This is a genomic window from Undibacterium sp. GW821-FHT11B02 (assembly GCF_058808955.1).
The window spans coordinates 1-55,197 of sequence record NZ_JBXASD010000012.1 but is presented as its reverse complement, the minus strand read 5'-3'; the positions used below and the strand labels follow the sequence as shown (position 1 = coordinate 55,197).

Genomic DNA, 55,197 nt, shown 5'->3' with positions numbered 1-55,197 from the left:
TATTGACTGTGAGGCATGTACTTCGCTTCGTAAATGATAGCGATACCGAAATACAAGTTTGGAAAACTATACATTGTTATATGATGTCGTACAACATAGTTTTTGATGTAAATCCAAGTTCAAAAATTACTTTTTTTGGGAGGCTTATTCTTGGTAAGAGCAGAATTTTGCTAAGCTGTCGGCTGCGAACGTGTGTTTGAACGTTTTTATAACGCTATTGGAGTGCAGCATATATGCAGGGGCAAATACTTGGTGTCATAGGCTGGTCGGGCAGTGGTAAAACCAGTCTGCTGGAATATCTGGTCAAGGAATTGTCAGCATCTGGCAAAAAGATCAATATCGTTAAGCATAGTCATCACGACATCATCATTGAACCACCCCACAAGGACAGTGCCAGGCTGCGCCTGGCAGGTGCGGCTGAAGTATTGCTGGCCTCACCATACCGCTATGTCATCACGCGCGAGTTACGTGACGAGGCTGAGCCACCACTAAGTGACTTGCTGTTGCGTATGTCGCCAGCTGATCTGACACTGGTAGAAGGCTATAAATGGGAAGCCATCCCCAAGCTGGAAGTTTATCGTCCCGAGCTAGGCAAGCCAGCCATTTATCCGCACGACACCCGCATTTTGGCAGTGGCTTCTGATATACCGGCACCGGCCAACCTGAGAGCAGGGCTGGTATGGCTGGATTTAAACCAGCCCCAGCAGGTACTGGAATGGCTACTTGCTGCGATGCAAAACAGATTGTTGAAAAAAAACGCAGTCAGCCCTAAAGAATCGCCTTAAAGCTGCCGTTACTGACAGTAGACAGATAAGGAGAATTGTCATGGATGTGACTGGAATAGCCAATGTGGCAACAACGCTGGCAGATGTGGGCACAAGCCAGGCAGTGAGTATCGCTGTATTGAAAAAGGCAAATGACATTGCTGCCGAAAGTGCAACAGCGCTGATAGAAGCGGTGCCAGACAATAAATCTGTTGCCAACCTGCCACCCAACCTGGGTCGCAACATCAACACTACCGCTTAAGGTGGATATAGCTAAGGACTTAATGGCTATTTGTGTTTGAACAAGTTAGAACCAAGACGGCGCGCCATTGGCGCGCTTTGTTTTTGGTGGATGTTCTGATATGCCGCAAGCAAGTTTGGCGCTGATCAGCGATAATCTGGACCAACTTTGATTTCAGGAAAAAAGCATGGAGCAAAATTCTTGGGGCTGGTCCGACCGCCTCAGCCTCAGTTATGAACCTATGGACGATACGCACAAAGAATTTGTGGAGTTGTGTGCCGCCCTGTCTGAAGATAATCCTGATACCTTTTTGAACCGGCTCGATGCTCTTATCGAGCATTCCATCGTCCATTTCGAGCAGGAAAATCGCTGGATGGAAGAAACTGCATTTCCACCCGTAGGTTGCCACAGGCAAGAGCATGATGCTGTGCTGGAGGTCATGCAAGAAGTCAGGCGTCGTGTTGCCCTTGGTGAATCAGATCTTTCAACACGTCTGGCCGAAGAATTGCCGCTGTGGTTTGAGCATCATGTTGATACCATGGATAATATGCTGGCACGTTTCATGGCTGCACAGGCGAGCTCGCAAGTGGAAGAGCAACCAGCGCAGGCTCAACCAGCCTGAACCAGGATTTCGATATCACCAAGGCTGACCAACTGACCTGCACGGATCTTGGCAGTCTTGCGTAATTCCTGCTGACCATCAACACTGACATCTCCGCTGGCAACGATGGCTTTGCCAGCACCGCCACTTTCGCACAGACCGACCAGTTTCAATAACTGGTTTAACTCTACATATTCGCCTTCCAGGCTAAAACTCAGTTTTTGCACAATAACTCCTACAAATGGCAGTAAAAAGGGGCGCAGCTTACACTATTTTTGCAGGCATGTTGAGGCTCGCTGTGGCTTTCTTTAACCAGATATGCAGTTGTGCGGTCAGATCCGCCTGACTGAAAGAACAGCTTTCTTCAGTGAACAGGCTGCTGGCTTCCATCCTGCCCAGCAAATTTTCCATTACTTCCGCAAATTGAGGTGGCAAGGCAGTAAGCAAATCCTTTTGTGCACGCCATATCTGGCAAAACTGGCGGATATCGATACGTTCTTCAGATAAATTGGTGAGACTGTCATGCAATTGCTGGACGATATTAAGCATAAAGAAAGTTTTTCTTGAAAAAAAGTAATAAGATAGTACGATATTCTGACTGCGGCTTGAATCCAGACAGACTAGTTTCACGTATATTGTGATGCAGATCTGATTTTATGAAAATTTTCCAGGAATTTTTGTAAGTTTCCGGGTTCTGCTTCGACTACAGGCTGTAGTTCTTAATTTTTCCCGCTGTGGGATGTTTTACTTTTTCAGGAGAAGACAATGAATAACAAGGCAATGGTAGCAGTGGCACTGGCAGGTTTACTGGGTACAAGCGTAGCAATGGCAGCAGAGCCAGCAAAAACAGAAAAATGCTTTGGTATTGCAAAAGCAGGTCAAAATGACTGCGCAGCGCCTTCCGGTTCTCACTCTTGCGCTGGTCAGAGCAAAAAAGACAAAGACCCTGCAGAATGGAAAAAAGTACCTGCCGGTACTTGCGAAAAAGCAGGTGGAAAACTGGAAGCCCCTAAATCCTAAATTCGTTTGATGGTCGTTTTTTTTGACAGGCTGCATTGATGTTGACTGATACAGCCGTGTCACATACTAAGATCAATTCCACGCCCACCCTGCAAGGGGTGGGCGTGGGTTTACGTACGCTGCATTATCGTGATTTTCTGAATGCGTCTGTGGATATTGATTGGCTGGAGGTACATTCAGAAAATTATTTTGGTGACGGTGGTTATGACTTGCATGTATTGCAAACACTGCGCCGTGACTATCCATTTAGCCTGCATGGTGTGGGTATGGGGTTGGGATCAGCCCAGGGGTTTTCTGAAGCACACATGCAAAAACTTAAACGCCTGGTTGAGCGCACTGAACCAGGTCTGGTATCCGAGCATTTGTGCTGGGGAGCGGTATCTGGCAGGCACATGAATGATCTCTTGCCCTTGCCACTGATGCAAAGTGCGCTTGATCTGGTGTGCCAGCGTGTTGACCAGTTACAAATGTTTTTACAACGCCAGATACTGATAGAAAATGTATCAACCTATGTGCGTTTTGCCCAGGACGATATGTCTGAGGCAGAATTTTTAGCCGCACTGGTTAGCCGCACAGGTTGTGGTGTACTGCTTGATATCAATAATCTGTTCGTGAATCAATCCAATCACGGCGAAAGCGCACTGGATGCCTTGCATGTTATGGCAACCTTGCCACAAGGTGCCATAGGTGAAATTCACCTGGCCGGGCACTTGCAGACAGACATCTGTCTGGTGGACGATCATGGCAGGCAGATTGCCGCGCCGGTCTGGGATTTATATGAGCAAGCCTGTCAATTATTGTCTGCCGATATTCCTGTATTGATAGAGTGGGACACCGACATTCCTGCCTTGCCAGTATTGTTGGGCGAAGCCGCCAAGGCAGGCGAAATACGGCATCGGTACCGCCGCCATTCAAAGGAATGGCCTGCATCATGAACACAAAGGCGCTTGAGCAGATACAACAGGAATTTGCTACTGCACTCTTGCATACCAATGCGGTCCAGGACGCGATCAGTCTGTTTGTTGATCACCCTGCACAAGATGATCGCCTGGCTTTGTATCGTGGCAACCTGACTGCCATCTGGGTAGCAGCGCTGCACAATGCTTACCCGGTATTGTATGAACTGGTTGGTGAAGAGTATTTTGTACAAATGGCACGCAGTTTTGGGCGCGCCTTTCCCTCCGAATCCGGTGACCTGAATGCATTTGGCGCACATTTGCCAATGTTTTTGACGCAAACGCCAGATGCCGCGGATTATCCCTATTTTTCTGATGTTGCTGCGCTGGAATGGCAAATCCATCGCGCTTACTATGCTGCCGATGCGGATATCTTGAGCCTGCCAGCACTGGTGCAACTGATCACTGAGACGGGCCAGGATTTACAAGAAGCCAGACTGGAATTACATCCAGCTGTCGGCCTGCATGAATCAGACTGGGCGACGGTCGATATCTGGCAGGCCCATCAATCTGGAGTACAAACAGGGTTTCCAAAAAATATCCGGCACAACTGCTATGGAGTGATCTCACGGGCGTTGTGGTCGGTAGAATTGACGGAAATCCAGCGCCCCGCATACCTGGCCTTGCAGGCACTGCAAGCAGGGGCAACACTATCTGAAGCATTGGAAGCAGCAGTCAATACGGACTGTGATTTTGATATCAACAACAATTTGCAATCCTGGTTTCATGCGGGATTGTTTACCCAGGTCAAATTTTTGGGCGAAGCACTGTAAGGATGTGGCAGCCAATCTGACTAATTTGCAGGAGTTAAAAAAACTGGAGAATTTCAATGTACATCCTGCAATACGTTCACACTTTAAGCCGCCGTTTTGACCAAAGCCTGAATGTCTGGGCCGGTTCCGCTTTATGTCTCGCACTCAGAATCTATGTGGGCCTGCAATTTTTTAAAGCAGGCATGGTCAAAGTTTCAGACTGGTCAGCCACGCTTTCCCTGTTCCAGGAAGAATACATGGTCCCCATCATCCCGCCCGAACTGGCAGCATGGATGGGGGCAGGTGGTGAATTGATTTTGCCTGTGCTGTTGGCCGTAGGTATTTTTTCCCGCCCCGCAGCACTTGCTCTGTTCGTCGTGAATGTCATGGCAGTGATTTCTTACCCCGCGTTGTTCATGCTCGAATGTCCGGCAGCGATCAACTCCCATTTTTACTGGGGCATATTGTTGCTGGTGCTGGTATGTTTTGGACCAGGTAAATTTTCTGCTGATGAGTGGTTGGCTAAGCGGGCGAATTGAATTGCATTACCCGCTACACTTCAATTCTTCCGCGTGAGAAATTTCAAACGATTGCTATCCGGATCGATGACGATCATTTGCCGCAGGTTGGGGCCGAGGTCATTGTTTGGTGGCTGAGCTGCAGTGATGCCTTTGGCTTTAAATTCTGCGTAGACGGCGTCTACATCGTCTACAAAAAAGTGGACAAGAGCGCCGAATTGACAGTCTCCGGTGTGTTCAGTCAGAAAGATCTGCATGTCTTCTCGTGAGACGGTTGCAAACACGGGGAAATTTGGTTCGAATTGATGCGTCCATTGCTCAACGAAGCCCAGGCTTTCGTAGAATGACTTGCTTGCACTATATGAACTGATGCGGATGGAGGGAACGACTCTTTGCATGGATTTGTGACCTTTTATACCTGCTATGTTTGAATTTGCGTTTTGCAAATATAGCCACCCAATAGCAGGGTAGCAACATGTTTGTTTATCTACAGGAAATGCATCTTTGTTGTAGACAGTTATCACTCATTCACGTTGGTAATAGCAAACTCAGGCCAAATTCGTTTCCGTGATCGAATTTGTATGAATTTCGCATAAATGAAATGATTTCTTGTTTTTTTCTTAACAGACATTAAAATTACGTTTTGTGTTGTATTTGGAACGTGTTAATCGTCATTGTGCCAAATTCAATCTCAATTTTAAGAGTGTTTACTCTAGATATGAAATTTCCGCTATTCAGGAAATTGCGTAAATGACATACTACTTATCAAGTTTTAGAACGCTCGTTCCATTTTTTATTTGGGGCATTGGCGGTTCTATTGACTTGCAAAAAATACTTAACAGGAGACAATAATGCGTCAAATCCATATAGCGCTGGGTCTGCTTTCGGCTGCCGTTCTTTCGGCTTGCGGTGGCAGTGGTAGTGCTGGTCCAACAATCGATTTAACACCCGCGCGTGGTACGCTGGTTGCTAACCCTCCAGTCCTGGTGCCTATTCCTCAAGCGAGTGGCCCGGCATTAACCAAACTTGATCCAGTCGTCTTCAAGGCTTCGCTGGATGCGGCAAAACCTGGTTTGACCCAAATCACTGGCGCACCCAAGTGCGAAATCAGCACCTATTACATGAAGTACACCACTGTTGGTGGTGCAAACGAAGCGACCGATGCAACGGGTGCCATTATGGTACCGTCCGGCAGTGACCCTGCATGTACTGGTCCACGCCCAGTGCTGCTGTATGCGCATGGCACGACAGTAGAAAAATCCTTCAACATGGCCAACCTGCGCGATAACTCTGAAGCTATCCTGCTGGCAGCCATGTATGCCGCGCAAGGTTTCATCGTGGTTGCGCCTAACTATGCCGGTTACGATACATCGGCATTGAGCTATCATCCTTACCTGAATGCTGAGCAACAAGCCAACGATATGGTTGACTCCCTGCGTGCTGCACGCAAGGCTTTCGGCACTATCGGTGCACAGGATTCTGGCAAGTTGGTCATCAGCGGTTATTCTCAAGGTGGCCACGTGGCCATGGCGACGCAGCGCGCGATGCAGACTACCTATGCGTCTGAATTCAAGGTGACTGCACTGGCAGGTATGTCTGGTCCTTACGCTATGTCCCTGCTGGGTGACGCAACGTTTGCTGGTAGCCCGAATGCAGGTGGTACTGTGTTTCTTCCGCTGATTACAACCAGCTGGCAAAAATCCTATGGTGGCTTGTATGCCAGCCCGAACGAAGTTTATGAAGACAAATACGCAACCGGCATAGAAACACTGTTGCCAGGCGCGCTGACATTCAATGACCTGTTCACGACAGGCAAACTGCCAGCATATGCAATGTTTGCCAAGGATTCTCTGCCAGGCCCATCATCGGCTGCATTTGCGGTTTTCTTTGGTGACGGTAATCTGATCAAAACCAGCTATCGCAACACCTATCTGGCTGATGCACAGAAAAATCCTTGCAACGTCAATCCTGCTGATCCTTTGAACTGTACTCCTGCCAATCCTTTCCGTAAGGCGGGCGTGAAGAACGACTTGCGTAACTATGTACCTACTGTGCCTGTCATGCTGTGCGGCGGTAATGGTGATCCAACTGTGTTCTTTGCCAGCACCCAGGCGACAGCGGGCTTTTTCCAGGCCAAAGGTTTGCCAGCAGCAGCCTTGACGGTACTGGACGTGGATTCTGCTCCAACGAGCGCAGCAGATCCATTTGCAGCGGTTAAAGTTGGCTTTGGTCAAAGCAAGACGGCAGCTATCAATGCGGCCATCGCAGCCAAGGTAGATCCAGCAACTGCTGTTGCCGCTTCTTATCATGGTACGCTGGTCCCACCGTTCTGCAATGCTGCAGCACGCGCCTTCTTCCAGCAAGTTTTGGCTAAATAAGAGGAGACGCCATCATGAAAAAAATACAAATTGCAATAGCTGCTGTATTGGGTCTGGCTTCTGTCTCCGCCATGGCATATGACAATACAGTCCGCGTAGGTATCATCAACGTGCAGGTGCATTCCGACTCACCAGATTTCACCAGCAATGGTCCGGCTTTCCTGACACCACAACCAGCTGGTCTGACAGTCGGTAATGCAACCACTGTCATGTTGGGATATAGCCGCCGGCTCACTGATCATTTTGATTTTGATTTTGTCGCGGGTATTCCACCTGAGCATGATGTTGTTGGCCGCGGCACTCTGGCACCTTACGGCACGATTGCCAAGGTCAAGCAGCGTGCACCGACCTTCTTCATCAACTACAACTTTGGCGCACCAACAGATAATCTGCGTCCCTACGTTGGCCTGGGTTTGAACTACACCCAGTTCTTTGATGCGACATCTACATCCGTAGGTAACATTGCTACTGGTGGTCCTACCAAGATTGATTTGAAGGATTCAGTCGGTCTTGCAGGGCAGGTAGGTATCAGCTATAAACTCAATGATCGCTGGTCTGTCAATGCGTCTATCGCTGCAGCAAAAGTCAAGACAGATATGAAGGCCACTACCGGCAGTATTGAACGTAATACTACGATCGATTTCCGTCCGGTTGTGTATGGTATTTGCCTGGGTTATAGCTTCTAAGAACCTGTTCACGATCTTACTGGGCGGGCGCAATCGGAGTTTATGCGGGGCTCATGCGCTGCTCAAAATGCTCATGTACTAGAGTACATTCCGCTTTTTGCGCTGCGTTTTTATTACCCTGACCACGCTGATCCCGTTGACGCGGGTTCGCTACAGACCGTGAACAGGTTCAAAGATTTTTCTTCAGTAGTTGAAGGGGGTTCCAATGTGAATTGGAACCTTTTTTTATTGGAGCTGTTGGCGTTGTGGCAACTCGTTCCTGGCATGAGAACGCATTTTATTCCCGGCACGTTTGCCTGAAATGATATATGATGACCATCATGAAAAATAAAGCCACAAAGTTAAAAGGTCTTAGTCGCAAGGAAATTACGCACGAGCGTATTCTCGACGTTGCTGCACGTGCCATAAGACGTAGTGGCTATGATGGCACGGGTGTCGCCGACATTATGAAAGAAGCCGGGTTGACGCACGGTGGTTTCTACAGCCATTTCGCCTCACGCGAAGCATTGCTTGCCGAGGCTGCGGATCGTGCCGGTGCCGAAGCGGTGGCTGTTTCGGCACATATTGCAGCTGCCGTGCCGCCAGAACAAGCCTTGCGGGCGCTGGTGTACGCTTACCTGTCGAAGGCGCATTTCGACAGCATAGAGACTGGTTGTCCAGTAAGCGCTCTTGGTTCGGAGATGCCCCGGCAGGTACCGGAGGTGCGGCGTGCGGCTACCCGTCGTATCAAGGAAATGATTGACGTTGTAGCGCGTCAATTACCTGATTGGGGGCAACCTGGTGCGCATGAAGAGGCGCTCATGGTGGTCGCCACCATGGTTGGGACACTGCTGTTAGCACGAGCTGTCGACGACACCAAACTATCAGAAAGTTTCCTCGATGCTGCGCGGGAAAAACTCGTTCCCGTCAATAGCTGATTCCGGTGGATGTTCGCCGGTTTTTGCTTGTTTTGAAATATGATAATCATCATATTTGTAGTGTGGCATTAGCTGTTGCAAACCATTAAATACATCGACTATATAGATTGGAAAGCATGATGAACAACAAAATAGCACTGGTAACAGGTGCTTCACAGGGCATAGGTGAAGCGACTGCCAAACGACTGGTGAAAGCGGGTTATAAAGTTTATGGAACAAGTCGGCGGGGCGCTTCAACTGGCGAGCGATTATTTGACATGTTGCCGCTGGATGTGACCAGTGATGAATCGGTTGAGGCAGCCATCAGTGAGGTGATACGCCAGAGCGGGCGTATTGATCTGCTGGTCAATAACGCCGGGATAGGCATCGCCCCTGCTGGAGCAGAAGAGGTTTCCATTGCGCAGGCCCAGGCAATTTTTGATACAAATTTTTTCGGACTTTTGCGCGTGACACGGGCCGTTATGCCTTACATGCGACATCAAGGCGTGGGGCGCATCGTCAACATCGGCTCGGTACTCGGTTTTTTGCCGATGCCTTACGGTGCCCTGTACTCTGCGACCAAGCACGCGGTTGAAGGTTATTCAGAATCCCTTGACCATGAACTGCGTACCAGGGGTATTCGTGTCATTGTGGTTGAACCTGCATACACGAAGACTCCATTCGACGCGAACATGCTGGAGCCAGACACAAAACTGGACGAATATCGTGAAGTGCGTGCGGTGGTGAATAAGAGAGTAAAAGAAGTAATGGCGACGGCTGAGGGGCCCGAAGTCGTAGCCGAGGTCGTGCTGAAGGCCGCGACCGCGCCTCATCCCAAGTTACATTACACGGCAGGTAACCTGGCGAGTCGCTTGCGCTTGCTACGCACATTTGCACCTGCGGGTTTGATGGATGCCGGGATACGTAAAGACCTGCGGCTTGAAGCCTGAACAATATTCATACCTGCTGTTCAAAGACTGCAGATGACACAGGCCGGAAATGAAATGCAAAGCCTTCAACAGCAATACTTTGCACCCGGACTTTTGCCTGCAGCCCCAATACCCTGTTTTAACTAGAATGGAGTCAGAATCATGATGAAAGCTTTTATTGTTGATAGTTACGGAAAAAAAGCAGATGGTCGAATTGGCTCTATGCCAGTCCCGGAGATAAGGGCGAATGAAGTATTGGTGCAGATTCACGCCGCGAGTGTCAACCTGCTGGATTCCAAGATCAGGAGCGGAGAGTTCAAGCTCATCCTACCTTATCGCTTGCCGCTCATTCTGGGTCATGATGTGGCCGGGGTGGTGGTCAAAGTAGGGTCTCAGGTACGGCAATTCAAGCCAGGTGACGAGGTTTACTCGCGGCCAGATGACTTTCGAATTGGTGCTTTCGCAGAATTTATTGCCATCAAAGAAGACTCGCTGGCGATGAAACCAAAAACACTCACTATGGAAGAAGCTGCCTCCATCCCGCTGGTTGGCTTAACAGTGTGGCAAGCGCTGATAGAGCGGGCCAATTTGAAGAAAGGGCAAAAAGTATTCATCCAGGCTGGTTCTGGTGGCGTCGGTACATTTGCGATTCAGTTGGCGAAGCATATGGGCGCGATTGTGGCCACGACCACGAGTACCGCGAATATTGATCTGGTGAAGAGTCTTGGTGCCGATATCGTCATCGATTACAAGAAAGATGACTTTGAAAAAATCTTGCACGACTACGATGTAGTTTTAAATAGCCAGGATGGAAAGACACTCGAAAAATCACTGCAAATACTCAAACCTGGAGGAAAACTCATTTCAATTTCTGGGCCGCCGGATATTGATTTTGCAAAAAAAATCGGTGCTCCATGGTTCGTGCAATTCATCATGCGCTTGTTGAGTTTTGGCATCAGGAGAAAAGCCATGCGTCGAAATATAAATTATTCTTTTTTGTTCATGAGAGCACACGGAAAACAGCTACGCGAGATTACTTCACTCGTCGATTCCGGAGCCATACGTCCAGTTGTGGATAAGGTTTTTCCATTCGAAGCAACAGGCGAAGCCATTGCTTATGTTGAAAAAGGACGTGCAAAAGGCAAGGTCGTTATCAAGATTCGATAAAAAGAAACAGGTCTGTTTGTCTTTTTCAGATCAGAAGCCAGCATACCTTGACAGGGCGCAAGTGTCAGGTCGTGACTACCCAGTTCAACTGGCAACCTGGTTACGGCCAGCAGCCTTGGCACGGTATAGTGCGGCGTCAGCGGTACTGATAAGGGCATTGCAGTCCTGATCCGGGGCCAGCGTTGCCACACCAAAGGAGCCGGTAATATGTGGCAGGACCTTTTGGCGATCACTAAAGATTTTGGTTTTACCCAGACGATTACACAGTCGCTGGGCAACACCCAGTGCGGCCTTATGGCTGGCCCCAGGCAGTATCACCATCATTTCTTCACCGCCATAACGGGCAGCAAAGTCACTGGGGCGTAGCCCTGCATTCAATACTTTGGCAGCGGTTTGCAAGGCGTCATCACCCAGCAGGTGGCCATATTCATCATTGAAGCGTTTGAAGTGATCCAGATCCACCATGATGATGCTGAGTGGTGCGCCGGCGGCATGGGCATATTCGATCATGCCCGGCAATTGCGCGTTCAGCCAGGCGCGGTTATGTAGTCCGGTAAGGCCGTCGACCATGGAAAGCTGGCGATAAAATTCGCCGACTTTCTGGCGGTTGCGTATCTGTGCATTGGCGGCACGTATGCGGAAAGACAGCAACTGCAAAAGATTGCGGGCAACCCCGTTTGATTCATCAATGAGTTTCCACAGGGTTTCAGCTTCGATCAGCAGTAACTCGCTGTCGCTAATGGCAGAGATGGTGGCGGAATGAATTTCTTCATCCAGTACCGATATTTCACCCACGCATTCACCAGGCAGGTATTGGGTAATCGTGTTTTCCAGGTGGTTGCTGTTTTCAGTCAGCCGGCTGACGCCCAGTGCACCTTTCAGCACGATGAATAATCTGGCACCTGAGCTGTTGGCATCGAGCACGATCTGACCAGCGCGCGCCTTGACGACCTGACAGTCCTTGATAATGTCAGCAATCAGTTTTCGATTTTCTTCATTGATGTCACGAAACAGGTGGATATCTTCTATACGATAATCCGTTGATCTGAAAAGCATCAAGTGTTCCAAAATTGTTTTATCCAGATACATGGGCCAAAAAGAAAAAGTCAAAGTACGATCTGATCCAACGCATCGAAACGCATTTCAGTTTCACGAAATATGCCAATATAGTCAGCTTCAGTAAGCCCTAGCGTATCCCAAGCGGCCTGTGACAGCAAGGGGAGCATGTCGTTTTCTTCGGCAGATAAGTCCAGTGCATGTACGATAGCATTGGCAACATGGACGACGGATGCCAGCGCATGCAGGTTTTCCTGTTCAGGATCATGGTGTCCGCGTATGGCATCACAGACAGCTTCAGAAAAACGCCACTGATGTGCCAGTGTCAAACCTGCAATGACATGATCGACATGCATGATGTTGCGTTCTGCCTCTAGCAAATGACAGTCTGTTGCTGCTTTATAGTTAAGCACCTGATTGTAGTTGTCTGGATAACAGGTCACCAGCACCAGTTTGCCTATGTCATGTAGCAAGCCAGCGGTGAAAGCAAAATCGTGTTTCATATGCAATGCGCGCGAAATCAGTTCCGCACAAATTGCTGTTGCGACACTGTGGCGCCAAAACGCACGAAAATCAAATGCCGGGCAACGAGCAGTTGGAAACTTGTCGCTCAATATAGTCATTCGTATCAGGTTCTTTACATTTTTGACACCTAACATGGCGGTTGCCTGCTGCAAGGTGACCACCTTGGAGTTATTACCAAAGTAAGAAGAATTCGCCAGCCGTAGCAGTTTGGCGGTGACAGAATGATCCATGGCGACTTTTTCAGTGATCATGTCCAGGCTGCTGTCTTCATCTTCCAGGTTGCGCAGCATTTCCATCGCTACTGCTGGCAGGGTAGGCAAGTCCTTGATATGTTTGACCATATCTTCAAGATGTACCTGATAATCGGTAGTGTCAGTCATTGATAATCACCATGGCGATAATGGAAGACATAGGATTTCAACAGACTGGCAGGCGTACTGTCTGGAGCATGGCGGAATAGATGCTCCAGGCGTGTCAGCTTGATTTGGCGCTCTTCATTTTCTTCTTGTTCAGATACAGGCGCGGCAACAATGGAAAGCTGATGTATGTCGTGGTGAGCGATAGCATGCAGCATAGAGTCAGTCAGAGTAACTCCCGCAGGCAGCAGGACATGACCAACCTTGTCGAGCAAATCGTCTGCCAGCACAGCACCGGCGCTGAGTTTAGAAAGCTGCACATATTGAGTACGGTTGTTCATGATAGCGGCTCTGGGTTCCTGACAAGACCTTGTTTTACGATGAAAATGCTTATTTTCAGTGTAATAAAAAATTGCGCTTTTGAAAGTTTCTTTTTGAGTAAAGTACCATGTGTTAACTTTTGACTCAATGATAGGATTACATATTTGGCATTGTATATACTACACCTGGTCTTGACAGTGCATTGGGTAACTATCGTTGGCAGTAATCAGTGGCCTGATTGATTTTCTATCATGGGCCCTGGCACCTATGGGAACGCATGGCTGAATTTAATTGACAGGATAAGTTATCAAAAATATTATTAAAAACCGGCCCAGGCTATTGATTACCCTTGGTTTAGGAACCGTGACAGCGCTTGTTTTACCAGCGACAACGCCCCTGATTACGCGGGCGCTGCTCGGCTGGAATGTGGGTGTCTGGATTTATTTGGCGCTGATGGCGTGGTTGATGTCACGTGCTGACAAACATACTGTCAGCAAGATGGCACAGCAAGAAGATGAAAGTGCTGTTGCCGTACTGGTGATCTTGTCGCTGTCAGCGGCAATCAGTCTGCTGGCCGTTATTCATGAGCTGTCTGGCATGTCGGGGATCCGCAGCGAAGCCAGGATAATGAAATACCTGTTTGCGGTCTCCACTGTGCTTGGCTCCTGGATTTTGCTGGGGATAGTCTTTTGCTTTCACTATGCATTGCTGTTTTACAATTCACCCGAAAAAAAACGTGCCTTGCACTTCCCTGATAATGAGGCGATGCCAGATTTCTGGGATTTTCTGTATTTTTCCTTCACCATTGCCGTCGCCGCTCAAACCTCTGACGTATGTGTCATGAACCGGCAGACGCGCAAGACCGTACTTGCGCAGTCTGTACTGAGCTTTTTCTTCAATGTTGCCGTAGTGGGCTTTTCCATTAATATTGCGGCTGCCCTGGTTGGTAGCTAAGCGACAACCAGATAACAATTACGGTCTCCAGTGGTGATGGTGATCGTATCTTTCCTCACGCCATTCCCGTTCATAGCGTCTTTCCTGATGCCAGCCATGCCTGTCGCGCCATGGGCGACCATAGGTTTGTTCTACATACATATGTTCAACATACGGTGTGGATGAGCGCAATACGACAGGCACACCGCCCAGCCGCATGTCCACATTCACAAAATAGGGCAGGCGGCTGCCAGTGTCCCAGCCTCGGCCATTCGCCCAATACCAGGTGCGGTAATCAGGGGAGTAATAAACCTGACTTGAAGGGTAATAAATATAGTTGTAATTGCGCACGATATGATGTGGTGGCGGATAGTTGTGCCAGCCACGGTCAAAATCATGTGCAGCAGCTACTCCTGTGCCAGCGGCATACAGAACCACTGTGGACAACAGGCATTTCATGAGTAAGCTGGTTTTCATGACAGCACCTCTTATTTGTTTCGATGTTCATATAACGCAGGCCAGCGCCGGTACGGCTACACGAATTTGTATATCCGGTGGAAAAACTGCAACAGGATGTTTCAGGTATGTCTGCCGTCTATGGTAACAAATGAAATTTTCATACTACGGCAAAGGCTTTTCATGATAAAAAGCTTGCACTCCTACATCAAACTCAGGTCAAACTGACAAGTCATGCTACTTAACTATATCTGGACTGGCTTTTTTCTGATCGGCTTTATTGCCGCCCTGGTGCAGTGGCTGGTGCTGGGAGATGTAGAAGTATTCAAGCGCATTATGGACGGGACCTTTGATTCTGCACGCATCGGTGTCATGGATATTGCTTTACCGCTGGCAGGCGTCATGACGTTGTGGCTGGGTATCATGAATATTGGCGAAAAAGCCGGTGCCATCGATTTTATTGCGAAACTGATTGCACCGTTTTTTGCCCGCATTTTTCCTGGGGTGCCCAAAAATCATCCGGCCAACGGCCACATGGTGATGAATTTTTCCGCTAATCTGCTGGGACTGGACAATGCCGCTACACCGTTTGGCCTGAAGGCGATGGAAAGTCTGCAAAGCCTGAACCCCAACAAGGAAGAAGCGACTGATGCGCAGATCATGTTCCTGGTCTTGCATACATCCGGGCTGACGCTGATACCGCTGGCCATCATGGCCCAACGTGCGGTGCTGGGGGCAAAAGATCCTTCAGATATCTTTATCCCCTGCATGATCGCCACCTATGTGGCAACGGTGGTCGGCCTGGTGGCTGTTGCCATCAGGCAGCGTATCAACCTGTTTGATAAAGTGATATTTGCCTGGCTGGGTGGGATGAGCAGCTTTATCGTTGGCATGGTCTGGTATTTAAGTCAGCATATGACGCGAAGCGAGATTGAAGTGTTTTCCAAGGTCAGCAGCAATCTTTTGTTGTTTTCCATCATCGTCAGCTTCATTGTGGGTGCAATGCGCAAAAAGGTGAATGTGTATGAGGCCTTTATCGAAGGGGCCAAGGGAGGCATACAAACCTCCCTGACAATTATTCCGTATCTGGTGGGCATGCTGGTGGCGATTGGTGTCTTGCGCAATTCCGGGATACTGGGTTTTGTCGTGTCGGGCTTTAACTGGTTATTTACGCAGATGGGTGTGAATACGGATTTTACTGCTGCCTTGCCGACCGCGCTGATGAAACCGCTCAGCAGCTCGGGCTCACGGGCATTGATGGTGGATGCCATGAAGACTTATGGGGTGGATTCGTTCATTGGTCGCCTCACTTGCATTTTCCAGGGTTCAGCCGATACCACGTTTTATATCGTCGCCCTGTATTTCGGTTCAGTCGGCATACGCAAAACCCGGTATGCCATTTCCATGGGGTTATTGGCCGATTCCGCCGGTGTCGTCGCGGCCATATTTGTGGCCTACCTGTTCTTCCATTAGTATCAAGGTTCAACTGAAATGGCATGCATGTACTGCAATGCCATTTCCAGTTCAGGGCCTGGTATTCAAGCGCAGCACTGGATACACCTGATAACGCTGGTCCCATGATGAATGGCGCTGGGCAAAAAATTCCAGACGGGCTGAAGGGCTTTTGGCAAACTCCGGCTCGTCGGCAATTTTCTTTTCAAATGCAGCTTTCAGTTGCGCATCGCTGGCAAGTTGCTGGCGGGCGACATCTTCAGCCACATAGGCTTCCATGTATTCTTTTCTTTCAAAGGCACCATTAAACCAACCCCAGTTGACCAGTGCATCTGGTGCTGATGGTTCAAACAGGGCTGCCACCAGGCGCGCTTTGGCTTGGGCGACAGGAATAAACAGGGCACCCTTGCGCAGGGTTTGCGTTTTGCTTTCCCATTGGCCTTGCAATTTCAAGGTCTGGCGTCCTTCAAATGACTGGGCTTGCAAATTTACTTTACTCGCCTTGAACTGTTCAGTCTCGATGTTACCCAATTCTTTCTGAACGACGCTGTACTGTATGCCATGCTGCTGCAGTTTTTCTTTTACTGCCTTGCTGTAGGCAACGGGTACCAGATAGCCAGCCCTGGGCAGGGTGACCATGGTGTCGGGCAGAATTTCGTCACGCAATTTGACGTTCCATACCTGCGGCGTGCTTTCATCGTAACGAGTCATCAATGCACCTGACACATCAGACATGTTGCGGGTATAGGCATACCCACGGAAGGCAATATCCTTGCTTTTCTCGCTGGTTTTATAGGTTACCGCCAACGCTTGCCCGGCCATTTGCGCAGCGCGCTGGTCTGCCGCCTGCGCAGTCTTCAGCCACGCTTCACCGTGTTGTGCGACTTGCTCCAACACTGAAATAATGGTGTTGTGAGTGATGCGTACACGGGTAGGATAATCTTTCCATGAATGGGTTTCCACCAGCATGCCAAAGCGATTGCGCAAGGGCAGGTAGCCATGCGAAAAACGCGGTGAAGGTACATTGTCGACAAAGCCCGACATGGGATCGTCTTCGTGCGCAAACGTCATGTAGAAGGACACGGGCAAAGAACCCTGTTTTGCCAAATCGGAGATGACATTGTCGCGCAAGATTTTACCCGCCTTGCGCATGTCTTCATCGCCAGAATTGACGGGTTCCACCTGGATGGAAATATCATGTTCAAACTTGGCACCATCGGTCACATGCAAGTCGATGACAGCCAGTGGATTCCAGGTATTGATGAGTGCCAGCATGGCTTGCATTTCAACAGAGTCGGCCTTGACGTAGTCACGATTCAGATTGAAATTTTGTGCCGTTGTACGCCAGCCCATTTCTTCTGGGCCGCGCTGATTGGGGCGGTTCCATGCACCGAAACGTTCATGTCCATCGATATTGAATACCGGCACAAACAAAAGTATCTGATGATCCAGTGCCCGCGCTGCAAGCTTGTTGTCCAGCACTTCACGCAGTGCCAGGAAACCGGCATCCTTGCCGTCAATTTCACCAGCATGAATGCCACCCTGTATCAGGGTGACAGGCAGGTTTTTCTTTGTTGCTTCGGCCGCTTGGAAGACACCGGTATGTGTCGCCAGCAAGGCCAGCATGGGGCGACCTTCTGGTGTGTGCCCAAATTCCAGACAGCGCACTTCCTTGGGATAGTTTTTCTGAAACGCCCGGCACAATTTTTCCACTTCTTCATAGCGACCGGTTTTCAGGAAACCGGATTGCTCTGCCACCGTGGTAAGCAGACCGTTACCTGCAAGAGCAGGTGACAGCGGCAAGGCGCTGACCAACAGTCCAGCCAATCCTGCACAAAGAGGGGTTTTGATGAAAGCAGATAATGATTTCATGATGAAGTTAAAGGTAAATTGTTCAGGCAGCCGCAATGCGCTGTTGCCACCAGATGGCTTTGTCTTTTAATTGGTTGGCGTCCTGATTCAGCAACTGACGTTCTGCCATCAGGCAGCGGCCATTGACCCAGACATGGCTCACCTGTTCACGGCCAGCCGCATAAACGATTTGTGATACCGGGTCAAACAGGGGCAGGGTTTCAAGTGCTGACAGGTCAATCGCAATGACATCGGCCAGCTTACCGGCAACCAGGCTGCCTATCTGCTGGTCCAGCCCCAACGCTTTGGCACCGGCCAGCGTAGCCATTTCCAGCGCTTTGCCAGCGTTCAGTGCAGTTGGATTGCTGGACACGGCTTTTGCCAGCAAGGCGGCCATGCGCAAATCTCCGAGCAGATCCAGTTTGTTATTGCTGGCTGCCCCATCCGTACCTATGCCCACGTTCACACCTGCGCTTTGCATGGTGTGGATGGGGGCAAAGCCAGATGCCAGTTTCAGATTGCTGGCTGGGTTATGCGCAATGTGCACGCCCTGCTGTGCCAGCAATTGAATTTCATCTTCATTCGCATGCACCATGTGGGCCGCAATCAGGCGTGGTGACAGCAAGCCCAGTTGATGCAGGCGTTGCAGGGGGCGCATACCGTGGTCACGCAGGCTGTCGTTGACTTCATCCATGCTTTCATGAATGTGGCAATGTATGCCCATGTCATGTTTGTCAGCCAGGGCGACAATTTTCTTGAAAGTGATATCCGACACGGTATAGGGGGCATGTGGTGCCAGCCGGAATGCTACGCCACTTTGCCCCTGAAACGCCTGTTGGGCCGCCATCGCTTTGTCCAGATAGGCATCGGCATTCGCTGCATAGCCGGTAGGGAATTCGAGTACGCTGCAACCCACCACGGTGCGCATGCCGGTATGCAGGCCAGCACGTGCCACGGCTTCGTGGTGAAAATACATATCATTGATGGTGGTGGTGCCGCCGCGCAGCATCTCTGCCATGGCATATACGCTGCCATCGAAGACAAACTCTTCTGATACGTGTTTCTTTTCTGCCGGCCAGATATGGTTGTTCAGCCAGTCCATCAGGCTTAAATCATCTGCCAGACCACGCAACAGGCTCATGGCAGAATGGCCATGCAGATTGACCATGCCAGGCATGAGCGCATGATCTTGCAACTCCACATGCTGGGCGTCAGGATATTGTTGTCGTGCGTCTGTGCTGCTGAGTACAGCCAGAATTTTCTCGCCCTGCATGACCAGTGCATGGTTGTACAGGATTGTGCTGACCGGTTCTATGGGAATCAGATATTTAGGATGTAGGCAAGTCTTCATTTTTACTCCGCGGTTGATCGTACATTATAACGAGAACATTCAAATTCGTGAGCCTGTGCCTACGTCCATATAATTCCTGGAAAGCACGCGTATCGCAGGCATGGCATGCAGGAAGGGAAAATGCCATAATAGTGAGAGTCTCAGGCAGCAGGTTTACTGACCTTGAGAGACGCATACGCATTGATCGGAGATGACATGGATTACCTTATTCCCCCTCAGCCGCAGGCTGCCGTTCCGGTGGCTGGTAGCACGGCCCTGTTTCCTGTACATAGAATTTACTGCGTTGGCCGCAATTATGTCGAGCATGCAAAAGAAATGGGCGGAACCGGTCGTGAGGCACCGTTTTTCTTCATGAAGCCAGCGGATGCCGTGCTGCCTGTTGCGCCTGGCCTTGTCGGGGAAATGCCTTATCCTTCCATGACCAAGAACCTGCATCACGAGATAGAACTGGTGCTGGCCATAGGCAAGGGTGGCAAAGATATTCGCGAAGAAGATGCCCTCAGTCATATCTGGGGTTACGCCGTCGGGCTGGACATGACACGTCGTGATCTGCAGGCCGAGGCAAAAGAGCAGGGGCGGCCATGGTGTACGTCTAAAGGCTTCGATTTTTCTGCGCCTATCGGTGCCATCCATACTGCCGATACGGTGTCTGGCATGGAACAGGCCAGTATACGGCTCGATGTGAATGGCAAAACCCGGCAAGATAGTGATACCGGAAAATTGATCTGGAAACTGTCTGAAATTATCGCTTGTCTGTCGCAGTTGTATACCTTGCAGCCTGGTGACCTGATTTACACAGGTACACCCGCAGGCGTTGCTGCAGTGCAGCGAGGAGACTTGCTGGAGGCCAGTATTGCAGGTCTGAGTGACTTGAAAATTAAACTGGTTTAAGTGGTGAAAGACATGATGAAACTTTATGGTTATTTCCGCAGTTCGGCGTCCTACAGGGTAAGGATTGCTCTTAACCTGAAAGGCCTGGACTATGAGCAGGTGGCTGTGCATCTGGTGAAAAACGGTGGCGAGCAATTTGCCCCGGCTTATCGGGCACTCAATCCAGATGCCTTGGTGCCAGCCTTGCAGGATGAGCATGACGGCAATATGGCGACGCTGACACAGTCCATGGCCATCATAGAGTATCTTGACGAAGTGTATCCGCAGCCAGCACTGTTGCCTGCTGATGCTTTGGAGCGTGCGCATGTGCGTGCGCTGGCATTGTCAATTGCCTGTGAAATCCACCCCGTGAACAATTTACGGATATTGCGTTATTTGACCGGAACTTTACAGGTGAGCGATGATCAAAAAAATGCCTGGTATCGCCATTGGTGCGAAGAAGGATTGGCTGTGCTTGAGCAAAAGCTGGCGGCTGATACACGTACCGGCCATTTTTGTTTTGGCAATGAACCGGGTATGGCGGACTGTTTCCTGGTGCCGCAGATTGCCAACGCCCAGCGTTTTAATTGCGATTTGTCGCACATGCCGGTATTGATGCGTATTAACCAGGCCTGTATTGAGCATCCAGCCTTTATCAAGGCTGCGCCAGCTAATCAGCCTGATGCCGAGTAGTGAAGATTCAGTGTGCCATCATAATGACAAGGGCCTCAATCGAGGCCCTTGTCATTATGTGTACAGATAAAAAGTATTAATTCAGTCAGTTTGGGAGTTTGGGGTCGTCACTACTGATTGTCAAAGTATCATTCAGCACCGAAATCAGCAATGAGCGAGTGAGTTTGGATTTGGTGGTATAGCCATCAATTGCAAAGGTTTCACTCACTTTTTGCTCTGGGGCATAACCAGGCTGCCCGGTGCGTAAAACGATACGCAAATTGGCCAGACCCATTTCATTGCGGATTACGCTAACCAGTTTTAAGCCTGCATCGACGGTTTCCATGACTACATCCAGCAAAACCAGTGCGATATCGGGATTGGCTGCTATCACGGTAGCCGCCTCTTTTGCGGAATAAGCATGTACAAATTCCAGAGGGCGACCATGTATCTTGACGCCATTCAGGGCCAGCAAAGTCGTATCGTGAACATTGCTGTCGTCATCTGCAATCAGGATTTTCCACGGATGTAACGCAACTTTTGGCTGTACGGTTTCTTCGTCTTCTTCAATAAAATCAATAATGTCGTCGTCCTGGTTGCTACCAAGTGCAACGTCGGGTAAAAAATCACCATCCATATACGAAAAAAAACCAGAACCCGTCGATTTCCCACTTTTTGCCAAAACGTCATAAGCCACAACTGCAGTATAAAGATCGCTTTGTAACAAGCCGGGTGTTCTACTGTGTTGATTCTTCATCAGTGCGCTCCCTATTGCTTGAATTGTCTTACTTTCAGTTTAATCTTATGTGAAGCGCTCAGCATAATCAAGCCCAAAGAAATGAAATGTGTTAAGAATGGTTATTGCCGACTGGGGGCAAGCGATCATTGAGTATGTACCGTGAATTTTGCTACATTACCTTTGAAAATAGCCGCGGCAGAGGGAGAATGGATGAAATGGCGCTTAATGAACGCTTTGAACGCTTGATTTTATGATTTTCAGCTTGTGATAATTGTGACGTGTATGCCCAAAGGCCATCGTTGTCTTACATTTATTGACAGTTGGTTTGTGCGCCTCATTAAATTTGCTGCCAAATACTGGTATTCAATTAAAATGAATCATACAGAGTGCAAACGAGCGACAGGTATTGCACCGCCTGATACTTTGCGATTCGTCAAGACTTAAAAACCTCATTTGGGAGATGTTGATGATAACTCCAGGTTTTCTCTTTCGATAGCACCGCATGTCAATTATGCTCTCTTCCTTTTCCACTGCAAGCAGCCCTCTGATGGCTTTATTTCTGATTATGTTGGTGCTGTTTTATGTGCAGCATTTGAACCTGTGTGCCAGGGCGACCCGTTGCTGGGCGCTCGCCTATGCTTGTCTGGTTGTGCGTGGAGCGTGTCATCTTTTGTCGGATGCTGACACGACTGCATTGGCGCTTGGTGCCGATATGTTCTTGCTTACTTATGTTTGCCTTTTATGGGCAGGCACCAGAATATTTTATGGCATAACAGTTCACGTCATGCCGGTCATGTTGGGTTTTTCTATGGCTGTTATGTGGCTGTTGATGACATATTTGACTGGAGTCACGTCGTTCTGGCGTACGCTGCCGGCGTACATCTTGTCGGCTTGTCTGTTGATCATTGCAGCCTGGACTTTCTGGCAAATAAAAAATGAAAAACACAGCGTAGGGTATGTCGTTCTTGGCGCGCTGATTTTCTTGAAAGGTGTGTTCCTGCTGTATTTCCCTCAGTCATGGAATAAGCATGATTTTTCGATACCAGGTTTTGAGATAGGCGCTTTCCTGGATTTTGCCATTGGTATACTGTTCCTGGTGTCAGTTTTGTTGCGCCAGAAGGATGAGGTGCACAACATCAATAAAAATCTGCAGCAGGAAATACAGGAACGTCGGGACATTGAGCGCTTGTCAAAAGAACGCGAAGCCTTGTTTGAAAAAGTATTCCAGATTGTCCCTGACGTGTTGGCCATTTGCCGCGAAAAAGATGGACGTTATCTGGATGTGAACCGGCATTGGGAAACCGTTACTGGTTACTCCAGGGACGAAACGCTGGGGCGCTATTCACTGGAAATGAATTTATGGGCCGATGCTAGCAAACGAGCAGAAATGCTTGCCATTCTGACCCGTGATGGTGAAGTCAATAATTATGAGACGATATACCGGCATAAAAAGGGCCATGAATACAATGTACTGATTTCCGGCACTCGTTTTGATGCCGGTAGCGAACCCTATATCGCCTACGCCATGCAGGATGTGACCGCCTTGCGCCGGGTGGAAAAGATGCAGGCGCAGGCAGAACTGGAATTGCAGGAACGTGAAAAACTCCTGGCCACCGTGTTTCAACTTGTCCCTGACATCCTTACCATTACCAGAATGTCTACAGGTGAGTATATTGATGTCAACCGTAACTGGGAGCCAATGACAGGTTACTCACGTGACTATGTCATCGGACGTACATCCAATGATTTGGACTTATGGGCTAATTCAACACAACGCGAAGAACTTGTTGCCCGCATCAGACAAGATGGTGAAGTAAGGGACATGCAAGTTGCCTTTCGTCGTAAAAATGGAGCGGTGACACAATGTCGTATTTCCGGGTCTAAATTTGAGGCAGGAAATGAGCAGTATTTGCTGCTGTCTTCACGCAATATTGATAGTGAAATTGCGGCAGAAACGATGCGGCTGGAAGTGGAGTCACTGCTACGTGAAAACGAACATAAATATTCCACTTTATTCCAGTTGTCACCGATTCCCCTCGGGCTGGTAGATGTGAAAACAGATCGCATAGTCGAAGTAAATGATGCCTGGCTCAAGGAATTCGCTTATGCGAGAGATGAAATTGTTGGACAGCTTAGCTGCGCACTTGGTTTTGATGAACAGGTAGCAAAGCGCAAGGAATTTGATCAGTTACTGAAGCGTGAGAAGAAGGTAGACCAGATGGAAGTTCATCTGAAACGCAAGGATGGTGTCACCGGGATTTTCCTGCTATCGGCCAGGTTGATCAAGATACAGAACAAGCGCATGTGCATTTTTTCATTATTGAACGTGACCCGACAGGTGGAGGTGGAGCATGAAATCCGCGAGATGACGGCGCAATTGGAAGAACGAGTGAAATCGCGCACCTTGAATTTGCAACAGGCCAATGCTGAACTGGCATCGGCCATGGCTTCTCTCAGACATACTCAGGATGAATTGGTACGCGCTGAAAAAATGGCAGCTCTGGGATCGTTGGTCGCGGGTGTGGCGCACGAACTGAATACCCCCATAGGTAATAGTGTGACCGTGGCCAGCACCTTGCAGGATAAGACCAGGGAACTGATGCGTGACGTGGCAGAGGGTAAACTGAAACGCTCCATGCTGGATACCTATCTGGACAGTGCCAGCAAGGGGACTGAACTGCTGATGCGTACACTGGGCATGGCCAGGGAATTGATACGTAGTTTCAAACAGGTGGCGGTTGATCAGTCGAGTAGTCACAGGCGCAGTTTTGATTTGCAGACGGTACTGGAAGAGCTGATTGTGACCATGGCACCAATGTACAAAAGTAGTCCTTATACTCTGGTAACTGATCTGGCACCAGGTATAGTGATGGATAGTTATCCGGGACCGCTTGGGCAGATCGTGACCAATTTCATGACGAATGCCCTGACGCATGGGTTTGAACATCGTCAGAATGGCGAAATGCAATTGAGCACCCATCAGCAAGACGATGGTTGCGTGCAAATCATTTTCGCTGACAATGGCGTAGGGATGAATGAACATGTCAAGAAAAGAGTATTCGATCCTTTTTTCACCACCAAGCTAGGGCAGGGCGGATCGGGCCTTGGTATGAATATCGTGTATAACCTTGTGACCGGTGTATTGGGCGGCGAGATTCAATTGCGCAGCCAGCAGGGAGAAGGTACGACCTTCATCATGACCCTGCCGTTGGTTGCCCCACAAATCGCCAATGAGAATAATGTCAGGGATACAGGAAAGAAAAGCGATCCCCATACATAAATTAATATCAAAAAAATATTATTTGTTGCGCTAGCCCGAGTTTTCAGTGGTTTTTCCAAATCAATACAATATTGCTTGCCTTGATGCGTCTACACCATCATGGAAACCACATTAATCCCTGACGAATTGATGGCTGATCAAGATAATCACATCACTGAAACAGTACTGCGCGAGCGCGCACGCCTGGGTAGTTTCATTCGCAAGCGAGTTGCTGACGCCAGCGAGGCTGAGGATATCTTGCAGGATGTGTTTTATGAACTGGTCGAGGCTTATCGACTGCCAGAGCCTATCGAGCAGATAGGTGCATGGTTGTTCCGTGTGGCGCGTAACCGCATTATTGACCGTTTTCGTAAAAAGAAAGAACAGCCGTTGCCAGAAATGGGTGAGGGGAGTGATGAAGACATATGGCTGGACAAGTTGTTGCCCTCGACAGACGACGGACCGGACGCTGCCTATGCGCGCAATGTGTTGCTGACGGAGCTGTACGAAGCTCTCGAAGAATTACCTGAAGAGCAGCGTGATACGTTTATTGGTCATGAGATAGAGGGCCGCAGTTTTAAGGAAATGGCAGCAGAAACCGGCCTGGGTGTAAATACCTTACTGGCACGCAAGCGCTATGCCGTTCTGCATCTGCGTACCCGCTTGCAGGAACTATTTGACGAATTGAATTGAAGAGGAGTATTTACCATGTTTTATCGTTTTAGAGTATTGAAGTTTCTGGTTCTGGTTGTTTTTGGTATCGCAGCCCTGAGCTGGGTCGTTATGATGTTATGGAACTGGCTCATGCCAGCCTTATTTGTCGGTGCGCACAGTATTGATTTTATACAGGCAGCCGGTTTGCTGGTGCTGAGCAAGATACTGTTTGGAGGCTTGCGCGGGCATGGTGGCTGGCACAGACATGGACACGAGCATCATCGTCGCTGGGAAAAAATGACAGAAGAAGAGCGCCAGAAGTTCAAACATGGCATGCGCGGGTGCAGAAAGTATCGAGATGCGCCAACTTCTCCAGCTACCCAGGAAGATGCACCGGCCAATCAATAGTTTTGGGAGGCATAAGCCAATGAATGGGAAGACGACAGCGGAGTGTAAGCAAGCCCCCGGTTTTTTTGTGCCGGTAGTGAATTTCAGCAAATGCGAAGGCAAGGCCGATTGTGTTCCGGTCTGCCCAGAGCATGTATTCGAAATCCGTCGCATCAGCAATGAAGACTACAAACAATTGGGTTTGCTGGCCCAACTGAAACAACGTGTACACGGCATGCAGGTGGCTTACACCCCCAACGCAGATGCTTGCCGTGCCTGCGGTTTATGTGTGACGGCCTGCCCGGAAAAGGCCATTACCTTACGCAGAACAGTGTAGCTAGCTTTCCCAATGATCAAGAAGAGGGAGAGAGGTAAACATCTTACAATATCCGTGATGCTAAACTAGAATCTGTATTTACATCGCGGAGTCCTATTCTTATGCCTGTTGTTCGTCTTGCCCTTCCAAATGACCTTGACGCAATTGTGCAATTGCGGCTGCGCTTGTTTGAAAATCTCACTGATTTTAATCAGGGCAAAAGCCATGATCAACAATTAAGAGACGCAACTCGCACGTATTTTAGCCATGCATTTGATAATCGTGATTGTCAGACCTGGGTAGCCGAAAACGGTGGGTGCATCGTTGCAACGGGTTCTCTGGCGATATTTACACGGCCACCTTACCCCGGTAATCCTATGGGCAGGGATGTCTACCTGCTCAATATGTATACCTTGCCCGAATACCGCAAGCAGGGCCTTGCCAAAGCCATACTGCAACAGGCCATGCAATATGCGCGAGAACAGGGTTTTGGAAAAATATGGCTGCATGCATCGGATGAAGGACAAGCTTTGTATGCTGCTTCCGGCTTTGTGACCAGCGCTGATTACATGGAATGGGAAATCCCTCGTCCATGATGCGTGCCTTGGATGGTAGTCATGAAAATAGATTTTTATTTCAGTTTTGAAAAACACTGGCTGCATGCGCCATTAGCTTATTGGGTGCATGTGCCTGTGCAAAATCAGGCAGACAAATGGGAGCCATCTGCACCACCAATCGTGCTTCACAAGGGTTACGCTTTTCTGCATGTCGTATTTGAAAAGCATGAACTGGTTTTTAGTTCACCAGCGCAACTGGATCATTGCATTGCCATCCTGTCTGCCAAGCCTTTGCCAACCAGTCGCTATCTATCTTCATTACGCGGGAAAGCTGTTGGACCGAATGGGCACTGGTTGAGTCGCCTGCCTGCAAATTTAAAATCACCGCGTAAGCGGAAAGATCTGGTCTGTGTTTTATCAGACGTGCGGGAAAAAGTGGTGCAAGCTCAAATGGGGCATCAGTCTGAGTGGGTTAATCTAACAGCGCTTGATCTAAGAGAAAATATACCTTAGATGTCGCGGCGAGCAACATTTTCTTATCCCTTCTAACTCGTTATAATTGCCTGACTTGACAAACACTGAGGATAATATTGTGTCTGATACTCTTCATCAAAAGCATCAAGGCTTTATCTCCTTACACCGACTGGAAGGCTTCAGTGATGCGGTGTTTGCGTTTGCCGTGACCTTGCTTGTTGTGTCGTTGGAAGTGCCAAAATCTGCGCATGAATTATTTCATCTTATGCATGGTTTTATTGCCTTTGGTGTGGCCTTTGTTTTGTTGATGATATTGTGGTACCAGCACGGAAAATTTTTCAAGCGTTTCCCGCTGACTGATTTGTGGATGATTTCCCTGAATACAGCTTTGCTGTTCGTTATTCTGTTATATGTGTACCCTTTGAAGTTTCTGTTTTCCAGCTTGTTTGATTCCTGGATTTGGAAAGCTGGAGGCGACAATTTTTCCTCTGTGTCTGAAGTCCGGCAGTTGATGGCCATTTATGGTGTGGGGATCATTGCAGTCAATTTCGTTTTTCTTCTTATGCACAAACATGCCTGGCGTTTGCGTGAGAGATTTTCCCTGGACTTTGTACAACTCAATGAACTGCGAACCGACATGGTTGGCAACATCATCAATATAGCAGTTGGCAGTCTTTCGGTATTGGCAGTGATACTGACAAATGACCAGGGAACTTGGGCTGGATTTACGTATTGTCTGCTTGGCCCACTTCATTGGTGGAATGGTTCCTGGCATGCAAAAAGGAAACAGCCAATAGCTACAGAAGATGCAAAGGACCATGAATGAGATCAGGGCGATTTGAAGTTTGACCAGGTTTAGCTTGTGAAATGAGTTTCACGAAAACAGTCGGCTAAGTTGTTTTTTTATCGCACGCTTGTGGTATTTTTATGGGGGGCTATGCAGGGCATTTCCCTCCAGCCTTAGCCCACAATGTTGCAAAATGAATGAATTCTTCATGGCTGATGACTGGTGTAGTTCTCGGTTCACCTTTGGCATTACTGCCCGGTGACCAGGCCCATAGTACAAGCGGTTCCGTGCGCAGGTGTTCAAGCAGGGCGTTCAGGTCGCGGCCGCCATTTTTTTGAGGGGCGCGCAAAGTCTGGCACAGGTCTTTACCTTTCATCGCTTTACCTGGACTGCTTTCCCACGTCATGCTTGCGGGCGCATGTTGCCAGTTGGCTGCCCCTGGCACACCGCTGGCGGCCTGATTACTATCTTGATGACAAGCGATGCACAGCGCGCCAGGGTTACCCTTGCCCTGATGCCCGTTCAGAACGCGGAATTGATGGTCATGCCTGTCGTCGGCTTGCTTTGGGCTGTCGCCAGCAGAATGACAATTCAGACATCGCGGATGTATCAAAACTTGTTCTACCTGTTGCCAGGCGATATTGTTGTCATTGCCTGCATATACATGCAAAGGAGACATTGTATATAGAAAAATACCCAGCATCGATACTGAGGTGGTTGATGTGAGCAGGTTTTTCATATTGCCTGCCCCGTCGCTTTTTTAATGGCGATACGCACACGATGATAAGTACCGCAGCGACAGATGTTGGTTATTGCCTGATTGATTTGTTGGTCGTTGGGCTCTGGTATTTGCTTGATCAATGCTGCTGCGGCCATCAACATGCCTGATTGGCAGTAACCGCATTGTGGCACCTGCACTTCTATCCAGGCTTGCTGCAAAGGATGAGAGCGATCTTTCGATAAACCTTCTATGGTGGTGATATCAGTTCCCTGTGCAGCTTCGACAGGTAAGGAGCAGGATCGTACGGCATTGCCATTGATATGTACGGTGCAGGCACCGCAAGCGGCAATACCACAACCGAATTTGGTACCGCTTAAACCCAGTGATTCACGTATGGCCCACAGCAGAGGCGTCTTGCCATCAATATCAATATCGTGTTTCTGGCCGTTGACTTGAAGTTTCATGTTTGTCTTTCTGGATAAAAATCAGGCGAGGTTGAATCCACGATGCTTGATGGGCAGCCTGCGTATACGCTTGCCGGTGGCAGCGAAGACGGCATTTGACAAGGCCGGAGGGACTGTGACCGGACTAACTTCGCCCACGCCACCCAAAGCCGCACCACTGTTGATAAATTCAACCTCAATGTGCGGCGTTTGGGCCAGATAGGGAAGCTCATAGTCATTGAAGTTATGCTGGTCGGTGCGTCCCCGGTTGAAGGTGATAGCGGTATTGGCGTAAGCCAGACCAAATACAACCCCACCTTCGATGCCAGCAGCAGCAATGCCGGGATCAAGTACCTTACCGCAGTCTACGGCTAGCCAGGTGTTCAGTATATGGATGTCATTTCCTTTAACCTCCAGTTCCAGCACCTGTGCAATCAGGCTACCAAAGGCCGAAGCGAAGGCGAGACCTTTTGCCCGATTTTTTTTATTTGTTTTTCTAGACCATTGACTCATGGCAGCGACTTTGTCCAACACTGCCAATGCACGCGGCTGATCTTGTAACAGATGCCGACGATACGCAAGAGGGTCTTGCCTGGCAGAGTGTGCTAACTCATCGACAAAGCACTCCAGTGCAAACAGATTGGGACCATAACCGGTAGTACGCATGACTGAAGTGGGAATTGATGTTTCCAATAAATGGAAATCCAGGTGTTTCGCTGCTATTCCATAGGGTATTTCTGTCAGTCCTTCGATGGCACTGGGATCGATATGTTTTTCTTTGAGCATAGAAACAATTGGCGGAAAGACCGGCAACAAGATGGTAGGTGACACCAGTTTCATCATTAATGCTGACGGGTAGCCTTGAGGATCGATCGCTGCTTCCATGACAAGCATGCTGGCGGGGCGGTAATAATCGTGGGCAAAATCCTCTTCCCTATCCCACAATAGCTTGACCGGCTTGCCGGCAGCTTTGGATACCAGGGCTGCCTGTATCACAAAGTCAGGCAATAGTCGTCTGCCAAAACCGCCACCGATGGCCGTGGTGCGGTGAACGATGACCTGTTCATCTTTTAATTGAAAAATACTTTTGAGAGCAACATGGGCGAATTCTTGCCCTTGCGTTGGTGCCCATATTTCGCACTTGTCAGCCTGCACATGGGCGAGGCAGTTCATCGGCTCCATGGTGGCATGGGCAGCAAAAGGGTTCTCATATTCTGCATACAGACGTTTTTTTGTCTGCGCAAGCATTTCCAGGACTTCACCTTCTTTTAATGCAGTAGCGAAGGGGCCGTTATGCAATGCACTTGTATATTGTTGACGTAACTGGACAGAATTCAAATTACTTCCTGAAGCCGCCTCAAATTCAGGCGGATGTGCCAGCAATGCTGCTTTTGCCTGCCAATAAGAAGTTGCAACTACCGCGACACCGTTGGGTAAGGGGACCAACGTTATTACGCCAGGTTGTGACTTCAAGGCAGCTTCGTCCATGCTCTTGAGTTTGCCGCCCAGGTAGGGGCAAATCCTGACTGCTGCATGCAGCATGCCAGGCACACTCATGTCTATGCCAAACACGGCGCTGCCATCAATCTTGGACGGTATGTCAACCCTTGGTAAAGCATGTCCCAGTAGTTTTAATTGCTGCATTGGCTTCAGGTGTGGCTCAGTTGGGACCGGCAATTTTTCTGCATCAGCAACCAACGCACCGAAAGACAATTTTTTACCACTGACTGTATGCATGACCTGGCTGTTTTCTGCGCTACATTCACTGACAGGAACATGCCAGCGTTGGGCTGCGGCTGCCAGCAACATTTCGCGCGCGGTGGCACCCGTCTTGCGCATGAGGTCATAGAAAGACTGAGTGCTTTCGCTATTGCCGGTAAACATCCAGTTGAGTTTGGGGTTGCGAAATGCAGGGGCAAAGGCCGCAGTTTCCAGCTTGACATTGTTCCAGTCAGCACCAAGTTCATCGACCAGAATGGCGGGTAAAGTGGTACTAATACCTTGACCAATTTCTGCCTGCGATACCATGATAGTGACCTGATTATCCGGCGTGATGCTGATCCAGCTACCCAGTCTGACTTTCTGATTTGCTGTTTGTAATGGTAAATCGTCAGCCGTGTTGGCGGCCAGAGCAGGTAAGTTAAAGCCAAGCGCCAACGCACCAGTACCATTTGCCAACAACTTGATGACATGGCGCCGGGATGGGTTTGGTAATTCACTGACTTGTTTGGTGTTATTGAGTTTCATGGGGGGCTCTCAAGTATTTATGCCGATTTCGCTGCCAAACTTCGTCTGGTAATGGCGCATTTCCGGCATGAAAGGGATATAAGGGCGCACCAGTGTCAGAAAGGCCGTGAAATCCTTGCTCTTGCGAAAACCATCTATATGGCCAGTGACACTATCCCACTGTATCCGCACGATATAGTCAGTCAGTGCATCCTGACATTGCGATATTTCTACACCCAGACAATGAGGAGACAATCGCAATATCGCCATTGCTTGCAGGTAAGCATGTTCAAAATTGTCACATAGTGTCTCGTCTTTCAACTGATAGCGCAGGTATTCAATAATCATTTGTGTGCTTTCTGATCTGGAAGTGAGCATTGCATTTCAATATGGAGTGCGGGGTTATTTGCTACTCTCAGGCGGAGATGGCAAGATAGTGGCTGGTGGCAGCGAAATGGCCAGACCAACCAACATGGCCCAACAGTGGGATTTCAGCGATCTGGACAGGCCCTGCAAACTTTTTTCCCATACTGGAAAAAGCCGGTCGTAGCAGGCATCGATCCGGTCTTTTTCATAATCATCATGAGCAAACCAGGCGCCTTTGGTTGCCGCCAAACCCGTGGTTTTGAGGTAGTCCGGAAAAGTCTTTTCTACTAGCACCTGACGTGCAGTTTCTTCAAGCGCTTTCAGAAAGGCCAATGAAGTTTCTACGTCCTTTCTATTGCCGATATGGTCTACATGACCCCCGACAAAGATGTTGAAATCATAGTCCAGCGCCTTTTGGTTGGCTGTGATGGTGCCAGCTATATCCGTACTGACGCCAAGGTCAGGGTAGGGGGCATAACCGGGATACACCACGTCCACCAGCATCAGTATTTTTTGACGTGGCAGATATATGAAGATATTACCGGGCGTATGGTTTGGGCCTGTGTAGGAAAGTTCTATTTCCTGATTGCCTAGCTGAAGTCGATAAGTCTGATCAAAACTGATGTCTGGTACCGGGCGTCTCGGGTCGTGCAGCATCTCCAGGCTACGCCTGGTTTCTGCCTGTGCAATGATATGAGCGCTGGCTGGAAACAACTTGGCAGCGCCAATATGATCCAGATGCTCATGGCTGTAGATGATGTGTGTGACTGGCAAGCTCGTGACTTCGGCAATGGCTTGCAGGTATGCTTTACCCAAAGTGGGTAGTGGATCAACCACGATCACGCCTTTGTCGCTGACGACAAAAATAGTGTTATAGGCAGTGTCAGAAACAAAATACACACCATCGCCTATTTGTTTTAATTCATACGCTTTTCCTGTTTTTGCGGCAGCAAATCCGCTTGAACAATTCATCATGCAAATGACAGTGAACAGCATGGAGAATGTTATTCCCAAGATGGCAGATATTGTCAGATGCTTGTTCGGCAGGACATTGGATGGCATGAATGAATCACTTTTCTAACTTGGGTCAAACTGGGTTGAAAATAGTGCTCTTCGAATTCTATGACGCAAGTCACGCATTGACTATTACGCACAATTTTGTAACCTGTTTTTTGCAACAGTTAGCAAGAAAAATACCTGTCACTGCTTCATCATCAGCGCTAAAATTTTCGCAGCTCACTAAAGAGGATCAGCATATGCAAGACAATCTTTTAGAAAACTTGTTGAATCAAGAAATAAAGCACATCAGGCAGGTTTTTGTGGCCTTTCTTTGTGGTGCAGTATTCGCAGTAACGGGGCTGATATTTATGGTTATGCGTCACCTCATGCACAAGGCCGTTGGTGCTTGTATCATTGCCATGGTGGTATTCGGTTTTGCCGCACTGTATTACGCAAAGGACATGCTACGTTTGCGGCGCTTGCGTAATAGCGCCGTATTGGACGAGCCAGAAGAGTTGAGGAGTATGCGTTTTAGTTATCAGGTGAAGAACGGGGAATTTGTTCCCGCCCAAGATGCAGGTATCCCTTCCACTGCCAAGAATGTGCAATTGCAACTGGAAAAGCGCAATGGCGAAAGGCACGACATGAAATTGCCTGCTGACTATGCTAAAAAATTACAGCAGGCAATTAAATTACACTTTCCAAGCATAAATTTGTTTTGATTGAACTCGCTGACTGTCATGGACCCTAACGTGCTTCTGCCATGGCGCGCTTGTAATTTTCCATTGTCAACTCACGTGGCTTGCCGTCAAATTCGATTTCTAGCCTACCATTGACGGAATATTTTTTGACACTGATATTTTGGTAATAAGGTTTTTTGTTCAACTGAGTCAGCACAGTTGCAGTCGTGATTTGATATTCGAGTTGACCGATTTGGTTACGATGTTCGGACCAGCCATCATCAGTAAAGTAAATGGCTTCTGGTTTCTTGCCTAATAACTGACTGGCCCGTTTTGTCACTTCTTCACTTAGCTGCGCATCTCGTCGGTGGATGTTGGCTGGAGCTTCGTTTGACGATGGGTCCCCTACCATAAAACGATTGCCATATTCCTTTATCATAACGCGGTACTTGTCCATACCATTACTGACTTCTGCTGTAAGTGGCGCTACTGCCAAGAAGGTATTGTTTTTACCGACCAGGCGAATTTCGTTTTCCCAGCGGCCGGGGCTACCACCGCCGACGGTTTCCATCCATACCAGCATGGCCGACTTTCTGACTTCGCCAGGGGAAAGATTGAGGTGTAATTCAGTAGCATTCATTTCTGCATCATTCAAAAACAGAGCTACTGCATTATGCTGCTTGTCAGGCTGGCCCTTTGGACCTACCGCAAGGATGAGGCCTATCCTGTCGTTTGAATAAGTCCGGAATACGTAATCTTTTAATGGATGGGGCAAACGAACATGAAAATATACCGGGTCTCCATCCTGCACTGAATTGATAGTTTTTTGTTTGGCTTCTGCAAAATTGCTGGCTGCCGTCGCTGTCACTGTTGCTTCTCCAGGTAAGCCGCTATAACTTTCACCTGCGGTGCCCAGATTCAATGCACTGTTGTTGCCGGTGTTGCTGGCATTGCCCTTATCATTGTTCGCTGTTGTAGTTTTTCCCGCCGCTGCCTTGAGTGTGTCTGCGACTCTGCCCAGATCACTTAAACCGCCCGCAACTGCACTTGCGGCCAGTAACAGTGCCATGCAAGCAGTGCTGGCCAATATAAACAGATACTGCGTGGCGGTACTGGTAATGTGCTTCCTCAATGCCATAGTTGATTATCCTTCATATTGAAAATGGAAAAATTGGCCGGACCTTGATGGGATTTTAGTAGCGACATGACATGCAGTCCATTAGGCACTTTTTTGTGCATACTGGCAGTGAGGCGTGAGGGCAAAGTAATATGTTCAGAGTGCTGTAAATATTGCAGGGTGATAAATGTCGATGATATTTACCACTCACACTGGCTATAAATTACAGAACCGGTGGACGGTGACAGTTGAAGCAGAAGTGCAAGAGGTTTGCCCGGCGATCAGGGCAAGACAAGGTCAACAAATAAGCGTGGCGATAGTCGGACTATCGCGAGCATTTTCTCGCAGCCACGATCGTCGTGCAGGATGAAGGTACTCTGTTTAACTGTTACAGTCCACTAGAGTACGGTTTGGGATGTACCTGTGTCAGGCAGGCTTGTCTTGCAATGAAGTTTCCAACTGTTTTTTAATTTCGGCGATATTGTTTTGGGTCGCTGTCATGGTTGCCATAATCTCACGTAATATTTTGAGAAATTCTACTGGTTCTACTTTTTGTAGTTCCAGGTCTGTCATGGCGTCAATGACGCGTGGGCCATTGAAGAAACTGCCGCCTTGTATGGTCAGTGCCGTAACATCGCGCTGCACCGCATACGCTGCTGAAAATCTTTTAAGGGTGTCAGCGTCAATATAGGTAGCGGTCTGGTTGGCGATAATCATATCCCAGGCTTCATGCCGCAGGGTAGGGATAACAAAGCCCAACTCTAGCTTGCCTTTGATTTTTTCCAACAGGAGCCGATTAATTTCTTTGCTATCCAAATTGGCGATAATATCTTTTTTAAGTTCAGTGCTGATACTGAGCAGAGGTTTCATTCGCTCGGAATTTTTTTGTTCAGCCTGCATTAACTCTTGCAGGTTAGCCTTAATTTCTGCAGCGAGCTGCTGCTTGGAGATCTCTGCTGCCGCATGATGCTGGTGATTGCTTGCTGCGTGTTCCAATCCTAGCGCAGTCAATATTCCAACGACGATCATGAGGTATTCGCTGAAAAATTCTTTGAGCGAATGAATAGATATCTTGCGTATGTCAAATAACATGAAGGCTCCTGGAAGTTTTCTGATCGGAATAAAAGCAGTAAGCATCTTAATTTATTTGTAGTGACAAATCAAAAAGAGTGACAATGCGCTGCGTGTTGTAGGGGCCAATGGGGAAAACTGAATCCCGTCACTACGTTTTCTATGCCCTGTACCATGTCGCATGAATGCAGGGATTGCAAAATGCTCACTGTGGCTTTGGGCTAGCGTTATAATTTTTTAGAATTTCTATCTGTTGTGGAAGGATGAAACATTGTGAAAATAGTCAGACTGCCAATGCGACTGGAAGATTGCCCAGTAAAAGCTACAACGGACGTTATTGCAGGTAAGTGGAAAACACTGGTCCTGTATTACCTGAAAGATGGGCCGATTCGGTTTGGTCAGTTAAAACGCCTGACCCAGGGTGCAACCCACAAAGTGTTGACCGAGCAATTACGCGAACTGGAGAATGATGGCATCGTCACTCGCATAGAAACGCTCGGCAAGACATTGAAAGTGGAATACTCCCTTTCTGAATATGGTCAGACTCTGGCACCTATTCTTGGCCTGATGGCAAAGTGGGGTACCGAATTCAAGGCTAGACATGCACAGGCTGACGGAGCAGCAATGGCTGATGTTTCAAAGTCAGAGGTGACGGAACAGGTCTTTGTTGAGCATGGGCTGAAGAGAAAAATCCGGGCACAGCATAGCTAGAGAATCTCTTTGCAATGCATTGTCAGTGAAGCTTGTCGAAAAAGGAAAAAGGGGGCTTTTCATTGTTCCTGTTGGAGAAGGGGGGCGTCTGTCTGCACGCCGAAGGCCATGACGGTCAACATGTTCTGTGCTGTATTTTTAGGATGACCATTCACATACTTGAATCCGTACAGTTCGCTGCCTGATGCTGGCATCAGTTCGATTACACCTCCGGGGAAATGGTTGGCTACCCGTGCCGATATTCGATATGGCATGTTTGAAGCGTCGTCAGTAACGTCCTTCAAAACCCAGCAAAACGTTGACTGCATTGATGCCTATGTCATCCACCATGTAGCCGCCTTCCATGACAAACAAGGTGGGCTTGCCAATGCCAGCAATGGCTTCGCCCATGCGCAGGTAATCGTGGTTTTCCAGCTTGAACTGACTGATGGGATCGTCTTTAAAAGTATCGACACCGAGCGAGACTACGATTGCATCCGGCGCATAGGCAACGAGCTTGCTGCAAGCGTCAGCTAACGCGATGCTGTAGGTGTCCCAGGCCGTGCCGTGGGGTAGTGGATAGTTGTGATTGAAGCCCATGCCTGCGCCCTGTCCCTGCTCGTCCTGATGACCCAGAAAATAAGGGTAAGAACTTTTCGGATCGCCATGCAGCGAAACAAACAGTACGTCGGCACGATTATAAAAGATGCTTTGGGTGCCATTGCCGTGGTGATAATCCACATCAATCACAGCGACTCGTTTAGCGCCTTTGGCAATCAGCCCTTGTGCAGCGATGGCGGCATTATTCAGATAGCAATAGCCACCCATGTATTCCGTCGCAGCGTGGTGTCCAGGAGGACGGCATAAGGCAAAAGCACTGGACGCGCCATCCGCGATCGCCTCCATGCCTGTCAAGGCGAGATTGGCGCTGGTGCGCACTGCTTCCCATGTGCCCGCAGTGATTGGCACTCCAGCATCCATCGCGTAAAAGCCTAATTTACCGTCGATATGATCGGGCTCGATATCACTACGTAAATCGCGCACTGGCCAGATCAGCGGCAAGGCGTCGTGCGAACGCCCGATGGCACTCCATCTGGACCACGCATTTTCAAGAAAATTGACGTAGCGCGCACTGTGCACTGGACTATATGAGGATGACGCATAGTTGCGCGGTGCCATGATCTCACCCAGACCGGCACTACGTACGCGCGCCAGCACGGTGTCGGCGCGGTCCGGCATTTCTACGCATGGTTTTAAGACTCCATCTTTCAGTTCGGTGCCATGGTGCAGCCGGTGTTTATCGCTATAAATGGTGAGCATATTGGTTTGTCAGAGCGTTAGAAGCAGGGACTATTATGATGCTCAGGAGATGGAATTGCTGTGCTTTATCACTATGTAAAATAGGAGGTAATTGGAACAATAGACTAAGAAATAGTAAGATAAAGAACGATTCGACCCAATTTGTCTCTATTTAGGTAATTTATTTTTTGTTGTACGTGCCGACGAGAAGTATGATCTAAGCAAGACAAACTAAGGGATACTTAAAAATGACCGGGAAAAAGCAGTATGTAGACTTGGACGATACGGATCGAGCCATCCTGAGTCTTTTGCAGCAAGACGGCAACCTATCTAATCCTAAGCTGGCTGAACATGTTTCGTTAAGCGTGACACCTTGCTGGCGGAGACTGAAGCGACTGGAACAGGAAGGTTTTATCACAAGCTATCAGGCGAATCTGGATCGCCGCAAATTGGGCCTGGATGTCCTGGCTTTCGTTCAAGTGCGTTTTGTGGTTGTCACCGATGTATCGATCAAGCATTTTGAAGAAGTGATCCTGCAGCATCCAGAAGTCTTGTCGTGCCATAAGGTCACGGGCGAAGCGGATTATCTGCTACAAGTCGTGGTGGAAAACCTGGATGCTTACAGTGATTTTGTAGAGAATGTCCTGCGCATTGTGCCTGGAATCAGCATGATCCATTCAAGTCTGGCAATGCGCGAAATAAAATCATCAAGCCGACTGCCAATAAATGAAGTGGATAAAATATGATCAGGGTCCGCTAAAGAATTGCTGCACAAACCATCAAATTTAAGCAAATGCAGAGATTCGTGAGTTGATCGAGGCAAGCAATAGCGTGCTGGTCGAACAATTTCTTCGATTTTGGACACTGTCGATACCTGATGGCTGTTACCTTAAATGGCTGAGGAATGCCGCGTGCAAATCAAAACATTCGAAGTGAATTATTTGAGGTGGATGGTTTTTTTTAGGGGTGGCTACCTGACGGGCCTACGCATAACACTCAAATTATCGAGACGCCCGATTGCAGAAGTCGCGATACTCGAACAAAGATGAGTAGAAATGAATAACGGGCCACGAGGGCCCGTTATTACTTAGTTCCTGGCGGAGAAGGGGGGATTCGAACCCCCGGTAGGGATAAACCTACGCACGCTTTCCAGGCGTGTGACTTAAACCACTCATCCACCTCTCCTACATACATTCGCAGTCATTTGCCGTAACAGCGAAGTCCGCTATTCTAGCAAAATAAAATTCAACATGGAAGCTTTTTTCTTTTTTGTTGAAAAAGGTTCAAGCCCCCAGCCATGGCAGGCCTAACTGGCACCAACCGCCTACTGTTTTTCTGTGTCCATCGGCATCTTTATCACCTTCAAAGCCTTGCAGGATGTCAAAGCAGTTGGCATAGCCATGTTCTGTTGCCAGTTTGGCTGCATGGCGCGAACGTACACCAGAACGGCAAAGGAAGAGGATAGTACTGGTTTTGTCTGGTACTGCAGCTTGCAACTGGAGCATAAAATCCGGGTTCGGGGTGCCGCCGGGGTAAAGGCTCCATTGCACTGTCTGGTGTTGTGACGGGTTGATGTTGACACGGCCTACCCAGTCGCGTTCGGCGTTGGTGCGTACATCAACCAGCAAGACGTTGCTGTCGTTTTGCAATAATTCGAAAGCTTCTTGCGGGGTGACTGCACCAGCGTAATCCAGCGCCTGGTCGTGGCCGCGCTGGCGTGCTGTCTGAAGGTGGTTATTGGCGGGCATGTTGGTCTCCTTGCGTTACTGCTGAATGAAAAAATCGTCATCCATAAGTGTATATTAAATCTGTACCTGGCTTGCCATGTAGATAACCTTGAAATGCCTGACAGCCTTGCTGTTTCAAAAAGTCTTGCTGTTCCCTGGTTTCCACGCCTTCAGCAATCACCGCTAGTCCAAGGCTTTGTCCCAGTCCTATGATGGTGCGGGTAATGACCGCATCATTGGTGTTGTTGAGCATGTCGCGCACAAAAGACTGATCGATTTTCAGTTGATCCAGGGGCAGGCGTCTTAGATAGGACAAGGAAGAATAACCGGTCCCGAAATCGTCAAGAGAAAACCCCACACCTTGGGTTTTCAGTTGATTCATTCTGGCGATGGTCTCTTCTATATTGTCGACCAACAGGCTTTCGGTCAATTCGAGTTTTAATTTGCTGGCATCTATGCCTGCATGTGTGATGACCTCCTGCACTTGTGCAACAAAGTCAATCTGCCTGAATTGCCGGGCACTGACATTGACAGCGAGTGTCAGCGACGATGTAGCAGGATCTTGCTGCCATTCGAACAGTTTCTGACAGGCGGTTTTCAATATCCAAATGCCCAGGGGAATGATGAGTCCGGATTCTTCTGCCAGTGGAATAAAGTCGGCAGGGGACACCAGCCCACGTTGTGGATGTTTCCAGCGTATTAGTGCTTCCGCACCCAGAATTTTACCGGTCGTGTCAACTTGTGGCTGGTAGAACAGGACAAACTGGTTTTGTGCCAGCCCAGAACGCAGATCAGCCTCCATGGAAGCACGGGCGTTGACGATGTCCAGCATATCTGGGTCAAAGAAGCGGAACAGGTTGCCACCCTTGGCTTTGGCCTCATACATGGCGACTTCAACTTGCTTTAACAGTTCTTCTGCTTTGTCACTCTGTTTTCCAAACAGGGTGATGCCGATGCTGGCACTGCTGTGATATTCAAGATGTTCCAGGTCATACGGTTGATGCAGGTCAGACAGTATTTTGGTGGCGATCATTTGTGCTTCTATTGCTGCTTCGCGAATGTTGTCGCTGAGGTCATCAAGCAATAACACAAATTCGTCGCCACCTTGACGTGCCAGCGTGTCTCCCTGTCTGATACTGTGCGCCAGTCGCTTGGCAACAACCTGCAGTAAAAGATCGCCCTTGCCGTGTCCTATGGTGTCATTGATGGTCTTGAAATTATCAAGATCTAGAAACAGTAAAGCACCAACGCGGTTGAGACGGGATTTGCTCAGCAAGGTGTGCTGTAACCTGTCCAGCAGCAGCCGGCGATTCGCCAGGCCAGTCAAGGCATCGTGATAGGCGAGATGTTCGAGCTTTGCTTCGGTGGCTTTTCTTTGTGTAATGTCCAGCATGGTGGCGACATAATTGACGACTTTACCGCTGCTGGATTTGACGGCGGTGATAGTCAACCATTCAGGATACACTTCACCATTCCTGCGCCGATTCCAGATTTCGCCTTGCCAGTAGCCGCTCTTTTCAAGATAGTCGTTCATTTCTGCATAGAAGCTGTTGCCGTGCATGCCAGACTTTAGCAGACTGGTTTGTTTTCCTATGGCTTCTTCGCGACTATAGTCGGTGATGCGGGTGAATGCCTGATTGACGCGCAATATGGTCCTGTGTTCATCGGTAATGACCATGCCTTCCTGACCTTCAAAGGCAATGGCGGCAATACGTAAATCTTCTTCTACATGTTTGCGTTCGGTAATGTCTTGTACCGTGCCGTATCTATTGATGGCTGTGCCGTCTGCCTGTCGTTCCAGTTTGATCTGTATATATAGCCAGCGAGTTTGAGTGTCGACCAAAATCCTGTGTTCGATTTCCATCTCCTGGCCAGACATGGCTTTAGTCCAGGCATCGCTGACGAGCTTTCGGTCATTCGGGTGTACTCGCTGCATGACAGTGGCGCAAGTAATTTTACTGTCAGGGTCTATTCCCCAGATGCGACAGGCTTCTTCGGTATAGCGTATATCTTGATTATCCAGGCTGCAGATCCAGCTGCCTGTTTTGGAAATTGACTGGGCGCGGCGTAACTCTGCCTCACGCTGGGCCAGTTGATAGGTTCTTTTTTCTATGGTTTTTGTAAGATTGTGTTTTTGCTCGTGCGCTTCCAGTAATAGTCTGACCAGATAAGCGAGCATGGCGCTAAAGATGAGGCTCAGTAAATAATTGAGTCGTATGTCTTGCCTGACAACGCCTGGGGCATAGAGGGATTTTGCAGACGCCGTGCCATTCACATTCCAGCTACTCAATTCAGGTATGAGTAAAAAACTGGTGAGCATGGCCAGCAAAAAGATCCCTATGGAGAAGAGCAGGGGCCTGGTAAAAAGTTGGCGTAAATAGGCATACATGGTTATTAATGGATATGACGGGTAGAGCACATATGAGAATTCACGCAACTGGTGAAAGAGTAAACCGGTAAGCAAGTGAGGTGAAGATAGCTACATCGCAAATGAGAGTCAATCTCATTTATGAAAATGACGAGCCCGGTTGATACTGATCAAAGGATGCTCAGGCAAACGTTTGCAGTTTAACGAGTTTGGTAAGCTTCTGGCTGTCGGTTGACTTGGAAGCCTTAAGTGGAGAATGGTCAAAAAGTGATTTTAAAAAAGTATTTATAACAGCGGTAAAATCAGCAATTGCGAATCGCACTAAAAAGAGGAGAATAAGACATCTTTATAAATTAATGCACTTATTTAGTGCAAATAAATGTTTTTGCACTGTTTTGGTGTGCTTTGTTGTTTGTTTGCTTCAGGCAAGACTTATCTCTGTACAAGGAAAACGCCACAAAAACAAGCATTTAACAAATTTCAAATTTGAATATGCATTGGCTGGCTGATGGCATGGATTCTGCTATCATCTCTCACTGAGTTTAGCCGCCAGTTGAATTCAAGAGTGAACGAGGTAGGACTGTTCACTCGTTCTTGGTTGCTGGCAGGTGCAGGGCTCAGCAATTTCCGAATTTATTTTTAGCTCTATTAGAGGAGTTTCACATGGCAATGACAGCCGCAGAAGTCTTGAAAATGGCGAAAGACAACGAAGTCAAGTTCGTTGATTTTCGCTTTGCTGATACCCGAGGCAAAGAACAGCACGTAACTGTTCCAGTTTCCCAGTTCGACATCGATAAATTCGAATCTGGCCACGCATTTGACGGCTCGTCCATCGCTGGCTGGAAAGGTATTGAAGCATCCGACATGTTGTTGATGCCTGATCCTAATACTGCCAATATCGATCCTTTCTTCGAAGAAACAACATTGTTCATGCAATGTGACGTTATCGAGCCATCCGACGGCAAGGGCTATGACCGCGATCCACGTTCCATCGCAAAACGCGCTGAAGCATATTTGAAATCTTCCGGCATTGGTGACACTGCTTACTTTGGCCCAGAACCAGAATTCTTCATTTTTGACAGCGTGCGCTGGAAAGTGGACATGTCCGGATCCTTCGTCAAGATTGACTCTGATGAAGCCTCCTGGACAACCGGCGAAAAACTCGAAGGCGGCAATACTGGCCATCGTCCAACCGTTAAAGGTGGTTATTTCCCAGTTCCTCCAGTCGACAGCTTCCAGGACATGCGTTCTGAAATGTGTTTGATCCTGGAATCCCTGGGTATCCCGGTTGAAGTGCATCATCATGAAGTGGCTGGCGCTGGTCAAAACGAAATCGGCACCAAGTTCTCTACCTTGGTTGAGCGCGCTGACTGGACACAAAACCTGAAATACGTCGTCTGGAACGTGGCTCATACCTACGGCAAGACGGCGACTTTTATGCCTAAACCTATCGTTGGCGATAACGGTTCTGGTATGCACGTGCATCAATCCATCTGGAAAGATGGCAAAAACCTGTTTGCTGGTGACGGTTATGCCGGTTTGTCTGATTTCGCCCTGTACTACATCGGCGGCATTATCAAACATGCAAAAGCATTGAATGCGATTACTAACCCAGGTACCAACTCTTATAAGCGTTTGGTTCCAGGTTACGAAGCTCCGGTTAAACTGGCTTATTCGTCACGTAACCGTTCTGCTTCCATCCGTATTCCTTACGTTGCCAATCCAAAAGGCCGTCGTATCGAAACACGTTTCCCTGATCCTCTGGCTAACCCATACCTGTGCTTCTCCGCACTGATGATGGCAGGTCTGGATGGCGTTCAAAACAAAATCCATCCTGGCGAAGCAGCTAGCAAAGATCTGTACCACTTGCCACCAGAAGAAGATGCATTGATCCCAACAGTCTGCGCTTCCCTGGAAGAGGCACTGAATGCTTTGAACAAGGATCGTGAATTCCTGACACGCGGCGGTGTGTTCAGCGACAGCATGATTGATGCGTACATCGACCTGAAAATGCAAGAAGTACAACGCTTCCGCATGACGACTCACCCAGTCGAATTCGACATGTACTACTCTCTGTAATCAGGGGAAAAACAAAAAAGCGGGGGCAACCCCGCTTTTTTTGTTACAAATGCTGATTTTTTCGTAATTGTGTTGCAGCGCTGCATCGCATACACTACAAGTCCGTGATTGATTATTGCTTTAATATGAATCGACTATTATCAGGTTTCATTCTCTTGATTGGTGTGCAGGCATATGCTCATGCGCAGGGCGATGTGTATTTGTGTGTCGATGAGAACGGCAAAAAAGAATACAAGAACACAGGTATTGTCAAAGGCTGTAAAAAAGTGGAGTTGCAGGGTATTACTGTGGTGCCAGCTCCTGTTTTCCCGACTGCGGGTAAGAAACCCCAGGGTAAGCCTGCCAGTAGCCCCAGTGATTTCCCCAAGGTAGATGAGGGTACGCAAAAAGCCAGGGATTCAGATCGCAAACAAATTTTGCAGGATGAATTGAAGGCAGAAGAGCAAAAGCTGGAGAATTTGAAAAAAGAGTTCAATAATGGTGAACCTGAAAGGCGAGGTGATGAAAAAAATTACGCCAAATACCAGGAACGCACCAATATGATGAAAGAAGAGATTAGTCGCACCGAAAAGAACATAGAAGCACTGAAGCGAGAGATAGGCAATTTGAAATAAGTCGCCCATGCCGGGAAAATGGCATATTGCAGTCCTGCAGTGCCGAGCCGGGCATGATGCTTGCGTAAAGGTCGCTTAGTGCGGCCTTTTTTTATGGATATCGCTTGAAAACTCCACTTACCTCATTTGCCGGACTGGATTTACTGACATCGGCCGTCATTGTGCTGGATGCAGAAGGTAGCATTTTGTTTGCCAATGCCGCAGCTGAAAATTTGCTGGATAGCTCATTCAAGTCGCTGACGCATTTGAAACTGACTGATTTGTTCCTCAACGGCGAAGAGTTGATCGAGGTGTTTCACCAGGCGGTGGCACACCAGTTTGCCGACAAGCGTCAGGACCTGACGCTGGAGCGTGCCGGGCGCGAGGCGCTGCACGTGCATAGTATCGTGACGGCGCTGGATAACCCTGATACGCCGGTGTTGATAGAGTTACGGGAAAACGTCCAGCAACTGAAGCTCGACAGAGAAGAGCGCATGCTCGATCAGAGCAAGGCTAATAAGGAATTGATACGTAACCTGGCTCACGAAATCAAAAACCCTTTGGGTGGAATACGGGGGGCAGCGCAACTGCTGGAACTGGAATTGCCCGAACGCCACCTGCGCGAATTGCGTGAATACACCCAGGTCATCATCAAGGAAGCTGACCGGCTGCAGACCCTGGTGGACCGCTTGCTGGCTCCGCACCGGCTGCCACATATCGTTGGCGACGTGAATATCCATGAAGTCTGTGAGCGCGTGCGCAGTTTGATTGTGGCTGAATTCCCGCAAGGGCTGACGATCAGGCGCGACTATGATTTATCGATACCTGAGTTTCGTGGTGACAAAGAACAGTTGATACAGACAGTGTTGAACATCGCTCACAATGCTGCCCAGGCCTTGCATGAAAGAATCAGGCAAGGTGATGCGGTGCTGACTTTTAAGTCGCGCGTGGTGCGACAGATCACGTTGGCGAAGGTGCGTTACAGGCTGGCATTAGATTTGCATATCATTGATAACGGTCCGGGAATTCCACCCGAGATACGCAACCGGATTTTTTACCCATTGGTATCGGGTAAGGAAGGCGGCAGCGGTCTGGGATTGACACTGGCGCAAACTTTCGTTGAACAGCACTTGGGTGTCATCGAATGTGAGAGCAGGCCAGGGTATACGGATTTCCGGATACTCATTCCCTTACCTTGAAATGAGGTGGGGGAAAAGTGGTTGCACCAAAAGTGCTCCTTCTATTGAAATGCTTAACACAGAATGCAGAACGATAATATGAAACCAATCTGGATAGTGGATGACGACGATTCAATTCGCTGGGTGCTGGAAAAAGCACTGGCGAGGGAAAATCTGGCAACGCGCAGCTTCACCAATGCAAGAGATGCGATGAACGCTTTGCAAAGCGATACACCGCAGGTACTGGTCTCTGACATACGCATGCATGGTGCTTCCGGCTTGGAACTCTTGCAAACCGTCAAGGCCAAATATCCGGGTTTGCCCGTGATTATCATGACGGCGTTTTCGGATCTGGAATCTGCAGTTGCAGCATTTCAGGGCGGTGCATTTGAATATCTCGCCAAGCCTTTTGATCTGGACAAGGCGGTCGAACTGATACGTCGTGCGCTGGATGAAAGTCTGCGTGAATCCAGTGTTGAACAAAGCATTTCTGAAACACCAGAAATCCTCGGGCAGGCACCTGCCATGCAGGACGTGTTTCGGGCCATAGGTCGTTTGTCGCAATCGAATGTGACGGTACTGATTACCGGCGAGTCCGGCAGCGGTAAAGAACTGGTGGCGCGTGCACTGCATAAGCATAGCCCACGTGCATCCCAGCCTTTTATTGCGTTGAACACGGCTGCTATTCCAAAGGATTTGCTGGAATCAGAATTGTTCGGTCATGAACGTGGCGCTTTTACTGGCGCTCAAACTACGCGACGTGGGCGTTTTGAGCAGGCAGAAGGCGGTACGCTGTTCCTGGATGAAATTGGTGATATGCCTTTTGATTTGCAAACACGCTTGTTGCGTGTTTTATCGGATGGTCACTTTTACCGTGTTGGTGGGCATCAACCAATGAAGGCGAATGTGCGCGTCATTGCGGCTACTCACCAGAATCTGGAAACCCGTGTCAAAGATGGCTTGTTCCGCGAAGACTTGTATCATCGTTTGAACGTTATCCGCTTGCGCTTGCCTAGTTTGCGTGAACGTCGCGAAGATATTCCCTTGCTGACCAAATACTTCCTGACCCAGAGCGCCAAGCAATTGGGTGTGGATGTAAAACGCATGTCGGAACCAGCGCTCCAGTTTTTGTCCAGCCTGGATTTTCCGGGCAATGTCCGGCAGCTGGAAAACCTGTGCAACTGGATTACAGTCATGGCACCGGGGCAGACAGTAGAAATTCCTGATTTGCCCCAGGATCTGGTGCCGGTCGTTGTGAATGCTGTTTCGCCAAATTTACAGCCAGCTGGTATGAATGGCAGTGAATTGCAGGCACGCTCGGCCGAGCATGTTTTCCCCGCACCTGTGTCGGGAGGTGCCGGCTCTTTCATGGAAAAGCCGATTTACCGTAGTGGAGAAAGCTGGATATCTTTGCTGGAAGCCGAGGCTGCTGCCATGCTGGCAGAAGGGCAATCCGAAGTGATTGACAAGCTGGGTCGCAGTTTTGAATCCGTTGTCATCAAGGCTGCCTTGCGCCACACCCATGGTCGCAAGAATGATGCAGCCATTCGTTTGGGCATAGGCCGCAATACGATTACACGCAAGATTCAGGAACTGGGTATAGATGGCGTAAAGGACGAATAAACTTGCAATCGTTTGCCGCACAGAGGCAAGATTGATTGCAGAAAACCAAAAGGGGCATGCTTGCATGCCCCTTTGTCATTGCTAAGGAAGTTTTTTTAGAATACACGCCACAGGGAAAAACTTAGCAGACAAAAGAAAGCCGCCACAATGTCGTCCCACATCACGCCAAAGCCACCTTTGAAGCGACGGTCAAAATACCCGATAGGCGGGGGTTTTGCCATATCAAAAAAGCGAAAGATGATAAAGGCCCAGCATTGAGTTTGCCAACTGGCAGGTGTGATGAACAATAGCACCAGCCACATGGCAATGATTTCATCCCAGACCATGCTGCCATGATCGGCGACACCCATGTTTTTGCCGGTAATGCGGCAAGCCCAGACACCGATGATAAAACCCAGAAGGATGATGACGGCCCAGTTGGTTGTGGTAAAAATCTCTGGCCAGCGTGTTGAAAAAACATGGAAACTCAACCATCCAAACAATGTGCCGGATGTGCCAGGCATGATAGGTGACAGACCACTACCGAAACCTTGCGCCAGTATATGGGCGGGGTGGCGCATCATGAAACGCCAGGTGGGTTTGGTGACGATGGCTATTTGGCCTTGTTCTAGGGTAGTCATGGATTGACGAAGTGATCAAAGGATTGAAAAGTCAGATGCAGGTCTTTACCCTCATCATCCAGCAGACGTAAACCGCCTGCGCTTTCTATCTGACCTATGCGGGTGACGGTGGTGTTCGATTGCACAGCAGCAGCCAGCACTTGTTGCCTGTTGCTTACCGGTGCGGTAAAGCATAATTCATAATCATCGCCGCCATTTAGCGTAAATTGCCTGCGCAAATCTTGTGGTTGTGTTTGCAGTACCGGTCCTGCCGGAAGCTGGTCTATCAAAAGAGTGGCACCGACGCCGGATTTTTCCAGGATATGGCCAAGATCGCCAGCCAGTCCATCTGAAATATCCAACGCTGCATGGGCAATGCCGCGCAGTGCCTGACCCAATGCGATACGCGGGCTGGGCATATGCATGCGTAATGCAGCTTGCTGGTGTGCTTGCGGGTCAAGCACGAGCTCGTTCCAGTAAGCGGCCAATGCCAGACGTGCGTCACCCAAAGTACCGGACACCCAGATATCGTCACCGCTGCGCGCAGCATCTCGTCGTAGTGCCGTACCCGGTGGCAGTTCGCCAAAAATCGTGATGCAGATATTCAGCGGCCCCTTGGTAGTATCACCACCGATGAGCGGGCATTGATATTCATCGGACAATGCCAACAAGCCCGCTGAAAATTCAGCCAGCCAGGCAGGATTGGCTTCTGGCAGTGACAGGGCAAGGGTAAATGCGATGGGTTTCGCCCCCATGGCAGCCAGGTCCGACAAATTGACTGCCAGGCATTTATGACCCAGCATGCGTGGATCAGCATCGGGAAAAAAATGACGGCCAGACACCAGCATGTCACTGGAAATGGCCATTTGCATACCTGGACTGGGATTGAGCAGCGCGCAATCATCCCCTATGCCCAGAGCGATGCGGCTGTCTTGAATACGGTGTTGCGCAAAATAGCGCTTGATGAGGTCAAATTCTGAGAGCATGCGCGCATTGTACCGAATGAAGCCCGGGATTCAACATAACTGGGCTATTTCTGTACAAATGCGGGCCTGTATGACTGGACGTATTTGAAAACTACACAACTGCCGCAGCCTGTGCTTCTGTCAATTCTGCGATCAGCGCATTTCTTGATTTTGCGTCCTGCGGCGCGACGGCAAAGCCGTGCAAGACCTTGTTACTGTCAAAAAAACGACTGGTGGTGACGCCCGCAGTGTGTTCTGATTCCCACGTGCCTGATTGACTGATGCTAATAGCTGGTGGTATCAAGGCAACCGGATAGCAGGGGGTTTTGACCAGTACCGCAGCTGGTTTCAAGTCTATGCGGGTTGCCTGCCCCGTCAGGCTGACAGCAATTGCCCGCGCTGCTGCCATCAACGGGGCCACATAAGGCATGACGTTCTGGCTACCATCGGCCAGAGTATATTGAACACAATCACCAAGGGCATACACATTGCTGGCGCTGGTCTGGCCATATTCATTCACTATAATGCCGCGTTCAGTACGCAATTGTGCTGCCTGGGCCAGTCTGGTATCGGGACGTAAGCCGACCGCAGATAACACGATGTCGGTAGCAAAACTGTCGCCATTGGACAAAGTGACCAACAGGGCCTTGCCTTGCTGATCAATCTGACTGGCAGTGATGCCAAGCTTCAGTTGCACGCCTTTTTCCAACAATGCTGCTTGCAAGCCTTGTGAAATGGCGACCGGTGCCAGTGCTGCCAGTGGCAAGGTGTTCGGGTCTATCAGGGTGACGGCATGACCAGCACTTGCCAGATCATTACTGAATTCACAACCTATCAATCCAGCCCCCAGGATGGTGACGTTCACCTTGTCGCCAGCTTGTGTCACCTTGTCACGAAACACCACGTAGTCAGCCAAGCTGTTGACCGACAAGGCCTGTTCAGCCGCATTGCCCGCGATAGGCAGACGTATGGCTTGCGCACCCAGCGCCAGGACCAGTTGCGCATACTCGAACTCCCCCATATTGGTTTGTACAGTTTGCGCGTCAGTATCGATACCGCTGACCATGGTCCGGGTCAGAATATGGGCATTCAATTGCGCAGCCATTTGTTCAACAGTCTGGCTTTGTAATTGGTGTGCTTGCTTGCCCAACGCAAAAGCGTTTGACAGCATGGGTTTGGAATAAAAGCCGCCATCATCGCCAGTAATGATCAGCAAAGGCGTCGTTTTATCAAGCTTGCGGAATTCCCTGGCGGTTGTGTAACCAGCCAGACCTGAACCGATGATGACGATGGGTTTCATGACTGACCTCAGATTTCTATCATATCAAAATCAGCTTTGGCGACGCCGCAATCCGGGCATTCCCAGTCTGCAGGGATATCGTCCCAGCGTGTACCTGCGGCGATGCCTTCTTCTGGCAGACCTATGGATTCATCATAAATGAAGCCGCATACGATGCATTGGTAAGTTTTCATGTTGTCCTCTGTCTTAGTGGGCGTATCGTGTATTGAATAGTCGAGTTTTTTGCTGTGTTCTTACATGCTGGTCTGGAAAGCATCAAGCCTGATTGGCTTCCAGTACTGACCGATAGTGATTGGCATGGCGTTCTTCAACCTTGGCCAGTGCAGCAAAGCGCTTTGCTGCGATTTCTAAAGTCCGCTTAAAGTTTTCAGCGTGTTCCTTAGATTCGGCGATTTGCTCATCGTATTCAGCGACAGCTGCATGGTTACCTTCTTCCACAGCGAGATGGCGGAATTTTGGGTACATTTCAGTGTATTCATAGGTTTCACCTTCAATAGCAATTTCCAGAGCGCGTTGTGGTGTCAACTGGTTTTTGGGGTATAACAAATCCAGATGACCAAAGGCATGCATGACTTCCTGATCAGCGGTGGCTTCAAAGGCTTCTGCAATTTCGATGGCACCTGCCTCGCGTGCCAGTTTTGCAAAGTAACGGTATTTGATATGGGCCATGGATTCGCCTGCAAAAGCGGATTCAAGGTTTTGGATGGTGACGGATGGGTTTGCCTGGGTGCTCATAGTGCTCTCCTTGGGTTATTTACTAAAGCTTGCTTGCGTTTGCTATCAACGTGAGACAGATCATAGATTTTTATAATTGATTTGAAAAGACAATTAATTTTATTAATCCAATAGTTAATTCCTATATTTTCTTGCCTAACAGAATAAATTGCATTTGGTTATGCGCCAAAAGCATATGAGTCGTACAAATACGTATAAAGTTAGAAGGTTCCCTCTGCTAAAATCACGGGCAGTAAGATTTCCGTAAGCAAAAATAGAAAGAAGGCCAAGCACATGGATTCGTCAGATCAAAAAGAGCAAATGCGTCAACAATTGCGCCAGGCGGCGCTGGAATATCATGAATTCCCAACGCCGGGCAAAATCAGCGTCACTGCAACCAAGCAATTGACCAATCAACGTGATCTGGCTTTGGCGTACTCCCCCGGTGTAGCCGCTCCATGTGAAGAAATCGTGGCTGACCCGACAGCAGCATTCAAATACACTGCCCGTGGCAATCTGGTTGGTGTGATCACCAACGGTACGGCGGTACTTGGCCTGGGTAATATTGGTCCGCTGGCATCCAAACCAGTGATGGAAGGAAAGGGCGTCCTGTTCAAGAAATTTGCTGGTATTGATGTATTTGACATCGAAATCAGCGAAAATGATCCAGATAAACTGGTTGATATCATTGCGTCTCTGGAGCCGACGTTTGGCGGCATTAATCTGGAAGACATCAAGGCACCAGAATGCTTCTACATAGAACGCAAACTGCGTGAACGCATGAAGATACCGGTCTTTCACGATGATCAGCATGGCACAGCGATCATCGTTGGTGCGGCGATCCTGAATGGTTTGAAAGTGGTTGGTAAAACCATCAAGAATACCAAGCTGGTGGTATCTGGTGCGGGTGCCGCGGCGCTGGCTTGTCTGGATTTGATTGTGGACCTGGGTTTCCCGCTGGAAAATATTTTCGTGACTGACCTGGCTGGTGTGGTGTACAAAGGTCGTGTCGAGCTGATGGACCCGGACAAAGAACGTTTTGCACAAGAAACGACTGCCCGCAGTTTGCGTGATGTAATGCCTGATGCGGATATTTTCCTGGGCCTGTCGGCTGCCGGCGTGCTGAAGCAAGATATGGTCAAGCTGATGGCACCAAATCCCCTGATCCTGGCGTTGGCCAACCCTACACCTGAAATTTTGCCGGAAGAAGTCAAGGCTGTGCGTGATGATGCCATCATGGCTACAGGACGCTCTGACTACCCTAACCAGGTCAACAACGTTTTGTGTTTCCCTTATATTTTCCGTGGTGCTTTGGATTGTGGTGCAACCACCATCACGCGTGAAATGGAAATCGCGGTTGTGCATGCGATTGCTGAACTGGCCCGGGCTGAGCAGTCAGACATCGTTGCCTCTGCCTACGGCATCAGTAACTTGTCTTTTGGCCCTGAATACCTGATTCCGAAACCTTTTGATCCGCGCCTGATGATCAAGATTGCCCCGGCAGTGGCGCGTGCAGCAGAAGAGTGTGGTGTGGCAGCGCGCCCGATCAAGGACATGCAGGCTTATGTCGAGAGACTACAGCAGTTTGTGTACCACAGTGGCACATTCATGAAGCCACTGTTCCAGATCGCCAAAAAAGCCCCTGCAGAACGCAAGCGTATTGTCTTTGCAGAAGGCGAAGAAGAAAAAGTTTTGCGTGCTGTACAGGTCATTGTGGATGAAAAACTGGCGACACCTATCCTGGTGGGCCGTCCGCACATTCTCGATCAGCGCATAGAAAAATTTGGCCTGCGTCTCAAGGCTGGTGAAGACTTCCAGGTGATCAACCCTGAGCATGATGATCGTTATCGTGATTACTGGCAGACCTATCATCAGATGACTGCTCGCAAGGGCGTGACCGAACAATATGCCAAACTGGAAATGCGCCGCCGTCATTCACTGATCGGTGCCATGATGATCCATAAAGGCGATGCCGACGGCATGATTTGCGGCACCTTTGGTACTACTGGTCTGCATCTGAATTACATCAATCAAGTGTTGGGTAAACGTGAAGGCGTGAACGTTTATGCCGCCATGAATGGCCTGGTCTTGCCAGATCGCCAGCTTGTGCTGGTCGATACGCATGTCAATGAAAACCCGACGGCAGAGCAAATTGCCGAGATTACCATTCTGGCTGCAGAAGAAATGCGTCGCTTTGGCTTGCTTCCAAAAGCAGCCTTGTTATCGCATTCGAATTTCGGCTCCAGCAATAGCGAATCTGCACAAAAAATGCGTGCGGCCTTGGCCATCATTCAGCGTGACGCGCCTGATCTGGAAGTCGATGGTGAAATGCATGGTGATACGGCACTCGATGCAAGCTATCGCAAGAAGATGATGCCAAATTCGACTTTAAAGAGCGATGCAAATCTGCTCGTCATGCCGAATATTGATGCCGCAAATATTGCCTACAACCTGCTGAAAACAACTGCGGGCAATAACGTGGCGATTGGCCCTATCTTGCTGGGTTGCGCCAAGCCGGTACATATCTTGACTCCGTCAGCAACGGTTCGTCGTATCGTCAATATGACAGCCCTGTGTGTAGTGGATGCGGTGGCACAGCGTTAATTTGTACTCGGTGTGAAAAAAGCCAGTCTGGTATTTCAGGCTGGCTTTTTTATTTTTAAGAGACTTATTTTTATTGTTTAACAGGTACGCGCCCGGTAGGTACGACGTTCGATGCATGCAGGCAATGGCCATGCTGGTCATCAAAAAACATATGCGGCTTGAAGGCAGCCAACACAGCTGACTTGTTGACACCACCCATAAAGAAAGTTTCATCGATTGCGATATTCCATGCACGCAGCGTACGTATCACACGCTCATGCGCAGGTGAGGCGCGGGCTGTTACCAGTGCCGTACGCAGGGGGAAGGCACGGCCATCCGGTGTTTTGAAATTATTCTGCAAATACGAAAGTGCCACCAGTAGCCTGGCAAAAGGCCCTTGTGGTAAAGGTTTTTTGGCATTTTCTCTCTCGTGCTCTTCAAAGGCTTCCACGCCAAACTCTTGATAAATACGTTCAGATTCATCTGAAAAAATTACTGCGTCACCGTCGAAGGCAATACGAATTTGTTCCGGGTCAGCAGCATTTTCTGGCAAACGATATAGCATTGCCGATGCTACGCCAGAGTTGATGGCGGCCTGTACGTCATCTTCATGCAGAGACAAAAACAGACTGACATTGAAAGCCAGCAGATAAGGTGCCAAAGGCGCGCCACCGGACAAGGCCGCCCGCGTAATATCCAGGCCATAGTGAGCGATGGAATTAAATATGCGCAAGGAAGTCTCAGATGAATTACGTGACATGATGACGACTTCTACCAGCCTGTGACCAGGTGTCAGTTCATTCAGTTTCAGTAAGGCTTTTACCAGGCCAAAGCCGGCACCTGGCTTTAAGACACTGTTTTCCTCTTGCAACTGGTGTTGGCGATAAGCGTCCAGTCCTTGTTCCTGAAACAGAGTTTCTTCTGTTTCCAGATCAAATAAGGCGCGGGAGGAAATTCCTATGACGAGGAGATTGTCTAGCGAAAATGGCATGGTTAGTTGGTTTTATTATGAAATGTTGAATAGTCAGCATTTATTTTATTGTTTTACTACATGACTTGACGAAATGTCAGATTAATTCTTTGTGTACCCAATAGAGGGTGGGCTGCTTCCTTGACTGGTGCTACACCATGGTAACGCAATCGTGCAGGGCCACCCCAGACAACTACATCGCCATGTGCCAGATGATAGCGTCGGACAGGGGCGGTGCGTTGCATGCCGCCAAAAAGAAAGATCGCCGGTATACCTAATGAAAAAGACACGATGGGCGCAGCAAAATTTTTCTCATCCTTATCCTGGTGCAAACTCAGTCGTGATCCGACTTGATATTGATTGATCAGACAACTATCCGGTTGGAAGTCAGGGTAACCAGCCTCCAACGCTGCCTGTCTGGCCAGTACTGAAAGCCCCTCTGGCATTGCTGGCCAGTGCTCGGCATTTTCCGGGTCATAAGGGCTATAGCGATAACCATCTTTATCTGACACCCAGCCGACATCACCGCAACAAGTCATTGCGACCGACATGCGATGGCCGTTTGGTGTACGCACCTGCCGGAAAGGATGCTTACTTAATACCTGCTCTATACCTTCCATTATTTCAGTTTCATGCTGCACTGAAAAATGTCGGAGGATAAGAGCACCGTCGCAGATGGGTTCTACCCATGGCTGCATGTCGCTGGCATTGTCAAAGAGTGAATAATTCATTGCCCTATTTCTTGTCTGCGCTTACTTAACTATATGAGGGTGTGATTCAATTTTTGAAAGATTAGCATGTAAAGTAAATTGTTCTTGCAAAGGGGTCGATAAGTTTGCTATAGTTCGCCTCCCGCAGAAGAGCGGGGCGAGAAGAGAAGTAAAGAAGCTGACGAAAAGAGCGATTGGATAGATTGCGGAAAGAGTTGGTGGCTGTGAATACGGTGCAACAGTTTAGCGAGC

At 48.9% G+C, this 55,197-nt stretch carries 60 protein-coding genes and 1 tRNA gene; 32 read left to right on the top strand and 29 right to left on the bottom strand.

Annotated elements, in window-relative coordinates; genetic code table 11:
• Positions 1-233: 233 nt before the first annotated feature.
• The 3 genes from mobB to AC1RVX_RS23150 all read left to right on the top strand — a co-directional run bounded on the left by mobB (position 234) and on the right by AC1RVX_RS23150 (position 1,627).
• Positions 234-785, top strand: coding sequence for a molybdopterin-guanine dinucleotide biosynthesis protein B (gene mobB / locus AC1RVX_RS23160; protein WP_493218946.1), 552 nt, complete (start codon positions 234-236; stop codon positions 783-785).
• A gap of 40 nt (positions 786-825) precedes the next feature.
• Positions 826-1,026, top strand: coding sequence for a YjfB family protein (locus tag AC1RVX_RS23155; protein ID WP_422987943.1), 201 nt, complete (start codon positions 826-828; stop codon positions 1,024-1,026).
• A 166-nt stretch (positions 1,027-1,192) separates the two neighbouring features.
• On the top strand, positions 1,193-1,627 hold the full coding sequence (locus AC1RVX_RS23150) for a hemerythrin domain-containing protein (RefSeq protein WP_493218945.1): 435 nt from the start codon (positions 1,193-1,195) through the stop codon (positions 1,625-1,627).
• Here AC1RVX_RS23150 and AC1RVX_RS23145 read toward each other — a convergent pair.
• Positions 1,615-1,833, bottom strand: coding sequence for an RNA-binding S4 domain-containing protein (locus AC1RVX_RS23145; RefSeq protein ID WP_493218944.1), 219 nt, complete (start codon positions 1,831-1,833; stop codon positions 1,615-1,617). The genes AC1RVX_RS23150 and AC1RVX_RS23145 overlap by 13 nt on opposite strands.
• Before the next feature lie 37 nt (positions 1,834-1,870).
• Positions 1,871-2,155 (bottom strand): hypothetical protein, encoded by a 285-nt coding sequence (locus AC1RVX_RS23140; RefSeq protein ID WP_493218943.1) that lies wholly within the window; start codon positions 2,153-2,155, stop codon positions 1,871-1,873.
• Positions 2,156-2,371: 216 nt separating this feature from the next.
• Between AC1RVX_RS23140 and AC1RVX_RS23135 the strand changes: the two genes are divergently transcribed.
• From AC1RVX_RS23135 to AC1RVX_RS23120, 4 genes are read left to right on the top strand one after another with little or no spacing between them, the layout of a single operon-like run.
• Positions 2,372-2,626 (top strand): BufA1 family periplasmic bufferin-type metallophore, encoded by a 255-nt coding sequence (locus AC1RVX_RS23135; protein WP_493218942.1) that lies wholly within the window; start codon positions 2,372-2,374, stop codon positions 2,624-2,626.
• Between the two features lie 38 nt (positions 2,627-2,664).
• Positions 2,665-3,561, top strand: coding sequence for an MNIO family bufferin maturase (gene bufB / locus AC1RVX_RS23130; protein WP_493218941.1), 897 nt, complete (start codon positions 2,665-2,667; stop codon positions 3,559-3,561).
• Entirely contained in the window at positions 3,558-4,355 is a 798-nt protein-coding gene (locus tag AC1RVX_RS23125) for an HvfC/BufC family peptide modification chaperone (protein WP_493218940.1), read from the top strand. Before bufB ends, AC1RVX_RS23125 begins: the two co-directional genes overlap by 4 nt.
• A 56-nt stretch (positions 4,356-4,411) precedes the next feature.
• The gene (locus AC1RVX_RS23120) at positions 4,412-4,873 is read left to right on the top strand and encodes a DoxX family protein (RefSeq protein ID WP_493218939.1); all 462 of its coding nucleotides are present in this window, start codon (positions 4,412-4,414) and stop codon (positions 4,871-4,873) included.
• 20 nt (positions 4,874-4,893) lie between these two features.
• Here AC1RVX_RS23120 and AC1RVX_RS23115 read toward each other — a convergent pair whose 3' ends face one another.
• The gene (locus AC1RVX_RS23115) at positions 4,894-5,250 is read right to left on the bottom strand and encodes a glyoxalase superfamily protein (RefSeq protein ID WP_493218938.1); all 357 of its coding nucleotides are present in this window, start codon (positions 5,248-5,250) and stop codon (positions 4,894-4,896) included.
• Between the two features lie 453 nt (positions 5,251-5,703).
• On the opposite strand from AC1RVX_RS23115, the gene AC1RVX_RS23110 reads away from it, so the two are divergent.
• From AC1RVX_RS23110 to AC1RVX_RS23090, 5 genes are all read left to right on the top strand, one after another.
• On the top strand, positions 5,704-7,230 hold the full coding sequence (locus AC1RVX_RS23110; RefSeq protein ID WP_493218937.1) for an alpha/beta hydrolase: 1,527 nt from the start codon (positions 5,704-5,706) through the stop codon (positions 7,228-7,230).
• Positions 7,231-7,244: 14 nt separating this feature from the next.
• Positions 7,245-7,916 (top strand): OmpW/AlkL family protein, encoded by a 672-nt coding sequence (locus AC1RVX_RS23105; protein ID WP_493218936.1) that lies wholly within the window; start codon positions 7,245-7,247, stop codon positions 7,914-7,916.
• 308 nt (positions 7,917-8,224) lie between these two features.
• A complete protein-coding gene (locus AC1RVX_RS23100; RefSeq protein WP_493218935.1) occupies positions 8,225-8,833 on the top strand; it encodes a TetR/AcrR family transcriptional regulator in 609 nt (202 codons plus the stop codon).
• A 119-nt stretch (positions 8,834-8,952) separates the two neighbouring features.
• Positions 8,953-9,762: an oxidoreductase gene (locus tag AC1RVX_RS23095; RefSeq protein ID WP_493219082.1), complete on the top strand. Its 810-nt coding sequence runs from the start codon at positions 8,953-8,955 to the stop codon at positions 9,760-9,762.
• A gap of 144 nt (positions 9,763-9,906) precedes the next feature.
• On the top strand, positions 9,907-10,908 hold the full coding sequence (locus AC1RVX_RS23090; protein ID WP_493219081.1) for an NADP-dependent oxidoreductase: 1,002 nt from the start codon (positions 9,907-9,909) through the stop codon (positions 10,906-10,908).
• 84 nt (positions 10,909-10,992) lie between these two features.
• Here AC1RVX_RS23090 and AC1RVX_RS23085 read toward each other — a convergent pair whose 3' ends face one another.
• The 3 genes from AC1RVX_RS23085 to AC1RVX_RS23075 are packed head-to-tail and all read right to left on the bottom strand — an operon-like array spanning position 10,993 to position 13,186.
• Positions 10,993-11,964, bottom strand: a complete 972-nt coding sequence (locus AC1RVX_RS23085) for a GGDEF domain-containing protein (RefSeq protein ID WP_493218934.1) — start codon at positions 11,962-11,964, stop codon at positions 10,993-10,995.
• A 50-nt stretch (positions 11,965-12,014) separates the two neighbouring features.
• Complete coding sequence (locus tag AC1RVX_RS23080) at positions 12,015-12,869, bottom strand: HDOD domain-containing protein (protein WP_493218933.1); 855 nt, start codon at positions 12,867-12,869, stop codon at positions 12,015-12,017.
• Complete coding sequence (locus tag AC1RVX_RS23075) at positions 12,866-13,186, bottom strand: hypothetical protein (RefSeq protein WP_493218932.1); 321 nt, start codon at positions 13,184-13,186, stop codon at positions 12,866-12,868. The genes AC1RVX_RS23080 and AC1RVX_RS23075 overlap by 4 nt, the downstream gene beginning before the upstream one ends.
• A 343-nt stretch (positions 13,187-13,529) precedes the next feature.
• Between AC1RVX_RS23075 and AC1RVX_RS23070 the strand changes: the two genes are divergently transcribed.
• Complete coding sequence (locus tag AC1RVX_RS23070; protein WP_493218931.1) at positions 13,530-14,120, top strand: DUF1345 domain-containing protein; 591 nt, start codon at positions 13,530-13,532, stop codon at positions 14,118-14,120.
• A gap of 18 nt (positions 14,121-14,138) precedes the next feature.
• Here the strand turns inward: AC1RVX_RS23070 and AC1RVX_RS23065 are convergent, their stop codons facing one another.
• Complete coding sequence (locus AC1RVX_RS23065) at positions 14,139-14,576, bottom strand: hypothetical protein (RefSeq protein WP_493218930.1); 438 nt, start codon at positions 14,574-14,576, stop codon at positions 14,139-14,141.
• Between the two features lie 213 nt (positions 14,577-14,789).
• Between AC1RVX_RS23065 and AC1RVX_RS23060 the strand changes: the two genes are divergently transcribed.
• Entirely contained in the window at positions 14,790-16,028 is a 1,239-nt protein-coding gene (locus AC1RVX_RS23060) for a nucleoside recognition domain-containing protein (protein ID WP_493218929.1), read from the top strand.
• Positions 16,029-16,079: 51 nt separating this feature from the next.
• Here the strand turns inward: AC1RVX_RS23060 and AC1RVX_RS23055 are convergent, their stop codons facing one another.
• Both AC1RVX_RS23055 and AC1RVX_RS23050 read right to left on the bottom strand, forming a co-directional pair.
• Positions 16,080-17,879: a M14 family zinc carboxypeptidase gene (locus AC1RVX_RS23055; protein ID WP_493218928.1), complete on the bottom strand. Its 1,800-nt coding sequence runs from the start codon at positions 17,877-17,879 to the stop codon at positions 16,080-16,082.
• Positions 17,880-17,901: 22 nt separating this feature from the next.
• Positions 17,902-19,209: a TRZ/ATZ family hydrolase gene (locus AC1RVX_RS23050; RefSeq protein WP_493218927.1), complete on the bottom strand. Its 1,308-nt coding sequence runs from the start codon at positions 19,207-19,209 to the stop codon at positions 17,902-17,904.
• Positions 19,210-19,404: 195 nt separating this feature from the next.
• Between AC1RVX_RS23050 and AC1RVX_RS23045 the strand changes: the two genes are divergently transcribed.
• Positions 19,405-20,100, top strand: coding sequence for a fumarylacetoacetate hydrolase family protein (locus AC1RVX_RS23045; protein WP_493218926.1), 696 nt, complete (start codon positions 19,405-19,407; stop codon positions 20,098-20,100).
• A 15-nt stretch (positions 20,101-20,115) separates the two neighbouring features.
• Positions 20,116-20,772 (top strand): maleylacetoacetate isomerase, encoded by a 657-nt coding sequence (gene maiA, locus AC1RVX_RS23040; RefSeq protein WP_493219080.1) that lies wholly within the window; start codon positions 20,116-20,118, stop codon positions 20,770-20,772.
• A gap of 85 nt (positions 20,773-20,857) precedes the next feature.
• Here maiA and AC1RVX_RS23035 read toward each other — a convergent pair whose 3' ends face one another.
• Positions 20,858-21,508, bottom strand: coding sequence for a hypothetical protein (locus AC1RVX_RS23035; RefSeq protein WP_493218925.1), 651 nt, complete (start codon positions 21,506-21,508; stop codon positions 20,858-20,860).
• Between the two features lie 529 nt (positions 21,509-22,037).
• Between AC1RVX_RS23035 and AC1RVX_RS23030 the strand changes: the two genes are divergently transcribed.
• The 7 genes from AC1RVX_RS23030 to AC1RVX_RS23000 all read left to right on the top strand — a co-directional run bounded on the left by AC1RVX_RS23030 (position 22,038) and on the right by AC1RVX_RS23000 (position 27,963).
• A complete protein-coding gene (locus AC1RVX_RS23030) occupies positions 22,038-24,770 on the top strand; it encodes a PAS domain S-box protein (protein WP_493218924.1) in 2,733 nt (910 codons plus the stop codon).
• A 99-nt stretch (positions 24,771-24,869) separates the two neighbouring features.
• Positions 24,870-25,442, top strand: a complete 573-nt coding sequence (locus AC1RVX_RS23025; RefSeq protein WP_493218923.1) for an RNA polymerase sigma factor — start codon at positions 24,870-24,872, stop codon at positions 25,440-25,442.
• Between the two features lie 15 nt (positions 25,443-25,457).
• Positions 25,458-25,811 (top strand): hypothetical protein, encoded by a 354-nt coding sequence (locus tag AC1RVX_RS23020; protein ID WP_493218922.1) that lies wholly within the window; start codon positions 25,458-25,460, stop codon positions 25,809-25,811.
• Between the two features lie 19 nt (positions 25,812-25,830).
• Entirely contained in the window at positions 25,831-26,127 is a 297-nt protein-coding gene (locus AC1RVX_RS23015; protein ID WP_493218921.1) for a 4Fe-4S dicluster domain-containing protein, read from the top strand.
• A 101-nt stretch (positions 26,128-26,228) separates the two neighbouring features.
• Complete coding sequence (locus AC1RVX_RS23010) at positions 26,229-26,702, top strand: GNAT family N-acetyltransferase (RefSeq protein WP_493218920.1); 474 nt, start codon at positions 26,229-26,231, stop codon at positions 26,700-26,702.
• Between the two features lie 21 nt (positions 26,703-26,723).
• The gene (locus AC1RVX_RS23005) at positions 26,724-27,176 is read left to right on the top strand and encodes a hypothetical protein (protein WP_493218919.1); all 453 of its coding nucleotides are present in this window, start codon (positions 26,724-26,726) and stop codon (positions 27,174-27,176) included.
• A 79-nt stretch (positions 27,177-27,255) separates the two neighbouring features.
• Positions 27,256-27,963, top strand: a complete 708-nt coding sequence (locus AC1RVX_RS23000; RefSeq protein ID WP_493218918.1) for a TMEM175 family protein — start codon at positions 27,256-27,258, stop codon at positions 27,961-27,963.
• A gap of 109 nt (positions 27,964-28,072) precedes the next feature.
• Here AC1RVX_RS23000 and AC1RVX_RS22995 read toward each other — a convergent pair whose 3' ends face one another.
• Genes AC1RVX_RS22995 through AC1RVX_RS22975 form a run of 5 tightly spaced genes read right to left on the bottom strand, consistent with a single transcriptional unit; the run spans position 28,073 to position 32,655 of the window.
• The gene (locus AC1RVX_RS22995) at positions 28,073-28,663 is read right to left on the bottom strand and encodes a hypothetical protein (protein WP_493218917.1); all 591 of its coding nucleotides are present in this window, start codon (positions 28,661-28,663) and stop codon (positions 28,073-28,075) included.
• A complete protein-coding gene (locus AC1RVX_RS22990) occupies positions 28,660-29,109 on the bottom strand; it encodes a (2Fe-2S)-binding protein (protein WP_493218916.1) in 450 nt (149 codons plus the stop codon). The genes AC1RVX_RS22995 and AC1RVX_RS22990 overlap by 4 nt, the downstream gene beginning before the upstream one ends.
• A 21-nt stretch (positions 29,110-29,130) precedes the next feature.
• A complete protein-coding gene (locus AC1RVX_RS22985) occupies positions 29,131-31,335 on the bottom strand; it encodes a xanthine dehydrogenase family protein molybdopterin-binding subunit (protein WP_493218915.1) in 2,205 nt (734 codons plus the stop codon).
• A gap of 9 nt (positions 31,336-31,344) precedes the next feature.
• On the bottom strand, positions 31,345-31,692 hold the full coding sequence (locus tag AC1RVX_RS22980; protein ID WP_493218914.1) for an antibiotic biosynthesis monooxygenase family protein: 348 nt from the start codon (positions 31,690-31,692) through the stop codon (positions 31,345-31,347).
• Between the two features lie 24 nt (positions 31,693-31,716).
• Entirely contained in the window at positions 31,717-32,655 is a 939-nt protein-coding gene (locus AC1RVX_RS22975; protein ID WP_493218913.1) for an MBL fold metallo-hydrolase, read from the bottom strand.
• An 89-nt stretch (positions 32,656-32,744) separates the two neighbouring features.
• Between AC1RVX_RS22975 and AC1RVX_RS22970 the strand changes: the two genes are divergently transcribed.
• Complete coding sequence (locus AC1RVX_RS22970) at positions 32,745-33,401, top strand: hypothetical protein (RefSeq protein ID WP_493218912.1); 657 nt, start codon at positions 32,745-32,747, stop codon at positions 33,399-33,401.
• Positions 33,402-33,426: 25 nt separating this feature from the next.
• On the opposite strand, the gene AC1RVX_RS22965 is transcribed toward AC1RVX_RS22970, so the two are convergent.
• Positions 33,427-34,497 carry a hypothetical protein gene (locus AC1RVX_RS22965; RefSeq protein ID WP_493218911.1) on the bottom strand — a complete coding sequence of 357 codons (1,071 nt, stop codon included), beginning with the start codon at positions 34,495-34,497 and terminating at the stop codon, positions 33,427-33,429.
• 405 nt (positions 34,498-34,902) lie between these two features.
• Positions 34,903-35,568, bottom strand: coding sequence for a hypothetical protein (locus tag AC1RVX_RS22960; RefSeq protein WP_493218910.1), 666 nt, complete (start codon positions 35,566-35,568; stop codon positions 34,903-34,905).
• Positions 35,569-35,820: 252 nt separating this feature from the next.
• Here AC1RVX_RS22960 and AC1RVX_RS22955 point away from each other — a divergent pair, with 252 nt between their 5' ends.
• Complete coding sequence (locus AC1RVX_RS22955; protein ID WP_493218909.1) at positions 35,821-36,258, top strand: winged helix-turn-helix transcriptional regulator; 438 nt, start codon at positions 35,821-35,823, stop codon at positions 36,256-36,258.
• A 59-nt stretch (positions 36,259-36,317) separates the two neighbouring features.
• Here the strand turns inward: AC1RVX_RS22955 and AC1RVX_RS22950 are convergent, their stop codons facing one another.
• Both AC1RVX_RS22950 and AC1RVX_RS22945 read right to left on the bottom strand, forming a co-directional pair.
• Positions 36,318-36,512, bottom strand: a complete 195-nt coding sequence (locus tag AC1RVX_RS22950) for a hypothetical protein (RefSeq protein ID WP_493218908.1) — start codon at positions 36,510-36,512, stop codon at positions 36,318-36,320.
• Between the two features lie 13 nt (positions 36,513-36,525).
• Positions 36,526-37,557, bottom strand: a complete 1,032-nt coding sequence (locus AC1RVX_RS22945; protein WP_493218907.1) for a histone deacetylase family protein — start codon at positions 37,555-37,557, stop codon at positions 36,526-36,528.
• A 227-nt stretch (positions 37,558-37,784) separates the two neighbouring features.
• Here AC1RVX_RS22945 and AC1RVX_RS22940 point away from each other — a divergent pair, with 227 nt between their 5' ends.
• Positions 37,785-38,282: an Lrp/AsnC family transcriptional regulator gene (locus AC1RVX_RS22940; RefSeq protein WP_493218906.1), complete on the top strand. Its 498-nt coding sequence runs from the start codon at positions 37,785-37,787 to the stop codon at positions 38,280-38,282.
• Positions 38,283-38,631: 349 nt separating this feature from the next.
• Here AC1RVX_RS22940 and AC1RVX_RS22935 read toward each other — a convergent pair.
• From AC1RVX_RS22935 to AC1RVX_RS22925, 3 genes are all read right to left on the bottom strand, one after another.
• Positions 38,632-38,721 (bottom strand) — tRNA-Ser (locus AC1RVX_RS22935).
• Between the two features lie 98 nt (positions 38,722-38,819).
• A complete protein-coding gene (locus AC1RVX_RS22930; RefSeq protein WP_493218905.1) occupies positions 38,820-39,284 on the bottom strand; it encodes a rhodanese-like domain-containing protein in 465 nt (154 codons plus the stop codon).
• Between the two features lie 37 nt (positions 39,285-39,321).
• Positions 39,322-41,583: a putative bifunctional diguanylate cyclase/phosphodiesterase gene (locus AC1RVX_RS22925; protein ID WP_493218904.1), complete on the bottom strand. Its 2,262-nt coding sequence runs from the start codon at positions 41,581-41,583 to the stop codon at positions 39,322-39,324.
• A 284-nt stretch (positions 41,584-41,867) separates the two neighbouring features.
• Between AC1RVX_RS22925 and AC1RVX_RS22920 the strand changes: the two genes are divergently transcribed.
• The 5 genes from AC1RVX_RS22920 (at position 41,868) to ntrC (ending at position 47,104) form a co-directional block, all read left to right on the top strand.
• Positions 41,868-42,140 carry a hypothetical protein gene (locus AC1RVX_RS22920; protein ID WP_493218903.1) on the top strand — a complete coding sequence of 91 codons (273 nt, stop codon included), beginning with the start codon at positions 41,868-41,870 and terminating at the stop codon, positions 42,138-42,140.
• 154 nt (positions 42,141-42,294) lie between these two features.
• Positions 42,295-43,710: a type I glutamate--ammonia ligase gene (gene glnA, locus AC1RVX_RS22915; protein WP_493218902.1), complete on the top strand. Its 1,416-nt coding sequence runs from the start codon at positions 42,295-42,297 to the stop codon at positions 43,708-43,710.
• Between the two features lie 125 nt (positions 43,711-43,835).
• Positions 43,836-44,324 (top strand): DUF4124 domain-containing protein, encoded by a 489-nt coding sequence (locus AC1RVX_RS22910; RefSeq protein ID WP_493218901.1) that lies wholly within the window; start codon positions 43,836-43,838, stop codon positions 44,322-44,324.
• Positions 44,325-44,428: 104 nt separating this feature from the next.
• Positions 44,429-45,502, top strand: coding sequence for a nitrogen regulation protein NR(II) (gene glnL / locus AC1RVX_RS22905; RefSeq protein WP_493218900.1), 1,074 nt, complete (start codon positions 44,429-44,431; stop codon positions 45,500-45,502).
• 78 nt (positions 45,503-45,580) lie between these two features.
• Positions 45,581-47,104 carry a nitrogen regulation protein NR(I) gene (gene ntrC / locus AC1RVX_RS22900; protein ID WP_493218899.1) on the top strand — a complete coding sequence of 508 codons (1,524 nt, stop codon included), beginning with the start codon at positions 45,581-45,583 and terminating at the stop codon, positions 47,102-47,104.
• 95 nt (positions 47,105-47,199) lie between these two features.
• Here ntrC and AC1RVX_RS22895 read toward each other — a convergent pair whose 3' ends face one another.
• From AC1RVX_RS22895 to AC1RVX_RS22875, 5 genes are all read right to left on the bottom strand, one after another.
• Positions 47,200-47,724, bottom strand: coding sequence for a phosphatidylglycerophosphatase A family protein (locus tag AC1RVX_RS22895; protein ID WP_493218898.1), 525 nt, complete (start codon positions 47,722-47,724; stop codon positions 47,200-47,202).
• Positions 47,721-48,689: a thiamine-phosphate kinase gene (gene thiL, locus AC1RVX_RS22890; RefSeq protein ID WP_493218897.1), complete on the bottom strand. Its 969-nt coding sequence runs from the start codon at positions 48,687-48,689 to the stop codon at positions 47,721-47,723. The genes AC1RVX_RS22895 and thiL overlap by 4 nt, the downstream gene beginning before the upstream one ends.
• A gap of 91 nt (positions 48,690-48,780) precedes the next feature.
• Positions 48,781-49,968 carry an FAD-dependent oxidoreductase gene (locus tag AC1RVX_RS22885; RefSeq protein WP_493218896.1) on the bottom strand — a complete coding sequence of 396 codons (1,188 nt, stop codon included), beginning with the start codon at positions 49,966-49,968 and terminating at the stop codon, positions 48,781-48,783.
• Between the two features lie 8 nt (positions 49,969-49,976).
• Positions 49,977-50,141, bottom strand: a complete 165-nt coding sequence (locus AC1RVX_RS22880; RefSeq protein WP_422988001.1) for a rubredoxin — start codon at positions 50,139-50,141, stop codon at positions 49,977-49,979.
• A gap of 82 nt (positions 50,142-50,223) precedes the next feature.
• The gene (locus AC1RVX_RS22875) at positions 50,224-50,703 is read right to left on the bottom strand and encodes a rubrerythrin family protein (RefSeq protein ID WP_493218895.1); all 480 of its coding nucleotides are present in this window, start codon (positions 50,701-50,703) and stop codon (positions 50,224-50,226) included.
• Positions 50,704-50,976: 273 nt separating this feature from the next.
• On the opposite strand from AC1RVX_RS22875, the gene AC1RVX_RS22870 reads away from it, so the two are divergent.
• On the top strand, positions 50,977-53,286 hold the full coding sequence (locus AC1RVX_RS22870; RefSeq protein ID WP_493218894.1) for an NADP-dependent malic enzyme: 2,310 nt from the start codon (positions 50,977-50,979) through the stop codon (positions 53,284-53,286).
• Positions 53,287-53,356: 70 nt separating this feature from the next.
• Here the strand turns inward: AC1RVX_RS22870 and AC1RVX_RS22865 are convergent, their stop codons facing one another.
• Complete coding sequence (locus AC1RVX_RS22865; protein WP_493218893.1) at positions 53,357-54,256, bottom strand: 5'-nucleotidase; 900 nt, start codon at positions 54,254-54,256, stop codon at positions 53,357-53,359.
• Positions 54,257-54,312: 56 nt separating this feature from the next.
• A complete protein-coding gene (alkB, locus tag AC1RVX_RS22860; protein ID WP_493218892.1) occupies positions 54,313-54,966 on the bottom strand; it encodes a DNA oxidative demethylase AlkB in 654 nt (217 codons plus the stop codon).
• Positions 54,967-55,197: the final 231 nt, after the last annotated feature.

Excerpts from the sequence above, each read along its gene's own strand:
- AC1RVX_RS22930 (WP_493218905.1), bottom strand. The coding sequence starts at position 39,284 with ATGCCCGCCAATAACCACCTTCAGACAGCACGCCAGCGCGGCCACGAC.
- AC1RVX_RS23120 (WP_493218939.1), top strand. The coding sequence starts at position 4,412 with ATGTACATCCTGCAATACGTTCACACTTTAAGCCGCCGTTTTGACCAA.
- AC1RVX_RS23100 (WP_493218935.1), top strand. The coding sequence starts at position 8,225 with ATGATGACCATCATGAAAAATAAAGCCACAAAGTTAAAAGGTCTTAGT.
- AC1RVX_RS23065 (WP_493218930.1), bottom strand. The coding sequence starts at position 14,576 with ATGAAAACCAGCTTACTCATGAAATGCCTGTTGTCCACAGTGGTTCTG.
- AC1RVX_RS23005 (WP_493218919.1), top strand. The coding sequence starts at position 26,724 with ATGAAAATAGATTTTTATTTCAGTTTTGAAAAACACTGGCTGCATGCG.
- AC1RVX_RS22895 (WP_493218898.1), bottom strand. The coding sequence starts at position 47,724 with ATGACTACCCTAGAACAAGGCCAAATAGCCATCGTCACCAAACCCACC.
- AC1RVX_RS23020 (WP_493218922.1), top strand. The coding sequence starts at position 25,458 with ATGTTTTATCGTTTTAGAGTATTGAAGTTTCTGGTTCTGGTTGTTTTT.
- AC1RVX_RS22970 (WP_493218912.1), top strand. The coding sequence starts at position 32,745 with ATGAATCACTTTTCTAACTTGGGTCAAACTGGGTTGAAAATAGTGCTC.
- AC1RVX_RS22985 (WP_493218915.1), bottom strand. The coding sequence starts at position 31,335 with ATGAAACTCAATAACACCAAACAAGTCAGTGAATTACCAAACCCATCC.
- AC1RVX_RS23105 (WP_493218936.1), top strand. The coding sequence starts at position 7,245 with ATGAAAAAAATACAAATTGCAATAGCTGCTGTATTGGGTCTGGCTTCT.
- AC1RVX_RS22975 (WP_493218913.1), bottom strand. The coding sequence starts at position 32,655 with ATGATGAATTGTTCAAGCGGATTTGCTGCCGCAAAAACAGGAAAAGCG.
- AC1RVX_RS23035 (WP_493218925.1), bottom strand. The coding sequence starts at position 21,508 with ATGAAGAATCAACACAGTAGAACACCCGGCTTGTTACAAAGCGATCTT.
- AC1RVX_RS23115 (WP_493218938.1), bottom strand. The coding sequence starts at position 5,250 with ATGCAAAGAGTCGTTCCCTCCATCCGCATCAGTTCATATAGTGCAAGC.
- AC1RVX_RS22865 (WP_493218893.1), bottom strand. The coding sequence starts at position 54,256 with ATGCCATTTTCGCTAGACAATCTCCTCGTCATAGGAATTTCCTCCCGC.
- AC1RVX_RS22870 (WP_493218894.1), top strand. The coding sequence starts at position 50,977 with ATGGATTCGTCAGATCAAAAAGAGCAAATGCGTCAACAATTGCGCCAG.
- AC1RVX_RS22880 (WP_422988001.1), bottom strand. The coding sequence starts at position 50,141 with ATGAAAACTTACCAATGCATCGTATGCGGCTTCATTTATGATGAATCC.
- AC1RVX_RS23090 (WP_493219081.1), top strand. The coding sequence starts at position 9,907 with ATGAAAGCTTTTATTGTTGATAGTTACGGAAAAAAAGCAGATGGTCGA.
- maiA (WP_493219080.1), top strand. The coding sequence starts at position 20,116 with ATGAAACTTTATGGTTATTTCCGCAGTTCGGCGTCCTACAGGGTAAGG.
- AC1RVX_RS23015 (WP_493218921.1), top strand. The coding sequence starts at position 25,831 with ATGAATGGGAAGACGACAGCGGAGTGTAAGCAAGCCCCCGGTTTTTTT.
- AC1RVX_RS22965 (WP_493218911.1), bottom strand. The coding sequence starts at position 34,497 with ATGGCATTGAGGAAGCACATTACCAGTACCGCCACGCAGTATCTGTTT.
- AC1RVX_RS23095 (WP_493219082.1), top strand. The coding sequence starts at position 8,953 with ATGAACAACAAAATAGCACTGGTAACAGGTGCTTCACAGGGCATAGGT.
- AC1RVX_RS23080 (WP_493218933.1), bottom strand. The coding sequence starts at position 12,869 with ATGACTGACACTACCGATTATCAGGTACATCTTGAAGATATGGTCAAA.
- AC1RVX_RS23060 (WP_493218929.1), top strand. The coding sequence starts at position 14,790 with ATGCTACTTAACTATATCTGGACTGGCTTTTTTCTGATCGGCTTTATT.
- AC1RVX_RS23045 (WP_493218926.1), top strand. The coding sequence starts at position 19,405 with ATGGATTACCTTATTCCCCCTCAGCCGCAGGCTGCCGTTCCGGTGGCT.
- ntrC (WP_493218899.1), top strand. The coding sequence starts at position 45,581 with ATGAAACCAATCTGGATAGTGGATGACGACGATTCAATTCGCTGGGTG.
- AC1RVX_RS22875 (WP_493218895.1), bottom strand. The coding sequence starts at position 50,703 with ATGAGCACCCAGGCAAACCCATCCGTCACCATCCAAAACCTTGAATCC.
- AC1RVX_RS23155 (WP_422987943.1), top strand. The coding sequence starts at position 826 with ATGGATGTGACTGGAATAGCCAATGTGGCAACAACGCTGGCAGATGTG.
- AC1RVX_RS23135 (WP_493218942.1), top strand. The coding sequence starts at position 2,372 with ATGAATAACAAGGCAATGGTAGCAGTGGCACTGGCAGGTTTACTGGGT.
- AC1RVX_RS22885 (WP_493218896.1), bottom strand. The coding sequence starts at position 49,968 with ATGAAACCCATCGTCATCATCGGTTCAGGTCTGGCTGGTTACACAACC.
- AC1RVX_RS23055 (WP_493218928.1), bottom strand. The coding sequence starts at position 17,879 with ATGAAATCATTATCTGCTTTCATCAAAACCCCTCTTTGTGCAGGATTG.
- AC1RVX_RS23140 (WP_493218943.1), bottom strand. The coding sequence starts at position 2,155 with ATGCTTAATATCGTCCAGCAATTGCATGACAGTCTCACCAATTTATCT.
- AC1RVX_RS23030 (WP_493218924.1), top strand. The coding sequence starts at position 22,038 with ATGGCTTTATTTCTGATTATGTTGGTGCTGTTTTATGTGCAGCATTTG.
- thiL (WP_493218897.1), bottom strand. The coding sequence starts at position 48,689 with ATGCTCTCAGAATTTGACCTCATCAAGCGCTATTTTGCGCAACACCGT.
- AC1RVX_RS23075 (WP_493218932.1), bottom strand. The coding sequence starts at position 13,186 with ATGAACAACCGTACTCAATATGTGCAGCTTTCTAAACTCAGCGCCGGT.
- AC1RVX_RS22990 (WP_493218916.1), bottom strand. The coding sequence starts at position 29,109 with ATGAAACTTCAAGTCAACGGCCAGAAACACGATATTGATATTGATGGC.
- AC1RVX_RS23010 (WP_493218920.1), top strand. The coding sequence starts at position 26,229 with ATGCCTGTTGTTCGTCTTGCCCTTCCAAATGACCTTGACGCAATTGTG.
- AC1RVX_RS23150 (WP_493218945.1), top strand. The coding sequence starts at position 1,193 with ATGGAGCAAAATTCTTGGGGCTGGTCCGACCGCCTCAGCCTCAGTTAT.
- AC1RVX_RS23125 (WP_493218940.1), top strand. The coding sequence starts at position 3,558 with ATGAACACAAAGGCGCTTGAGCAGATACAACAGGAATTTGCTACTGCA.
- AC1RVX_RS23050 (WP_493218927.1), bottom strand. The coding sequence starts at position 19,209 with ATGAAGACTTGCCTACATCCTAAATATCTGATTCCCATAGAACCGGTC.
- AC1RVX_RS22945 (WP_493218907.1), bottom strand. The coding sequence starts at position 37,557 with ATGCTCACCATTTATAGCGATAAACACCGGCTGCACCATGGCACCGAA.
- mobB (WP_493218946.1), top strand. The coding sequence starts at position 234 with ATGCAGGGGCAAATACTTGGTGTCATAGGCTGGTCGGGCAGTGGTAAA.
- AC1RVX_RS22995 (WP_493218917.1), bottom strand. The coding sequence starts at position 28,663 with ATGAAAAACCTGCTCACATCAACCACCTCAGTATCGATGCTGGGTATT.
- bufB (WP_493218941.1), top strand. The coding sequence starts at position 2,665 with ATGTTGACTGATACAGCCGTGTCACATACTAAGATCAATTCCACGCCC.
- AC1RVX_RS22960 (WP_493218910.1), bottom strand. The coding sequence starts at position 35,568 with ATGTTATTTGACATACGCAAGATATCTATTCATTCGCTCAAAGAATTT.
- alkB (WP_493218892.1), bottom strand. The coding sequence starts at position 54,966 with ATGAATTATTCACTCTTTGACAATGCCAGCGACATGCAGCCATGGGTA.
- AC1RVX_RS22925 (WP_493218904.1), bottom strand. The coding sequence starts at position 41,583 with ATGCTCACCAGTTTTTTACTCATACCTGAATTGAGTAGCTGGAATGTG.
- AC1RVX_RS22950 (WP_493218908.1), bottom strand. The coding sequence starts at position 36,512 with ATGCCATATCGAATATCGGCACGGGTAGCCAACCATTTCCCCGGAGGT.
- AC1RVX_RS22910 (WP_493218901.1), top strand. The coding sequence starts at position 43,836 with ATGAATCGACTATTATCAGGTTTCATTCTCTTGATTGGTGTGCAGGCA.
- AC1RVX_RS23025 (WP_493218923.1), top strand. The coding sequence starts at position 24,870 with ATGGAAACCACATTAATCCCTGACGAATTGATGGCTGATCAAGATAAT.
- AC1RVX_RS23085 (WP_493218934.1), bottom strand. The coding sequence starts at position 11,964 with ATGCTTTTCAGATCAACGGATTATCGTATAGAAGATATCCACCTGTTT.
- AC1RVX_RS23110 (WP_493218937.1), top strand. The coding sequence starts at position 5,704 with ATGCGTCAAATCCATATAGCGCTGGGTCTGCTTTCGGCTGCCGTTCTT.
- AC1RVX_RS22980 (WP_493218914.1), bottom strand. The coding sequence starts at position 31,692 with ATGCTCACTTCCAGATCAGAAAGCACACAAATGATTATTGAATACCTG.
- glnA (WP_493218902.1), top strand. The coding sequence starts at position 42,295 with ATGGCAATGACAGCCGCAGAAGTCTTGAAAATGGCGAAAGACAACGAA.
- AC1RVX_RS22940 (WP_493218906.1), top strand. The coding sequence starts at position 37,785 with ATGACCGGGAAAAAGCAGTATGTAGACTTGGACGATACGGATCGAGCC.